The sequence below is a fragment of the Burkholderia sp. RF7-non_BP4 genome (genome assembly GCF_001521935.1).
GTDB classification, from domain to species: Bacteria; Pseudomonadota; Gammaproteobacteria; order Burkholderiales; family Burkholderiaceae; genus Burkholderia; species Burkholderia diffusa.
The window spans coordinates 338229-393455 of the sequence record NZ_LOTA01000028.1 but is presented as its reverse complement, the minus strand read 5'-3'; the positions used below and the strand labels follow the sequence as shown (position 1 = coordinate 393455).

The 55227-nt window shown below is 67.6% G+C and carries 53 protein-coding genes and 1 tRNA gene (2 of these 54 running past the window's edge); 28 read left to right on the top strand and 26 right to left on the bottom strand.

Annotation, left to right across the window (positions count from 1 at the left end; translation table 11 throughout):
• Together WS49_RS11690 and WS49_RS11685 are read left to right on the top strand one after the other, a co-directional pair.
• Positions 1 to 165: the 3' end of a ferritin-like domain-containing protein gene (locus tag WS49_RS11690; protein ID WP_059528332.1), read on the top strand. It extends 663 nt beyond the left edge of the window; the window shows 165 of its 828 coding nt (coding positions 664-828); the start codon falls outside the window, past its left edge; its stop codon occupies positions 163 to 165.
• Between the two features lie 71 nt (positions 166 to 236).
• Entirely contained in the window at positions 237 to 746 is a 510-nt protein-coding gene (locus tag WS49_RS11685) for a hypothetical protein (protein ID WP_059528096.1), read from the top strand.
• Here WS49_RS11685 and WS49_RS11680 read toward each other — a convergent pair.
• The 3 genes from WS49_RS11680 to WS49_RS11670 form a co-directional block, all read right to left on the bottom strand.
• Positions 740 to 2188 carry a DEAD/DEAH box helicase gene (locus WS49_RS11680; protein WP_059528094.1) on the bottom strand — a complete coding sequence of 483 codons (1449 nt, stop codon included), beginning with the start codon at positions 2186 to 2188 and terminating at the stop codon, positions 740 to 742. The two genes, WS49_RS11685 and WS49_RS11680, sit on opposite strands and share 7 nt — an antisense overlap.
• Before the next feature lie 128 nt (positions 2189 to 2316).
• A complete protein-coding gene (locus WS49_RS11675; RefSeq protein ID WP_059528091.1) occupies positions 2317 to 3615 on the bottom strand; it encodes a c-type cytochrome in 1299 nt (432 codons plus the stop codon).
• Between the two features lie 19 nt (positions 3616 to 3634).
• Entirely contained in the window at positions 3635 to 4399 is a 765-nt protein-coding gene (locus WS49_RS11670) for a c-type cytochrome (protein ID WP_059528087.1), read from the bottom strand.
• 377 nt (positions 4400 to 4776) lie between these two features.
• Here WS49_RS11670 and WS49_RS11665 point away from each other — a divergent pair, with 377 nt between their 5' ends.
• Positions 4777 to 5709 (top strand): copper resistance D family protein, encoded by a 933-nt coding sequence (locus tag WS49_RS11665; protein ID WP_059528083.1) that lies wholly within the window; start codon positions 4777 to 4779, stop codon positions 5707 to 5709.
• A gap of 138 nt (positions 5710 to 5847) precedes the next feature.
• On the opposite strand, the gene dgoD is transcribed toward WS49_RS11665, so the two are convergent.
• Positions 5848 to 6996, bottom strand: coding sequence for a galactonate dehydratase (dgoD, locus tag WS49_RS11660; protein WP_040144789.1), 1149 nt, complete (start codon positions 6994 to 6996; stop codon positions 5848 to 5850).
• Positions 6997 to 7115: 119 nt separating this feature from the next.
• Here dgoD and WS49_RS11655 point away from each other — a divergent pair, with 119 nt between their 5' ends.
• On the top strand, positions 7116 to 7835 hold the full coding sequence (locus WS49_RS11655; protein ID WP_059528080.1) for a FadR/GntR family transcriptional regulator: 720 nt from the start codon (positions 7116 to 7118) through the stop codon (positions 7833 to 7835).
• A gap of 21 nt (positions 7836 to 7856) precedes the next feature.
• On the opposite strand, the gene WS49_RS11650 is transcribed toward WS49_RS11655, so the two are convergent.
• Positions 7857 to 8102, bottom strand: coding sequence for a DUF1272 domain-containing protein (locus WS49_RS11650; protein WP_059528077.1), 246 nt, complete (start codon positions 8100 to 8102; stop codon positions 7857 to 7859).
• 155 nt (positions 8103 to 8257) lie between these two features.
• On the opposite strand from WS49_RS11650, the gene WS49_RS11645 reads away from it, so the two are divergent.
• On the top strand, positions 8258 to 8605 hold the full coding sequence (locus WS49_RS11645; RefSeq protein ID WP_059528075.1) for a GFA family protein: 348 nt from the start codon (positions 8258 to 8260) through the stop codon (positions 8603 to 8605).
• Positions 8606 to 8638: 33 nt separating this feature from the next.
• Here the strand turns inward: WS49_RS11645 and WS49_RS11640 are convergent, their stop codons facing one another.
• Entirely contained in the window at positions 8639 to 11746 is a 3108-nt protein-coding gene (locus WS49_RS11640) for a biosynthetic peptidoglycan transglycosylase (RefSeq protein WP_059528072.1), read from the bottom strand.
• A gap of 400 nt (positions 11747 to 12146) precedes the next feature.
• Here WS49_RS11640 and WS49_RS11635 point away from each other — a divergent pair, with 400 nt between their 5' ends.
• Together WS49_RS11635 and WS49_RS11625 are read left to right on the top strand one after the other, a co-directional pair.
• The gene (locus tag WS49_RS11635) at positions 12147 to 12539 is read left to right on the top strand and encodes an MAPEG family protein (protein WP_059528067.1); all 393 of its coding nucleotides are present in this window, start codon (positions 12147 to 12149) and stop codon (positions 12537 to 12539) included.
• A 320-nt stretch (positions 12540 to 12859) separates the two neighbouring features.
• On the top strand, positions 12860 to 13144 hold the full coding sequence (locus tag WS49_RS11625; RefSeq protein WP_011657840.1) for a PAAR domain-containing protein: 285 nt from the start codon (positions 12860 to 12862) through the stop codon (positions 13142 to 13144).
• Positions 13145 to 13153: 9 nt separating this feature from the next.
• Here WS49_RS11625 and WS49_RS11620 read toward each other — a convergent pair whose 3' ends face one another.
• Together WS49_RS11620 and WS49_RS11615 are read right to left on the bottom strand one after the other, a co-directional pair.
• Positions 13154 to 13465, bottom strand: coding sequence for a cupin (locus WS49_RS11620; protein ID WP_059528060.1), 312 nt, complete (start codon positions 13463 to 13465; stop codon positions 13154 to 13156).
• Positions 13466 to 13559: 94 nt separating this feature from the next.
• Complete coding sequence (locus WS49_RS11615; RefSeq protein ID WP_059528057.1) at positions 13560 to 14243, bottom strand: DJ-1/PfpI family protein; 684 nt, start codon at positions 14241 to 14243, stop codon at positions 13560 to 13562.
• 116 nt (positions 14244 to 14359) lie between these two features.
• On the opposite strand from WS49_RS11615, the gene WS49_RS11610 reads away from it, so the two are divergent.
• On the top strand, positions 14360 to 15328 hold the full coding sequence (locus tag WS49_RS11610; protein ID WP_059528054.1) for a GlxA family transcriptional regulator: 969 nt from the start codon (positions 14360 to 14362) through the stop codon (positions 15326 to 15328).
• 203 nt (positions 15329 to 15531) lie between these two features.
• Positions 15532 to 16506, top strand: coding sequence for a LysR family transcriptional regulator (locus WS49_RS11605; protein ID WP_059528051.1), 975 nt, complete (start codon positions 15532 to 15534; stop codon positions 16504 to 16506).
• Positions 16507 to 16613: 107 nt separating this feature from the next.
• Here WS49_RS11605 and WS49_RS11600 read toward each other — a convergent pair.
• From WS49_RS11600 to WS49_RS11585, 4 genes are all read right to left on the bottom strand, one after another.
• Positions 16614 to 16690, bottom strand: a tRNA-Met gene (locus WS49_RS11600).
• A 122-nt stretch (positions 16691 to 16812) separates the two neighbouring features.
• Positions 16813 to 18471 (bottom strand): MFS transporter, encoded by a 1659-nt coding sequence (locus tag WS49_RS11595; RefSeq protein WP_059528048.1) that lies wholly within the window; start codon positions 18469 to 18471, stop codon positions 16813 to 16815.
• A gap of 221 nt (positions 18472 to 18692) precedes the next feature.
• Positions 18693 to 20246, bottom strand: a complete 1554-nt coding sequence (locus tag WS49_RS11590) for a sensor histidine kinase (RefSeq protein WP_059528045.1) — start codon at positions 20244 to 20246, stop codon at positions 18693 to 18695.
• Between the two features lie 17 nt (positions 20247 to 20263).
• A complete protein-coding gene (locus WS49_RS11585; protein ID WP_059528042.1) occupies positions 20264 to 20992 on the bottom strand; it encodes a response regulator transcription factor in 729 nt (242 codons plus the stop codon).
• A 190-nt stretch (positions 20993 to 21182) separates the two neighbouring features.
• Here WS49_RS11585 and recA point away from each other — a divergent pair, with 190 nt between their 5' ends.
• The 9 genes from recA to WS49_RS11540 all read left to right on the top strand — a co-directional run bounded on the left by recA (position 21183) and on the right by WS49_RS11540 (position 30314).
• A complete protein-coding gene (gene recA / locus WS49_RS11580; protein WP_059465716.1) occupies positions 21183 to 22256 on the top strand; it encodes a recombinase RecA in 1074 nt (357 codons plus the stop codon).
• The gene (gene recX / locus WS49_RS11575) at positions 22256 to 23125 is read left to right on the top strand and encodes a recombination regulator RecX (protein ID WP_059528039.1); all 870 of its coding nucleotides are present in this window, start codon (positions 22256 to 22258) and stop codon (positions 23123 to 23125) included. The genes recA and recX overlap by 1 nt, the downstream gene beginning before the upstream one ends.
• A 146-nt stretch (positions 23126 to 23271) precedes the next feature.
• Positions 23272 to 23880: a DUF2889 domain-containing protein gene (locus WS49_RS11570; protein WP_059528036.1), complete on the top strand. Its 609-nt coding sequence runs from the start codon at positions 23272 to 23274 to the stop codon at positions 23878 to 23880.
• A gap of 68 nt (positions 23881 to 23948) precedes the next feature.
• Entirely contained in the window at positions 23949 to 25115 is a 1167-nt protein-coding gene (gene sucC / locus WS49_RS11565; RefSeq protein WP_059528034.1) for an ADP-forming succinate--CoA ligase subunit beta, read from the top strand.
• A 64-nt stretch (positions 25116 to 25179) separates the two neighbouring features.
• On the top strand, positions 25180 to 26061 hold the full coding sequence (gene sucD, locus WS49_RS11560; RefSeq protein ID WP_010090788.1) for a succinate--CoA ligase subunit alpha: 882 nt from the start codon (positions 25180 to 25182) through the stop codon (positions 26059 to 26061).
• 158 nt (positions 26062 to 26219) lie between these two features.
• The gene (locus WS49_RS11555) at positions 26220 to 26924 is read left to right on the top strand and encodes a TerC family protein (protein ID WP_059528030.1); all 705 of its coding nucleotides are present in this window, start codon (positions 26220 to 26222) and stop codon (positions 26922 to 26924) included.
• Between the two features lie 97 nt (positions 26925 to 27021).
• Complete coding sequence (locus tag WS49_RS11550; protein WP_059528027.1) at positions 27022 to 27618, top strand: pilin; 597 nt, start codon at positions 27022 to 27024, stop codon at positions 27616 to 27618.
• A 156-nt stretch (positions 27619 to 27774) separates the two neighbouring features.
• Positions 27775 to 29553 (top strand): PglL family O-oligosaccharyltransferase, encoded by a 1779-nt coding sequence (locus WS49_RS11545; RefSeq protein ID WP_059528024.1) that lies wholly within the window; start codon positions 27775 to 27777, stop codon positions 29551 to 29553.
• A gap of 410 nt (positions 29554 to 29963) precedes the next feature.
• The gene (locus WS49_RS11540; protein WP_059528021.1) at positions 29964 to 30314 is read left to right on the top strand and encodes a TonB family protein; all 351 of its coding nucleotides are present in this window, start codon (positions 29964 to 29966) and stop codon (positions 30312 to 30314) included.
• Between the two features lie 129 nt (positions 30315 to 30443).
• Here WS49_RS11540 and WS49_RS11535 read toward each other — a convergent pair whose 3' ends face one another.
• From WS49_RS11535 to moaC, 4 genes are all read right to left on the bottom strand, one after another.
• Entirely contained in the window at positions 30444 to 31628 is a 1185-nt protein-coding gene (locus WS49_RS11535) for a WD40/YVTN/BNR-like repeat-containing protein (protein WP_059528017.1), read from the bottom strand.
• Positions 31629 to 31707: 79 nt separating this feature from the next.
• Positions 31708 to 32622 (bottom strand): hypothetical protein, encoded by a 915-nt coding sequence (locus tag WS49_RS11530; protein ID WP_059528014.1) that lies wholly within the window; start codon positions 32620 to 32622, stop codon positions 31708 to 31710.
• On the bottom strand, positions 32615 to 35302 hold the full coding sequence (locus WS49_RS11525) for a type VI secretion system Vgr family protein (protein WP_059528012.1): 2688 nt from the start codon (positions 35300 to 35302) through the stop codon (positions 32615 to 32617). Before WS49_RS11525 ends, WS49_RS11530 begins: the two co-directional genes overlap by 8 nt.
• 216 nt (positions 35303 to 35518) lie before the next feature.
• The gene (gene moaC / locus WS49_RS11520) at positions 35519 to 36007 is read right to left on the bottom strand and encodes a cyclic pyranopterin monophosphate synthase MoaC (RefSeq protein WP_059528009.1); all 489 of its coding nucleotides are present in this window, start codon (positions 36005 to 36007) and stop codon (positions 35519 to 35521) included.
• Positions 36008 to 36282: 275 nt separating this feature from the next.
• Here moaC and WS49_RS11515 point away from each other — a divergent pair, with 275 nt between their 5' ends.
• Positions 36283 to 37977 carry a M48 family metalloprotease gene (locus WS49_RS11515; RefSeq protein ID WP_059528006.1) on the top strand — a complete coding sequence of 565 codons (1695 nt, stop codon included), beginning with the start codon at positions 36283 to 36285 and terminating at the stop codon, positions 37975 to 37977.
• Positions 37978 to 38008: 31 nt separating this feature from the next.
• Here the strand turns inward: WS49_RS11515 and WS49_RS11510 are convergent, their stop codons facing one another.
• The 6 genes from WS49_RS11510 to WS49_RS11485 all read right to left on the bottom strand — a co-directional run bounded on the left by WS49_RS11510 (position 38009) and on the right by WS49_RS11485 (position 42583).
• The gene (locus tag WS49_RS11510) at positions 38009 to 38614 is read right to left on the bottom strand and encodes a DUF2946 family protein (protein WP_059528003.1); all 606 of its coding nucleotides are present in this window, start codon (positions 38612 to 38614) and stop codon (positions 38009 to 38011) included.
• Positions 38607 to 39644 carry a hydrolase gene (locus tag WS49_RS11505; RefSeq protein WP_059528000.1) on the bottom strand — a complete coding sequence of 346 codons (1038 nt, stop codon included), beginning with the start codon at positions 39642 to 39644 and terminating at the stop codon, positions 38607 to 38609. The genes WS49_RS11510 and WS49_RS11505 overlap by 8 nt, the downstream gene beginning before the upstream one ends.
• A gap of 33 nt (positions 39645 to 39677) precedes the next feature.
• A complete protein-coding gene (locus tag WS49_RS11500) occupies positions 39678 to 40124 on the bottom strand; it encodes a nuclear transport factor 2 family protein (RefSeq protein WP_006749968.1) in 447 nt (148 codons plus the stop codon).
• Between the two features lie 115 nt (positions 40125 to 40239).
• Positions 40240 to 41277 carry a lipopolysaccharide heptosyltransferase II gene (waaF, locus tag WS49_RS11495; RefSeq protein WP_059527997.1) on the bottom strand — a complete coding sequence of 346 codons (1038 nt, stop codon included), beginning with the start codon at positions 41275 to 41277 and terminating at the stop codon, positions 40240 to 40242.
• 137 nt (positions 41278 to 41414) lie between these two features.
• The gene (locus WS49_RS11490; protein ID WP_006749970.1) at positions 41415 to 41609 is read right to left on the bottom strand and encodes a zinc-finger domain-containing protein; all 195 of its coding nucleotides are present in this window, start codon (positions 41607 to 41609) and stop codon (positions 41415 to 41417) included.
• 50 nt (positions 41610 to 41659) lie between these two features.
• Positions 41660 to 42583 carry a branched-chain amino acid transaminase gene (locus tag WS49_RS11485; RefSeq protein ID WP_059527994.1) on the bottom strand — a complete coding sequence of 308 codons (924 nt, stop codon included), beginning with the start codon at positions 42581 to 42583 and terminating at the stop codon, positions 41660 to 41662.
• A gap of 205 nt (positions 42584 to 42788) precedes the next feature.
• Between WS49_RS11485 and WS49_RS11480 the strand changes: the two genes are divergently transcribed.
• The 3 genes from WS49_RS11480 (at position 42789) to WS49_RS11470 (ending at position 45341) form a co-directional block, all read left to right on the top strand.
• Positions 42789 to 43544 carry an AzlC family ABC transporter permease gene (locus WS49_RS11480; RefSeq protein ID WP_059527992.1) on the top strand — a complete coding sequence of 252 codons (756 nt, stop codon included), beginning with the start codon at positions 42789 to 42791 and terminating at the stop codon, positions 43542 to 43544.
• Positions 43541 to 43864: an AzlD domain-containing protein gene (locus tag WS49_RS11475; RefSeq protein WP_059527991.1), complete on the top strand. Its 324-nt coding sequence runs from the start codon at positions 43541 to 43543 to the stop codon at positions 43862 to 43864. Before WS49_RS11480 ends, WS49_RS11475 begins: the two co-directional genes overlap by 4 nt.
• Positions 43865 to 44144: 280 nt before the next feature.
• Complete coding sequence (locus tag WS49_RS11470) at positions 44145 to 45341, top strand: phosphoglycerate kinase (RefSeq protein ID WP_059527988.1); 1197 nt, start codon at positions 44145 to 44147, stop codon at positions 45339 to 45341.
• A 157-nt stretch (positions 45342 to 45498) separates the two neighbouring features.
• On the opposite strand, the gene WS49_RS36040 is transcribed toward WS49_RS11470, so the two are convergent.
• Positions 45499 to 45627 carry a hypothetical protein gene (locus tag WS49_RS36040; RefSeq protein ID WP_256097633.1) on the bottom strand — a complete coding sequence of 43 codons (129 nt, stop codon included), beginning with the start codon at positions 45625 to 45627 and terminating at the stop codon, positions 45499 to 45501.
• Between WS49_RS36040 and pyk the strand changes: the two genes are divergently transcribed.
• From pyk to WS49_RS11440, 6 genes are all read left to right on the top strand, one after another.
• A complete protein-coding gene (gene pyk, locus WS49_RS11465; RefSeq protein ID WP_059447904.1) occupies positions 45626 to 47062 on the top strand; it encodes a pyruvate kinase in 1437 nt (478 codons plus the stop codon). The two genes, WS49_RS36040 and pyk, sit on opposite strands and share 2 nt — an antisense overlap.
• Before the next feature lie 310 nt (positions 47063 to 47372).
• A complete protein-coding gene (gene fba, locus WS49_RS11460) occupies positions 47373 to 48437 on the top strand; it encodes a class II fructose-bisphosphate aldolase (RefSeq protein ID WP_014896168.1) in 1065 nt (354 codons plus the stop codon).
• A 239-nt stretch (positions 48438 to 48676) separates the two neighbouring features.
• Positions 48677 to 49567: a phosphoribosylaminoimidazolesuccinocarboxamide synthase gene (locus WS49_RS11455; RefSeq protein WP_059527985.1), complete on the top strand. Its 891-nt coding sequence runs from the start codon at positions 48677 to 48679 to the stop codon at positions 49565 to 49567.
• A 17-nt stretch (positions 49568 to 49584) separates the two neighbouring features.
• Positions 49585 to 50106: a 5-(carboxyamino)imidazole ribonucleotide mutase gene (purE, locus tag WS49_RS11450; RefSeq protein ID WP_012364611.1), complete on the top strand. Its 522-nt coding sequence runs from the start codon at positions 49585 to 49587 to the stop codon at positions 50104 to 50106.
• An 88-nt stretch (positions 50107 to 50194) separates the two neighbouring features.
• The gene (locus WS49_RS11445; protein ID WP_059527982.1) at positions 50195 to 51391 is read left to right on the top strand and encodes a 5-(carboxyamino)imidazole ribonucleotide synthase; all 1197 of its coding nucleotides are present in this window, start codon (positions 50195 to 50197) and stop codon (positions 51389 to 51391) included.
• Between the two features lie 11 nt (positions 51392 to 51402).
• Positions 51403 to 52431 (top strand): L-threonylcarbamoyladenylate synthase, encoded by a 1029-nt coding sequence (locus tag WS49_RS11440; RefSeq protein WP_059527979.1) that lies wholly within the window; start codon positions 51403 to 51405, stop codon positions 52429 to 52431.
• A gap of 87 nt (positions 52432 to 52518) precedes the next feature.
• On the opposite strand, the gene WS49_RS11435 is transcribed toward WS49_RS11440, so the two are convergent.
• The 3 genes from WS49_RS11435 to dacB form a co-directional block, all read right to left on the bottom strand.
• Complete coding sequence (locus tag WS49_RS11435) at positions 52519 to 53661, bottom strand: SGNH/GDSL hydrolase family protein (protein ID WP_059527976.1); 1143 nt, start codon at positions 53659 to 53661, stop codon at positions 52519 to 52521.
• A 94-nt stretch (positions 53662 to 53755) separates the two neighbouring features.
• Positions 53756 to 54670, bottom strand: a complete 915-nt coding sequence (locus WS49_RS11430) for a sterol desaturase family protein (protein WP_059527973.1) — start codon at positions 54668 to 54670, stop codon at positions 53756 to 53758.
• A gap of 416 nt (positions 54671 to 55086) precedes the next feature.
• Positions 55087 to 55227: the 3' portion of a D-alanyl-D-alanine carboxypeptidase/D-alanyl-D-alanine endopeptidase gene (dacB, locus tag WS49_RS11425; RefSeq protein WP_059527970.1), read on the bottom strand. 1392 nt of this gene lie beyond the right edge of the window; 141 of the gene's 1533 nt are visible here — the last part of the coding sequence; the start codon falls outside the window, past its right edge; its stop codon occupies positions 55087 to 55089.

Sequence of the window (55227 nt, the reverse complement as noted above, 5' to 3'; positions counted from 1 at the left end):
TACAACCGCGAGCGCGTCGCGCGCATCAGCTCGCTCGTGCGGCGCAACCTGTCGGCCGACATGTGCGTGAAGATGCTGCTCAAGCCGCTCGACCTGCCCGCGAAGATCCAGCCGAGCGTCCACTATCCGCTGACGAAGATCACGCGGCACGTATTCATGCGCTGATCGTCACCGCGCGGTCCGGCGGCGCGCGTATGCTTCGGCATCATCGTCTGCTTTTCACCGGGGCCGCCATCATGACCGCTACCCATCGCCACGCGCTCGAACAATGGACGTTCGACGCGTGGCCGCCGGCCGTCGTTTCGCTGTTCGACGGCACCGCGCTCGAACGCCATGCCGACTTCGCCGCATCGCTGATCGTCGCGACCGACGATGGCCAGTTGCGCACGACGCTGCTCAGCGTCGGCGAGATTCATGCGCGCGACGCGCACACGCTGCTGCTTGCGCTATGGCCGCAATCGCGCGCGGCGCGCGCGCTGGCGCAACGGCGCGCCGCCGCGTTGACGCTCGTCGCGGACGGCGCATTCTTTCAGGCACAACTGAGGATCGAGCCGCTCGAAGGGGACTTCGGCGGACTGGCCGGGTTCGCCGCGACGATCGCGCATGGCGATGCGCAGCGGGTCGGCTATGCGCGTCTCGCGACGGGCGTCACGTTCGCGCTGGAAGGGCAGGCGCGCGCCGAGGTGCTCGCGCGCTGGCAGCGCCAGGTCGAGCACCTGCGGCGCGCGGCCGCGCGGCTTCAGTGACCGCGCTGGCCGCTGCGCGACGAGCGGTTGCGGTTGGCGTGCGCGGCGTTGCCGTTCGCCGGACGCGCGCCGTTGCCGCCTGACGGGCGACCGCCGCCACCACCGGCATTGCCGCTCGCGCCGCCGGCCGTGCGCGGCTTGGCCGCCTTCGCGGCCTTCGGTTGCGCATTGCCGTCGCGCTTCGCGGCCGGCTGGCCGGCGCCGCCTGCACGCGGCTGGCGATTGCCGCCGCCGCCGTTGCCGTTGCCGCCGCGCGGCTGCTGCCCACGGCGTTGCTGGATCGGCTCCGGCTTCGCGTTCGGATCGGGTTCGAAGCCCGCGATCACTTCCTGCGGAATCTCGCGCTTGATCAGCCGCTCGATGTCGCGCAGCAGCTGCTTCTCGTCGACGCACACGAGCGACACGGCTTCGCCCGTCGCGCCCGCGCGGCCCGTGCGGCCGATCCGGTGCACGTAATCCTCCGGCACGTTCGGCAGGTCGAAGTTGACGACGTGCGGCAGCTGGTCGATGTCGATCCCGCGTGCGGCGATGTCGGTCGCGACCAGCACCTGCAGCGTGCTGTTCTTGAATTCCGCGAGCGCGCGCGTGCGAGCCGACTGGCTCTTGTTGCCGTGGATCGCCATCGCGCTGATGCCGTCCTTCGTCAGCTGTTCCGCGAGCCGGTTCGCGCCGTGCTTGGTGCGCGTGAACACGAGCACCTGGAACCAGTTGTGTTCGCGGATCAGATGCGTGAGCAGCTCGCGCTTGCGATCGCGGTCGACCGGGTGGATCTTCTGCGCGACGCTTTCCGCGGTGGTGTTGCGGCGCGCGACCTCGATCAGTGCGGGCGAATCGAGCAGGCTGTCGGCGAGCGACTTGATCTCGTCGGAGAAGGTCGCCGAGAACAGCAGGTTCTGGCGCTGCGGCGGCAGCTTCGCGAGCACGCGCTTGATGTCGTGGATGAAGCCCATGTCGAGCATCCGGTCGGCTTCGTCGAGCACGAGGATGTCGAGATCCGACAGATCGATCGTCTTCTGCTGCATGTGGTCGAGCAGACGCCCCGGCGTCGCGACGACGATGTCGACGCCGCGCTTGAGCGCATCGATCTGCGGATTGATGCTGACGCCGCCGAACATCACGGTCGAGCGCAGCTTCAGGTATTTGCTGTATGCGCGCACGCTTTCCTCGACCTGGGCGGCGAGTTCGCGCGTCGGCGTGAGGATCAGCGCGCGCACCGCGCGCTTCGCGCCGCGATGCTCGGCGTAGAACGTGTGCAGGCGCTGCAGGATCGGCAGCGTGAAGCCGGCGGTCTTGCCGGTGCCGGTCTGTGCGCCGGCGAGCAGGTCGCCCCCGCCGAGGACGGCGGGGATCGCCTGCTGCTGGATGGGAGTCGGCGACGTGTAGCCGAGCTCGTTGACCGCCTTGACGAGCGGTTCGGCCAAGCCGAGAGATTCGAAAGACATAGATACCACTCTTGAGTTTTATGATCGGCGACGCCTCGCGCGGCCCGCGCGGGGAACGGCGTCGCAAAAAGCAAAGGGGCGCGGCTGCGGTTTCCCGCAGCCGCGCCCCCGTGTGTGTCGCGCGTTATTTAGTCAAGCGGCGCGGAACGCAGGTCGCTCACCTGTTGCGGCGAGATCGGCGTACCGTTGTTGCCCCACGACATCCGGATATACGTGACGACCGCCGCGACTTCCTGGTTCGACAGCGACTGCGCGAACGGCGGCATCCCGTACGGACGCGGATTCTTGAACGTGCTCGGCGGATAGCCGCCATTCAGCACCATGCGGATCGGGTTGACCGCCGATTCCATCACGATCGAATGGTTGCCCGCGAGCGGCGGATACGCCGGCGGCTTGCCCGCGCCGGTTTCGGCGTGGCAGGTCGCGCAGTTGTCCGCGTAGATCTTCTTGCCCTGGTCGAACAGCGCGTTGCCGAATTGCTTCGACGGCTCGTACTGCATGTTCTTCGGCGCTTCAGCCTTCTGCGGGATCGACTTCAGGTACGTCGACATCGCGCGCGTATCTTCGTCGCTCATGTACTGCAGGCTGTTGTGCACGACGTCGGCCATCGGGCCGAACACCGCGCCCTTGTTCGACACGCCGGCCTGCAGCAGGTCCGACAGCTCCTGCACGTGCCAGTCGCCGAGGCCGAGTTCCTTGTCGTTCGTCAGCGACGGCGCATACCAGTTCTGCAGCGGGATCAGGCCGCCCGCGAAGGCCGCCGAGCTCACCGGGCCGCCCATCATGTTGATCGACGTGTGGCACATCGAGCAGTGGCCGAGGCCTTCGACGAGGTACGCGCCGCGGTTCCATTCGACCGACTTGGTCGGATCCGGCTTGTATTCGCCTTCCTTGAAGAACAGCGTGCGCCAGCCGATCAGCAGGTTGCGGTTGTTGAACGGGAACTTCAGTTCGTGCGGACGGCTCGGCACCGAGACCGGCGGGACCGAACGCAGGTACGCGTAGATCGCGTCCGAGTCGGCGCGCGTGACCTTCGTGTAGCTCGCGAACGGGAAGCCCGGGTAGAGCAGGCTGCCGTCCTTCGAACGGCCGGTGTGCATCGCGCGGTAGAAGTCGTCCGACGTCCACTTGCCGATACCGTCCTTGTCGTCCGGCGTGATGTTCGGCGTGTACATCGTGCCGAACGGCGTCGCCATCGGCAGGCCGCCCGCGAACGACTTGCCGCCGCGCACGGTGTGGCACGCGATACAGTCGCCGACGCGCGCGAGGTATTCGCCCTTCTTGATCAGCGCGGCCTGGTCGGCCGGCGTGGCCGCGACGGCAGCGTTGCCGTGCAGCGTGTCGTTGCCCGGCCAGAGGACCGGCACGAGGGCGGCAGCCGCGACGATCGCGACGGCCGAGAGTGCAAACAGGGACTTGCGTTTCATTGTGTCTGTCTCCCTTGCCTTATTGCGGTTCGCTGCCGCAGGCGAGCGGAGTCTTCATCGAACGCGCCGGGGCCGGCACGGGGTTGGCGGGCGCCGGTTGCGCGGCGAGCCATGCGGTCACGGCCGTCACGTCTTCGTCCGACAGCTTCGACGCGATCTCGTGCATGCAATCCGGTGCCTTCGCGTGGCGGTTGCCCGAGCGCCATGCGCCGAGCTGTGCGCTCAGGTAATCGGCGTGCAGGCCGACGAGGCCCGGGATCGCCGGCTGCATGCCGGTCAGCCCCGCGCCGTGGCAGGCCACGCAGGCCGGCAGCTTGCGCGACGGATCGCCTTGCGTGACGAGCTGCTTGCCGCGCGCGAGCGTGGCGGCCGGCAGCGTCGGCTTGGCCGGCGTCGGGTACGGCGGACGCTCGGCCGAGAAGTGCTCGGCGATCTCTTTCAGGTAATCGTCGTTCAGGTACGTCAGCAGATAGTTCATCGGCGGGTACTTGCGCCGGCCATCACGGAAGTTGACGAGCTGGTTGTACAGGTACTCCGCCGGCTTGCCGGCAAGCCGCGGGAAATAGTCGTTGTCCGTACCCTGGCCGTGAACGCCATGGCATGCGGTACAGCCGCGCACACGCTCGGCCATCGTATCGGGTGCCTTGAGCGGCGCCTGCTGGGCGTGCGCTTGCTCCGTGGGCTTGGTCTGCGCTTGAGCAGCGCTCGTAAGGCCCGCGCCACCGATCAGGAGAACGGCAAGCAACGGACGGAAGAGGCGTCTTGAAGACACACGAGACTCCATGTTTATTCGTCGGGGACCTGTCCGGGCTACGATCGGCTCGGCGCATGGACGGCAGGACAGCCGGGCTGCTGCGACGCGGCATTCTATCATCGATGGGTAATGACGGCTATTTGGCAAAAGGACATCGGTTCCTGCCTGTTTGCGACTTGCGACAATTTGACGCGCTTCGTACACGGGTTGTGTGAACCGGCGTGCGCTTTGACCATCGAAGACCGTACACTCGCGGGTCGCGCGGCGCCGCCTCCGCCGCAGACCCAGTCATTTCTCCCGTTTCCGGATTCATCGATGACGTTCCCTACCGTGCCGTTGCCGTCTTCCCGCAGTCGTTCCACTTGCCGCCGCGTTGCGGGCCGGCCGTTCCCGGGAGGGCGCGCGCGATGAGGATCGACAGCTTGTGGATCGGACAGGTCGCGCTGGCGGCATTGATGGACGCGACGTTCGCGATGGCCGTCGGCTCGGCGCTGCTCAAGGCGTGGCTCGGCAAGGACGGCGCGCGACCGGTCGTTGCGCCGTCGCATCCCGCATGGCTGCGCGCGCAACATTCGCTGGTCGCGGCGGCGCTGGCGCTCGTGCTCGCCGATCTCGGCTGGCTGGTGTATGAAGCGGCGTCGATGAGCGGCGCGGGGCTCGGCGGCGCATTCGCCGCGATTCCCGTCATGCTCGCGCAGACGCACACGGGCTTCGCATGGAGCGTCGCGTTCGCCGGCGCCGTCGTGCTCGCGATCGTCGCGCTGGCAAAGCCGGAAGGCCCGGTCGCGCATGCGGTGCTGTGGCTCGCGGTGATCGTGGTCGCGGCCGGCAAGGCGTCGCTCGGCCATGCGGCCGACACCGGCCCGCTGTCCGCGGCGGTCGGCGTGCAGACGCTGCACCTGCTTGCCACCGCGGTGTGGGGCGGCCTCGTGCTCGCGGGCGGGCTCGCGGTGCTGCCGGTGCTCGGCTCGTCGGTCGCGCGCGGCGCGCTGATCCGGATCGGCCAGCAGCTGTCGCGTACGTCGACGATCGCGGTCGTGTTCGTGCTCGGCACGGGCGTGCTCAATGCGCTGCGCGGGCTCGGCGGCTCGCTCGCGCCGCTCGACGGCACCACGTGGGGGCGCGTGCTGCTGCTCAAGCTGCTGCTCGTCGCGCTCGCGCTCGTGCTCGGCGGGTTGAACCGCTTCTCGGCGCTGCCGCGCCTGCGCCGGACCGCGTCGACCGAAGACGCGCACACGTTCCGCAACATCCTGCATCTCGAGGCGCTGACGATGATCGGCGTGTTCGTCGCGGCCGCCGTGCTGTCGTTCAGCGTGCCGGGGTTCGCGGCGCTCGGCTGACGGCCGGGCCGGCGCGGTGCCGGGCCGGGTGCCCGCGCGTCGCGTGCTGCAGATGCAAAACGGCCGCCTGTCGGGCGGCCGTCTCGAAGCCGTTGCGCGGCATGCACGCCGCGCAACGCACCTCATCTCACTTCCTCATCACCACTCGGCGACGCTGCCGTCCGCGTGACGCCACACCGGGTTGCGCCAGCGATGCCCCGTCTTCGCCATCTCGCGCACTTTCTCCTCGTTGACGTCGATGCCGAGCCCCGGGCCCTGCGGGATCGCGACGAAGCCGTCTTCGTAGCGGAATACTTCGGGATTGCGCAGGTAGTCGAGCAGGTCGTTGCCCTGGTTGTAGTGAATGCCGAGGCTCTGTTCCTGGATGAACGCGTTGTAGCTCACCGCATCGAGCTGCAGGCACGCGGCCAGCGCGATCGGGCCGAGCGGGCAGTGCAGCGCGAGCGCGACGTCGTAGCTTTCCGCGAGCGTCGCGATCTTGCGGCACTCGGTGATGCCGCCCGCGTGCGACGCATCGGGCTGGATGATGTCGACGTAACCGCCCGCGAGGATGTGCTTGAAGTCCCAGCGCGAGTAGAGCCGCTCGCCGAGCGCGATCGGCGTGTTGGTCTGGTTGACGATGTCGCGCAGCGCCTCGGCGTTCTCCGACAGCACCGGCTCCTCGATGAACATCAGCTTGTACGGATCGAGCTCCTTCGCGAGCACTTTCGCCATCGGCTTGTGCACGCGGCCGTGGAAGTCGACGCCGATCCCGACGTGCGGGCCGACCGCGTCGCGCACCGCCGCGACGTTCGCGATCACCTGCTCGACCTTGTCGTAGGTGTCGACGATCTGCAGCTCCTCGGAGCCGTTCATCTTCACGGCCTTGAAGCCGCGCTCGACCACCGCGCGCGCATTGTTCGCGACGTCGCTCGGCCGGTCGCCGCCGATCCACGAATACACCTTGATGCGGTCGCGCACCTGGCCGCCGAGCAGCGCGTGCACGGGCACGCCGTGATGCTTGCCCTTGATGTCCCACAACGCCTGGTCGACACCCGCGATCGCGCTCATCGTGATCGGGCCGCCGCGGTAGAAGCCGGCGCGATACATCACCTGCCAGTGATCCTCGATCAGCAGCGGATCCTTGCCGACCAGATAATCGGCGAGTTCGTGCACGGCGGCTTCGACCGTGTGCGCGCGGCCCTCGACGACCGGTTCGCCCCAGCCGACGATCCCTTCGTCGGTTTCGATCTTGAGGAACAGCCAGCGCGGCGGGACGACGAAGGTTTCGAGGCGGGTGATTTTCATGTCGCGAGTCTCCAGGGGTGACCGGCGCGGACATGCCGATACGGCGCCGGTCGAATGCGTGACGGTTATCCTAGCGTAGCCCGATAAAAAATAGTATTAATAGCACTATTGTGCAGATAGTGGGCAGCCGCAGCGTTGCCCGTCACCGGAGAACGATCATTCAACGCGACCTGCATGGACAGACGGCCTTCCGGCTGGCGACGGCGATCCTGCGCGGCGACTATCCGCCCGAATCGCTGCTGCCGCGGGAGCCGGACCTGATGGAGATGTTCGGCGTGAGCCGCACGGTGCTGCGCGAGGCGCTGCGCACGCTGACGTCGAAGGGGCTGGTCGAATCGCGACCGAAGGTCGGCACGCGCGTGCGGCCGCGCCGCGCATGGAATCTGCTCGACGCCGACCTGCTCGACTGGTACGCGCGTGTCGCGCCGCCGCTCGGGTTCGCGCTGAAGCTGCAGGAGATGCGCGAGATGATCGAGCCGCATGCGGCCGCGCTGGCCGCGCGCGCGCACGGGCCGGGCGCCTTCGACGCGATCGAGGACGCGGTGCGCGCGATGGCCGCCGCGCGCAACGTGGACGAATGGGTGCGCGCGGACCTGCGCTTTCACCTGAGCGTGCTGGAAGCCGGCGGCAACGAGCTGCTGGTGCCGCTCGGCGCGCTGATCGATCGCACGCTCGAGGCGCAGTTGCATCTGAACGCGCGCCGGGCGCATGTGTTCAACGCGTCGCTCGCCGAGCACGCGGCCGTCAGCGACGCGATTCGCGTGCGCGACGAGGACGGCGCGCGCCGCGCGATGGCGTCGCTGCTCGCGGTGACGCGCGCGCGGATCGAGTTGTCCTGACGGGAAGGGCGGTGCGGGCCGTCAGTGGTTCGCGCAGCCGCCCGGCTTCAGCACGCGTTGCGTCGACGCCGGATATTTCGCGAGCAGGCTCGCCGGACGGCGCGGCCGCACCACCAGGTCGCCGCCGCAGTTCGGGCAGCGGCCCTTCAGCACGTCGTCCGCGCAGGTCGCGCAGAACGTGCATTCGAAGGTGCAGATGCGTGCGTCCGGCGAATCGGGCGGCAGGTCCTTGTCGCAGCATTCGCAGCCGGGGCGCAGTTCGAGCATGGCGGTTTTCCTCGTGGTCGGAGTGAGTCGGGGCGAGCGTCGCCGCACATTGCGCGCGACGCGGGTGCGCGCTACTGTACTCGCATGAACCGGCCCGGCCAACGGTGTCCCGCCGGGATGCCGTCGTCGCGCACGGGCCGCCCCGGGAGACGCCCATGCTTTATCGTGGAAGCTGTCACTGCGGCGACGTGAAGTTCGAGGCGGAAGGCGACCTGCAGGGCGTGCTGGCCTGCAACTGCTCGATCTGCCGGCGCAAGGGCGCGCTGATGTGGTTCGTGCCGCGCGATCACATGAAGCTCCTCACGCCCGACGAACATCTCGCGACCTATACGTTCAACAAGCACGTGATCCGCCATCGCTTCTGCAAGCGCTGCGGGATTCATGCGTTCGGCGAGGGCACCCATCCGGACGGCACCGCGATGGCCGCGATCAACGTGCGATGCCTCGAGGATGTCGATATCGACGCGCTGCCGGTCATGCACTACGACGGCCGCTCGCACTGAGCGGCGCGTCTCGCGCGAGCGCGCGCGCCGCCGTCAGGACGGCTCGACCGGCGCGGCCTGCGGCGCCGGCGTTTCCGCCTGCGGCGCCGGGCCCGCCGTGCGCGTGCCGGCCGTGACGGGACGCTCGATCAGCGGCGCGAGCGCCGGCGCCATCGACTTCAGCAGCTGGACGGCCATCGCGCTCGTGAAGTCGTAGCGTGCCGCGTACGGCTCGTGCGCGGTCGCCGTCAGCACGCCGAAGAAGCGGTCGCCGAGCACGAACACGAACGTGCCGCTGCGATTGACCTTGCGCGACTCGATCAGCCGCGCGCCGCGCGCGTAGACGTTGAAGCGCTGGTCGCCCGTCCCGGTCTTGCCGTACACCTGGAGCGTCTTGCCGTCGGGCAGCGTGAAGCCGCCCGCGAGACGCCGCGCGGTACCGTTCAGCACGACGTCGCGCAGCAGCGTGCGCACCACGTCGACGATCTCCGGCGACAGCATCGGCTGCGGCTGCGCGGCCGCGCGCACGAAGCGCGTTTCGTACGGCGTGCCCTTCGCGAAGTCGAGGCGCGTGATCGTCTCGGTCGGCGCCTTCTGGCCGCCGTTCGCGATCAGGCCGATCAGTTTCGCGAGCGCGTCGGGCTGGTCGCCCGATGCGCCGATCGCGGCCGCGTATGACGGCGTGACTTCCGCGAACGGGTAGCCGAGCGCACGCCACGCTTTCGTGATCTCCCCGTACGCGCGCAACTCGACCATGTGGCGAATGCGCCGGTCCTGGGTCGCGTGGTAGCGCGTCTTGTACAGCCACGAGTACGTGTAGAAGCGCGCATCGCGGCTGTCGCGCTGAACGTCGCCGAGCGGCGCGTTCGGGTGGGCGCGCAGATAGTTGAGCGTCCACAGCGCGAGCGGGTGGACGCTCGCGATGTAGCCGCGATCGTTGAGGTTGAACCGGTCGATCGCGTACTTCGCGTAGAGCGCGGCGAGATCGTCGTCCGACAGCGTCGCGGCCGGCGTGCCCTTCAGCTGCGCGCGCATCCGCGCGCTGAACCACGCGAGCGATTCGTTCGGCGCGACGCTGCGCAGCACCGTCGCGATCTTCGGCGGCGACTTGCGCACGTCCTGCAGCATCAGCGCGAGCGCGTCGTCGGGCGCCTTGCCCGCATAGCGCGTGTAGTAGCGCTTCACGTAGACCTTGCTTTCGCCGTCGACGAACTGCTCGAGGTAATGCTTGCGCTGCTCCGGATCGCCGAGCCACGACGACGACGGGCCGGCCGCCTGCAGCATCTCGTAATGGACGATGTCGCGCATCAGCCGCACGAACACGAGGTTGACCGAGTGCTCGAACGCCGCATGCAGCGTCAGGATGCGGCCGTTGTCGGACTTCTCGAAGTTCGAGAATACCTGCGCGCCCCCGCCCGTGTAGAACACGTCGGGGCTCGCCGAATACTTGCGTTCGACCGCCGCGTCGAGCATCGCCTGCAGCGAGCGATCGCGCGTATGCGACAGGTAATCGAGCGCCCAGCGCGACAGTCCGTCGATCGGGTCGGGCTTCACCTTCGCGAGTTGCGCGTTCGACAGGCTGCCGTAGCGCGCGTGCAGGTCGGAGACGATCTGCAGGTAGGTGATCAGCGTGCGCAGCTTCGCGGTCGAGCCGAGGTTGATGCGGCCGCCGCGGTTCACGTCGAACGGCTGGTTCACGCTGTCGGTCTGCACGCGCAGCATGTTCGCGCCGTTGCGGTGCTCGTACAGCGTGAAGCTGTACGTGAGGTGCGACGGGTCGTCCTTCGGCGCGAGCATCTCGAAGCCGTACAGGCCGGCGGCCTGCGCGCCGTCGCGGGTCGACGCCCGCGCGAGCCGTTCGGCGACCGCCTGCTGCACGCCGTTGTCGAGCGTGCTGGTGGCTTCGAGGTCGAGCTGGTCGAGCTGGTACAGGTCGCTGATCCCGAGTGCCGACAGCAGCGACGCGCGCGCGGACGACACGGCCTTGCGCGACACGAACGACTGCACGTGCGCGGCGGCCGGCGGCGCGCTGCGCTCGATCTGCGCGGCGAGCGCCGCATCGCGCAGCGCGGGCGAGATCACGCCGCCGTTCGACAGCAGCCGCAGGTAGCTGTCGGTCAGCTTCTGCAGCGCCGGATAGCCGCGATTCAGGAAGTACGACGGCGCGCGCTGCGCGATGATCAGCGACAGCACCTCGCGGAACGTCTTGCCCTGTTCGTCGACGTTGTCGCCGGTCGTCGGCGCGGACAGGATCCGGTTGACGTCGTTGAAGTCGCGGCCGTACCACGCGGCGAGACCGTCGCCGATGCCGGTGATTTCACCCACGTGCGGCCGCGCGGCGAGCGGCACCGAGTTCAGGTAGCGCACCAGGATCGCGCGCCGCGCGAGCATCGTCTGCGGGCCGTTCAGGTACGCGAGGACCGACGCGGACGCGATCTGCCGCAGCTTCTCCGGCGGCGTCGCGGTGCGGCCGTCGGGCGAATGGCGGAACTTCTCGATCTGCGTCGCGAGCGTGCTGCCGCCGGGACGCGCCTGATGATGGTTGACGACGTGCATCGCCTGGTCGGCGAGCGCGCGGCTGAAGCGTCCCCAGTCGATCGCCGGATTGCGGTTCGGCTGGTTCGCGTCGAGCAGGTAGCGATCCTCGATGAACAGCAGCGAATCCGCGATCACGCGCGGCACCGTGTCGAAGTCGGCGTAGACGCGCTGCGGGAACACGGTCGCGAACAGCGGGGCGCCGGTCGAGTCGAACAGCATCAGCCCGGCCTGGTCTTTCTCTTCGTAAGGCAGGAACAGGCCGTGATCGGCGAGCGACAGCATTCGTTGCGAATCGCGCGCCTGCTTGCCGACGACGAAGCCGCGCGCGAGCAGATGCTGCTGGAACGCGGGAATCATCGCGTAGCCGAGGCGCTGGTCGTACGGCCCGTTGGCGGGGAAGCGGATGTGGTCGCTTGCGCCGGCCTCGACGGTATAGCCGACGTCACGCGTGAGCTCGGACAGGTAGTGCGCCTGCAGGCGCGATGTCGCGATCTCGGTCATCACGAGTCGCGCGACGATCGCGATCGCGATCACCAGCGCGGCCAGCAAGGACCACTTGATCCACGTCCAGACCGAGGCACTACCGGTCACGCGCGGCAGGATGCGATTCAGCGGCCGATTCATGGCGGCGTCTCCCTGAAGGCGCAGGCTCCGGCCGCACCTCATTAAGGATTAGTGTAGTCCTCCGCAGCGGGCTGCCAAGGGCGGTTCACTACCGAGATGCGTCGACGCAACGCACATACCTGTGACGTGCGGCAACGGGCGGTGCGATGCGGTGGCGCGTGTCGCCGTGGCGTAACGTTTGCGCGCACCGCCTGGCCGCCGGGAACGACGGCGCATGGCGGCGCCGGCGGCTCACGCACCGGTCTTGTGCATCGCCGTATCGACCGCAAATCGGGTCCGATCCTGTCCGAATCCATTGCCGGTGTGTGAAGACGCTACGGGTTTCCGCGATAGCCGGGTGCACCGGCCGCAGGTAGGATCGCCCGATGTGCAGCGCATGTCCGCATTCATCGGGGGTGCCATGTCGATCCATCCCGTCGCGCTCGTTTGCACGACGATCCTGGGGTTGCTGCTGTTCGGGCTCGGCCTGATCGTGTCCGTTGCGCGCTTCCGGCGCACCACCGGTTCCGGATGTGCGTCCGATCCGACCGACGGGTTGCACAAGATCGTGCGCGCGCACGGCAACACGGCCGAATACGCGCCGTTTCTCGCGGTGCTGTTTCTCTATTTCGGCGCACACGACCCGTCGCGCGCGATCGTCTCGCTGATCGTCGCGGCAACCGCGTGCCGCTGTCTGCTCGTGATCGGACTGCTTGCGTGGCCGACGATGGACAGGCCGAATCCCCTGCGTTTCATCGGCGCGCTCGGCACGTATCTGTGCGGCGCCGCGCTTTGCGTCGCGCTGTTCGTCTGAGCACGTCGCCATCGCCATCGCCATCGCCGCTTCGCGGGATCGTGCCGGCGCACGGCTTCGACGAAGCAATGAATCAGCCAGTCGCACGCGATCGTGATCATCCGCTCGCGTATCGAGTCGACCTCCATGAAGTGCTTCGGCGTGCATGACACGGTGTCGGCGTACGACGACACCGTGAACGCCGCACTGAACGACGTGCATTCGACGATCGGCCGCGCGGTGATATCCTCGCGAAACGCCCGCGACCGACGGGCGGATACCGACTGCCCGCGCGTGGCCCGATGCCGCGCTGCGCGGCGTTTCCGAGGGAGAGCCGAAGCATGAGCCGCAAATTCATCCTGAAGGGCGACACGACCGACCATGGCGGTGTCGTGCTCGACGGAATCGCCAATTCGTCGTTCGACGGCCGCGAACTCGCCTATCTCGGCGCGCCGGTGTTCTGCGCCGCGTGCAAGACCCAGGGCGTGATCGTGTCCGACGGCGGCGAGCGGACGATGACCGTGATGGGCAAGGTCGTCGCGCTCGAACACGACCTGTGCCAGTGCCTGTGCACGCCGCAGCCGAAGCTGATCCCGTCGCAGGGGACGGGCACCATCTCGGGCTGACGCCCGCCGTCAGTCGCTGCCTTCGGTCTCGATCACGAGGATGCGCGCTTCGCCGAGCGGGTGCGCGACGTGTTCGGTGCCGATCGTCGCGTGGAAGACGTCTCCCGTCTCGAGCACCGTCGCGTGTTCGACACCTGCTGCGCGGTAGCGCATCTCGACACGGCCGTCGAGCACCGCGAAAACCTCCTCGCCGTCATTCACATGCCAACGGTATGGCCGATCGGTCCAGTGCAGGCGGACCGTGATGCCGTTCAGGTTCGCGATGTCCAGCGCCCCCCACGGGCGTTGCGCGGTGAATGCGGTGCTGCGGATGATGTTCATCGATAGGTCCGGTCCGTCAATGCGAATGCTGCGGAGTCGGGCAGGCTGCTTGGCCGTGCGGCCCGCCCGCCCTTCGGTTTTCGTGTGCTTGTCTTCAGCGGGACATTGCGCGCAACGCCGCGTCGATCGTCTGCCTGCGCTTCTCCAGCCCTGCCGCCGAGCGCTCGGTCACGCGCTTCAGCACCGACGCCGGCGCCGTATCCGGCGAGCCCGCATCGAACGGCGGCGCGGGCGCGTATTCGAGCGCCAGCTGGATCGACTGCGCCTCTTCGTCGCCGACGAGTTCGGCGGCGATCGTCAACGCGAAGTCGATGCCGGCCGTCACGCCGCCGCCGGTGATCAGGTTGCCGTCGCGCACCACGCGCTCGCGCACGGGCACCGCCCCGAGCGGCGCGAGCAGCGAATGAAATGCCCAGTGCGTCGTCGCGCGGCGGCCGCGCAGCAGGCCGGCCACGCCGAGCAGCAGCGCGCCCGTGCAGACCGACGTCACGTAGCGCGCGGCGGCCGCGCGCTGCTGCACGAACGCGATCGTTTCGGCATCGAGCAGCAGGTCGTTGATGCCGATCCCGCCGGGCACGCAGATCACGTCGAGCGGCGGGCAATCGTCGAACGTGCAGGTCGGCGCGAGCGCGAGGCCGCTGCTTGACGCGACGGTGTCGCGCGATTTCCAGACCAGATGGACGGTCGCGTCGGGCAACGACGCGAGCACGTCGTGCGGGCCGGTGAGATCGAGTTGCTGGACGCCGGGAAACACGAGAAGGCCGATATGCAGGGTCATGCGAACGCTCCGAAGGGAAGGGGATGCGCCACGGCCGGCGCACGATGGACAGATCGATTCTAGGCGCGTAGTGTTTGGCGAAATTGCCATATCACCCACGTTTTCAGCCAATCGCCATGCCTGCCGCTCCGCGCTCGATCATCGTCCTCGCGTTCCCCCGTGCGCAGTTGCTCGACGTGACCGGACCGCTGCAGGTGTTCGCATCCGTCAACGAACTCGCGCAGGAGCGCGGGCAGCCCGTGCCGTATGCGCCGCGTGTCGTCGCCGCGGAGGCGGGGCCGATCGAGACGTCCTCCGGCCTCGTGGTGATGGCCGATTCGCTGCGCTCGGCCGGGCGGCCCGATACGGTGATCGTGGCCGGCGGCAAGGGCGTGCACGCCGCTTCGCGGGATGCGCGGACGGTGCGCTGGGTCCGGCAGCAGGCGCAGCGCGCGCGACGTGTCGCATCGGTCTGCACCGGCGCGTTCCTGCTCGCCGAGGCCGGCCTGCTCGACGGGCGGCGCGCGGTCACGCACTGGGCGCGCTGCGACGAATTCGCGGCGCGCTATCCGAACGTGCGCGTCGAGCCCGATCCGATCTTCATCCGCGAAGGGGCGTTGTGGACGTCGGCCGGCGTGACGGCCGGCATCGATCTCGCGCTCGCGCTGGTCGAGGAGGATCTCGGGCGGGCGATCGCGCTTGACGCCGCGCGCGAGCTCGTCGTGTTCCTGAAGCGGCCGGGCGGGCAGGCGCAGTTCAGCGCGATGTTGTCGATGCAACGTACCGACGACCGCTTCGGCGAACTCCATGCATGGATCGCCGAGCACCTGACGGCCGACCTGTCGGTGCCGGCGCTTGCCGAGCGCGTCAGCATGAGCGAGCGCAGCTTCGTGCGTCACTACCGCGCGGGCACCGGCCGCACGCCCGCGCGCGCGGTCGAGCAGATTCGCGTCGAGGCCGCGCAGCGTCTGCTCGGCGAAACCGCGTGGCCCGTCAAGCGGATCGCCACGCGGTGCGGTTTCGGCTCGGAGGAGACGCTGCGGCGAAGTTTCGTGCGCGTGCTCGGCGTGTCGCCGCAGGGCTATCGCGAGCGGTTCGTGCGGTAACGTGCCGGTGAGCGGTGAGCGGTGAGCGCGCCGCGCATGGCGACCGGGGATGGAGCCGTCGCGTCTGGAACTGCGCGAATCCGGATCACTTTCCAGTCCGAAACGCTGCGACTATTCAGAAGTGGCAAACAATAGGCGGGGGCTTGTGCCGCGCGGGTTGCGCGCTCTATTCTGTTCCGTTGGCGATTCGAAGGGGGCGCAGCATGGACCGCATTCAGGCAATGGAAGTTTTCACCCGCGTGGTCGACGCGAACAGCTTCACGCGCGCGGCCGACACGCTCGCGATGCCGCGCGCGTCGGTGACGACCATCATCCAGAATCTCGAGGCGCTGCTCGGCGTGCGTCTGATGCACCGGACGACGCGGCGGCTGTCGCTGACACCGGAGGGCGCCGCGTATTACGAGCATTGCATGAAGATCATCTCGGAGATCGCGGAAGCCGACGCGAGTTTCCAGACCGGCAACCGCAAGCCGAGCGGCGTGCTGCGCGTCCACATGCCGAGTTCGCTCGGGCGGCGCGTCGTGTTGCCGGCGCTGTCGATCTTCCGGCAGCGCTATCCGGACATGACGCTCGACCTCGGCTTGTCGGATCGTTACGTGGATCCGGTCGAGGAAGGCATCGACTGCATGATCCGGGTCGGGCCGCTCGAGGATTCGTCGATGGTCGCGCGGCGGATCGGGATGCTCAAGCGCGTGACCTGCGCATCGCCCGACTATCTCGCGCGCCACGGCGAGCCGCAGGAGATCGCCGACCTGGCCGACCATCACGCGGTGAATTTCCGTGCGAGCCACGGCGCACGGGCGATTCCGTGGGTGTTCATGATCGAGGGCAAGCCGGTCGAGGTGCGGATGAACGGCAGTGTCACCGTCAACGATTCGGATGCGTACGTGACATGCGGGCTCGAAGGGTTCGGGATGATCCAGCCGACGCTGTTCATGGTGCTGCCGCACCTGCGCGACGGCTCGCTGGTCGAGGTGCTGCCCGACTGCAATCCGAAGCCCAAGCCGATCTCGATCGTGTATCCGCACAACCGGCATCTGTCGCAGAAGGTGCGCGTGTTCGCGGACTGGATCGCGGAGCTGTTCGAGTCGACGCCGGCGCTGGAGGGTGGGGAGAACTGGCGGGGGAAGGTGCGGGCGGAGGTGCCCGACGTGCAGCGCGGGGCGGTGGTGGCATGACGCGCGGGACGCACGCCTGACGGACAGGCGGTGCGCGAATCCGCGCCCGCCCGGATGAAACAATGAAAAAAGCCGCTGATCCTTTCGGAGCAGCGGCTTTTCGCATTTGGTGGCGAATCAGGGACTCGAACCCCGGACCTGCGGATTATGATTCCGTCGCTCTAACCGACTGAGCTAATTCGCCGAAGACTTGAATTATGTAGATGTGCCGCCGGGCTGTCAACACCTTTTTTCACTTTCCTGAAAAAAGGTGTCGGCGGCGGGCGCCGGCACGGGTTGCGGGCGGGGTGCCGCCCGCGCCCGACCTCAATCCTGCGCGTAGATGTTCGAGTTCTTCGTGTCCTTGACGAACAGCAGACCGATCACGAACGTGACCAGCGCGATCACGATCGGATACCAGAGCCCCGAATAGATGTCGCCCTTCGCCGCGACGATCGCGAACGCGGTCGCCGGCAGGAAGCCGCCGAACCAGCCGTTGCCGATGTGATACGGCAGTGACATCGACGTGTAGCGGATGCGCGTCGGGAACATCTCGACCAGCATCGCCGCGATCGGGCCGTAGACCATCGTCACGTAGATCACGAGGATCGTCAGGATCACGATCGTCATCGGCCAGTTGAGCTGCGACGGGTCGGCCTTCGCCGGGTAGCCGGCCGCCTTCAGCGTCGACGCGAGCGTCTTGTCGAACGCCGCGCCCTGCGCCTTCGCATCGGCCGCCTTGCCGTCATACGCGGGGATCACCGCATCGCCGACCTTGATCTGCGCGGTCGCGCCAGCCGGCGCCGCGACGTTCTCGTAGTTCAGGCCGGCCTTCGCGAGCGCACTCTTCACGATGTCGCACGAGCTCGTGAACTTAGACGTGCCCACCGGGTTGAACTGGAACGAGCAGGTGGCCGGATCGGCGAGGACCGTGATCGGCGCCTTCTGCGTCGCGAGTTCGAGCTGCGGGTTCGCGTAGTGCGTGAGCGCCTTGAACAGCGGGAAGTAGGTCAGCGCCGCGATCAGGCAGCCCGCGAGGATGATCGGCTTGCGGCCGATCTTGTCCGACAGCGACCCGAAGAACAGGAAGAACGGCGTGCCGATCAGGAGCGCGATCGCGATCAGGATGTTCGCGCTGGCACCGTCGACCTTCAGCGTCTGCGTGAGGAAGAACAGGGCGTAGAACTGGCCCGTGTACCACACGACGGCCTGGCCGGCGGTCAGGCCGACGAGCGCGAGGATCACGATCTTCAGGTTCTTCCACTGGCCGAACGCTTCGGTCAGCGGCGCCTTCGACGTCTTGCCTTCCGCCTTGATGCGCAGGAACACCGGCGATTCGTTCAGCTGCAACCGGATCCACACCGACACCGCGAGCAGCAGGATCGACGCAACGAACGGCACGCGCCAGCCCCAGTTGCCGAACGCTTCCTCGCCGATGAACGTGCGCACGCCGAGGATCACGAGCAGCGACAGGAACAGGCCGAGCGTCGCGGTGGTCTGGATCCATGCCGTATAGAAGCCGCGACGGTTCGCCGGCGCATGCTCGGCGACGTAGGTCGCCGCACCGCCGTACTCGCCGCCGAGCGCGAGGCCCTGCAGCAGCCGCATCGCGATGAAGATCACCGGCGCCGCGATGCCGATCGATGCGTAGCCGGGCAGGAAGCCGACCACGAAGGTCGAGATGCCCATGATCACGATCGTCACGAGGAACGTGTGCTTGCGGCCGACGAGGTCGCCGAGCCGGCCGAACACGATCGCGCCGAACGGACGCACGGCGAAGCCCGCCGCGAAGCCGAGCAGCGTGAAGATGAATGCGGCGGTCGGATTGACCCCGGAGAAGAAGCTCTTGCTGATGTAGGCCGCGAGTGATCCGGCCAGATAAAAGTCGTACCACTCGAACACGGTGCCGAGCGACGACGCGAAGATCACCTTCTTCTCTTCGCCCGTCATCGGCGAGTGCGAAATTTGCTCGCCTAACGTTGCCATGAATCGTCTCCAAGTCCCTTGATATAGATATGCGGCCACCTTGGGTGGGCGGGCCTGTCGACGATTATTGGCACGGAAACTTACGGCGCACTGACTCGCGGGCACAAAACGACTGCGCGTTAACCCGCGCCGAATCGGTCGTTTCGCGCTCCGATCCTGTCGCAATCGGGGTTAAAGCGCCGGTTTCGATGCGATCGCGGCGCGGTACGGACCCGCGCGTATCAGGATTGATCCGGCGCGGTGTCCGACAGCGGCAGGCTGATGCGCACGAGCGTGCCCGCGAGGCGCGGCGCGCTTTGGTATACGTGATCGTCGAGCGTGAGCGTGCCGCCGTGCTGGGCGGCGATCTCGCGCACGATCGCGAGCCCGAGGCCGCTGCCGTCGCCTTCGCGGCCGAGGATCCGGTAGAAGCGTTCGACCACGCGGTCGCGTTCCGCGGCCGGGATGCCGGGCCCGGTGTCCTCGACTTCGAGATGCACGCGCCGCGCCGCACGCTCGGCCCGCACGCGCACGGTGATGCGGCCGCCTTCGGGCGTGTAGCGGATGGCGTTGTCGACCAGGTTGCCGAGCATCTCGCGCAGCATCACGGGATTGCCGTCGACCTCGAGCGGCGCGTCGTCCTCCGGGCCTTCGTAGCCGAGGTCCATGCGCTTCGCGAGCGCGGCCTGCACCCAGTCGCGCACCGTGCGGCGTGCAAGCGCGGCGATCTCGACCGGCTCGAACGTCAGCCCGCTCGCGCGGTTCTCGGCGCGCGCGAGCGCGAGCAGTTGCGTGACGAGCCGCGCGGCCTGCTCGGAGCTCGTCGCGATCTGTTCGAGCGAACGCTGCACGTCGGGCGGCACGGGGTGGCGCAGCGCGAACTCGGCCTGCGTGCGCAGCCCCGCGAGCGGCGTCTTCATCTGGTGCGCGGCGTCGGCGATGAAGCGCTTCTGCAGCGCCATGTTCTGTTCGAGGCGCGCGAGCAGGTCGTTGAACGACGTGACCAGCGGCTCGATCTCGGGCGGCGCGCGCTGCGCCTCGACGGGCGACAGGTCGTCCGGACGCCGTGCGCGGATGTGCGCCTGCAACGCGTTGAGCGGCGCGAGCCCGCGCGACAGCCCGAACCAGACGAGCAGGATCGCGAGCGGCAGGATCACGAACTGCGGCAGGATCACGCCCTTGATGATGTCGTTCGCGAGCGCGTTGCGCTTGTCGAGCGTCTCGCCGACCTGCACGAGCACGGGCTGCGTGTTGTTCGACTCGGGCAGCGCGACGGTCGTATACGCGACGCGCACGTCGTTGCCGCGCAGCAGGTCGTCGCGGAACACGACGACGCCCGGCGGCGGGCGGTCCTCGTCGCGCGGCAGCGGCATGTCGGCCTCGCCCGCGACCAGTTCGCCGCGCGTGCCGAGCACCTGGAAGTACACGCTGTCGACGTTGTCCGCGCGCAGGAAGTCGCGCGTCTGCTGCGGCAGCGTCAGCTCGGCGACGCCGTTGACCGGATGGATCTGCCGCGCGAGCACGTACGCGTTGGTCTCGAGCGCGCGGTCGAACGGGCCGTTCGCGATCGTCTTCGCGACGAGATAGGTGACGGCGATGCTCATCGGCCACAGCAGCAGGAGCGGCGCGAGCATCCAGTCGAGGATTTCGCCGAACAGCGAGCGCGGCCGCGCGGCCTCGGGCGTGTCGGTTTCGTCGGGCGGCGCGAACGGGTTCTCATAGCGCGCGTCGCGCGCGGCGTCGGCGGCGGACGGTTGATCGCCGGTCGGATGGCGGGAATGGGCCGGCGTGGCCATCGCGGCGACGGCCGGGTTCAGCGCAGCGGCGTGCCGGCCGCCGCGGACTGGGGCGCGGGCGAGTCGGCCGGCGCCGCGGGCGCGACTTTCTCGAGGCAGTAGCCGAGGCCGCGCACGGTGGAAATCCGCACGCCGCTCGGCTCGATCTTCTTGCGCAGCCGGTGGACGTACACTTCGATCGCGTTGTTGCTGACTTCCTCGCCCCATTCGCACAGATGGTCGACGAGCTGCTCCTTCGACACGAGCCGGCCGATGCGCTGCAGCAGCACTTCGAGCAGTCCGAGCTCGCGCGCGGACAGATCGAGCACGCGGTCGTTCGCATATGCGATACGGCCGACCTGGTCGAACGCGAGCGAGCCGTGGCGCACGACGGTCGGGCCGCCGCCCGCGCCGCGCCGGGTCAGCGCGCGCACGCGCGCCTCGAGCTCGTTGAGCGCGAACGGCTTGGCCATGTAGTCGTCCGCGCCGAGGTCGAGCCCCTTCACGCGCTCGTCGACGCTGTCGGCGGCGGTCAGGATCAGCACGGGGAGATTGGAATTGCGCGCGCGCAGGCGCTTCAGCACGTCGAGCCCGGACATCTTGGGCAACCCGAGATCGAGGATCAGCAGGTCGAAGGACTGCATCGACAGCGCGGTATCGGCCTCGACGCCGCTCTTCACGTGGTCGACGGCATAGCCCGATTGGCGGAGTGACCGGGTGAGGCCGTCCGCGAGTATGCTGTCGTCTTCGGCGATGAGAATTCGCATGTTGCTGACCGATGGCCGGCGGGGCGTTCGCGCCGGCGCGGCTGTCTCCGAAGTTATCCGTGTACAACGCAGCCTGCATTGCGGGCTTGCATAAAACACTGTTTTTTTATACAGTGTCTGCATTCGTGGGCAGCGCTTGAAAGCGGGCGCGCCTCTGACAGACGCTGCTCATCATAGCAAAGGACGATTCATGGAAGATAGCAAGAAGGGCTCCGGGATGACCGCCGAGAAGAGCAAGGCGCTGGCGGCCGCACTCGCGCAGATCGAGAAGCAGTTCGGCAAGGGATCGATCATGCGGATGGGCGACGGCGAAGCGGCCGAAGACATCCAGGTCGTCTCCACGGGCTCGCTGGGTCTCGATATCGCGCTCGGCGTCGGCGGCCTGCCGCGCGGCCGGGTGGTCGAGATCTACGGTCCGGAATCGTCCGGTAAAACCACGCTCACGCTGCAGGTCATCGCCGAACTGCAGAAGCTGGGCGGCACGGCAGCCTTCATCGACGCCGAGCACGCGCTCGACGTTCAATATGCGGCGAAGCTCGGCGTGAACGTGCCGGAGCTGCTGATCTCGCAGCCGGACACCGGCGAGCAGGCGCTCGAAATCACCGACGCGCTGGTGCGCTCGGGTTCGATCGACATGATCGTCATCGACTCGGTCGCGGCGCTCGTGCCGAAGGCCGAAATCGAAGGCGAAATGGGCGATTCGCTGCCGGGCCTGCAGGCTCGCCTGATGTCGCAGGCACTGCGCAAGCTGACGGGCACGATCAAGCGCACGAACTGCCTCGTGATCTTCATCAACCAGATCCGGATGAAGATCGGCGTGATGTTCGGCAACCCGGAAACCACGACGGGCGGCAACGCGCTCAAGTTCTACTCGTCGGTGCGTCTGGATATCCGCCGCATCGGTTCGATCAAGAAGAACGACGAGGTGATCGGCAATGAAACCCGCGTGAAGGTCGTCAAGAACAAGGTGTCGCCGCCGTTCCGCGAAGCGATCTTCGACATCCTGTACGGCGAGGGCATTTCGCGTCAGGGCGAGATCATCGATCTCGGCGTGCAGGCGAAGATCGTCGACAAGGCAGGCGCCTGGTACAGCTACAACGGCGAGAAGATCGGCCAGGGCAAGGACAACGCGCGTGAATTCCTGCGCGAGAATCCGGAAATCGCGCGCGAGATCGAAAACCGCATTCGCGAATCGCTCGGCGTTGCCGCCATGCCGGATGGTGCAGGGCTCGACGAAGCCGAGGCGATGGACGAAGAAGAGTGATGGTCGGGCGCCGAGGTCAGGCTGGCGAACCGGAACCGAGCGACGCGCCCGACACGGCGGGTCGCTCCGGCCGGCAAGCCGAATCCTCGGGGGCCAACCGGCGGAGCGCGGGCAGTCGTGCCGCGACCCGCACCGCGACGAGGGCATCCGAGGATGCCCTCGTTTCGTTTGAGATGACCGCGCCGGTCGATCCGTTCGACGACGACGAATCGTTCGACGCGCACGACCGGTCGCGCCGTCGCGTGTCCGGTGTCAGCTTTCCGGGCGAGCGCGCGGCCGATGCGTCTGCGTCGGTCAAGGAAGATGTGTATACGCGCAGTAGCCAGCATCCGCGTCGCACGCGCCGTGCGTCCGGCGGTTCCGGCGGCACTGCTTCAGACGACGCATCCGGTGCCGCCGAGCGCAAGTCGTCGAAACCGCCGCGTTCGCTGAAGGGCCGCGCGCTCGGCTATTTGTCCCGGCGCGAGTACAGCCGCGCCGAACTCGCGCGCAAGCTCGCACCGTACGTCGGTGAGGACGAATCCGTCGAGCCGGTGCTCGATGCACTGGAAAAGGAAGGCTGGCTGTCCGACGCACGCTTTGCCGAGAGCCTCGTGCATCGCCGCGCATCGCGCGTCGGCGTCGCGCGCATCGTCAGCGAACTGAAGCGTCATGCGGTCGGTGACAGTCTCGTCGAGGAAGTGAATGCGCAATTGCGCGAGACCGAGTGGGCACGCGCGCAGGCCGTCTGGCGCAAGAAATTCGGTGCACTGCCGCAAACGCCCGCCGAGCGCGCGAAGCAGGCGCGCTTCCTTGCAGCGCGCGGCTTCTCGAGCTCGACCATCGTGAAGTTGCTGAAGGTCGGCGACGATTTCCCGATCGACGACTGACCGGTTCGGTCGCGCGCGCTGCGCGCGATTTTGCTGCAACGCAACCGTTTCCGGACAGGCGGGAATACCCGCCGTCGCGGCCGGATGCCTCAAATACCCAATATGCTAAAATCCACGGGTTTTCCTCTTCGGCCTCAACCTCCAGCATGCCGCTATCCGAGCCCGTGCCCCGTCAGTTGCGACATCGACGCGCAATCCGAGCGGAAGCCTACGAGCGCGGCGACGGCTTGTGGGACATCGAAGCCTGCCTGACCGACCACAAGCCGCGCGATGTCGCGCTTGCGTCGGGCATCCGGCCCCAAGGCCTGCCGATCCACGAACTCTGGCTGCGCGTGACTATCGATCGTGACCTCAATGTCGTCGACGCCGAAGCGTCTTCGGAGTGGGTTCCCTATCCCGGTCACTGTCAATCCGCCCCTCCCGCCTACCGGGCCCTCATCGGGCTCAATCTCTTCCGCAATTTCCGCCGCAACGCGAACCGGCTGCTCGCCGGCGTCGCAGGCTGTTCCCATCTCACCGAACTGTGCGCCGTGCTGCCGACGGCAGCGATCCAGGCGTTCGCCGGTGACGTATGGAACGTGCGCGAGGAGGGAGGCGAAGGACCGGACCATGACGGCGAGCACGCCGAACCGCCTTTCCAGCTCGGCCGCTGCCGGGCGTTGCGGTTCGACGGCGAGGTCGTGCGGCAGTACTACCCGCGCTGGTATGGCACGAACCGGCCGGACTTGCCCGGTGAGGGCAGCACGAAGGAATGAACGGAAATCATTCGAAGAAGCGTCTTAAGCGACATTTCATCCAACTCTCAGACTGAAGGGAATCACGCATGAAGATTCACGAGTACCAGGGTAAGGAAATCCTGCGGAAATTCGGAGTCGCGGTACCGCGCGGCAAGCCGGCGTTCTCGGTTGAAGAGGCCGTCAAGGTGGCAGAAGAGCTGGGCGGCCCGGTGTGGGTCGTGAAGGCTCAGATTCACGCGGGTGGCCGTGGCAAGGGCGGCGGCGTGAAGGTGGCGAAGTCGATCGAGCAGGTTCGCGAATACGCGAACCAGATCCTCGGCATGCAGCTCGTCACGCACCAGACCGGTCCGGAAGGCCAGAAGGTCAACCGCCTGATGATCGAAGAAGGCGCCGACATCAAGCAGGAACTGTACGTCAGCCTCGTCGTTGATCGCGTGTCGCAAAAGATCGTTCTGATGGGTTCGAGCGAAGGCGGCATGGACATCGAAGAAGTCGCCGAAAAGCACCCGGAACTGATCCACAAGGTCATCGTCGAGCCGTCGACGGGCCTGCTGGACGCGCAGGCCGACGACCTCGCCGCGAAGATCGGCGTGCCGGCTGCTTCGATCCCGCAAGCGCGCGCGATCCTGCAAGGCCTGTACAAGGCATTCTGGGAAACCGACGCGTCGCTGGCTGAAATCAACCCGCTGAACGTCTCCGGCGACGGCAAGGTCATCGCACTCGACGCGAAGTTCAACTTCGACTCGAACGCGCTGTTCCGCCACCCGGAAATCGTCGCGTACCGCGACCTGGACGAAGAAGATCCGGCCGAAATCGAAGCGTCGAAGTTCGACCTCGCGTACATCTCGCTCGACGGCAACATCGGCTGTCTCGTGAACGGCGCAGGCCTCGCGATGGCGACGATGGACACGATCAAGCTGTTCGGCGGCGAGCCGGCGAACTTCCTGGACGTCGGCGGTGGCGCGACGACCGAGAAGGTCACCGAAGCGTTCAAGCTGATGCTGAAGAACCCGGACCTGAAGGCGATCCTCGTGAACATCTTCGGCGGCATCATGCGCTGCGACGTGATCGCGGAAGGCGTGATCGCCGGTTCGAAGGCCGTGAACCTGAACGTGCCGCTCGTCGTGCGCATGAAGGGCACGAACGAGGACCTCGGCAAGAAGATGCTGGCCGATTCGGGCCTGCCGATCATCTCGGCGGACAGCATGGAAGAGGCTGCGCAGAAGGTCGTCGCGGCTGCCGAAGGCAAGTAACGCTATCGAATACGCATGGCGGCGCGGCAGATACGCGACGCCAATCGAACAGAGGTCAAAATACATGTCGATTCTGATCAACAAGGACACGAAGGTCATCACGCAGGGCATTACCGGCAAGACCGGTCAGTTCCATACGCGCGCCTGCCGTGAATACGCAAACGGCCGCGAAGCATTCGTCGCGGGCGTGAACCCGAAGAAGGCCGGCGAAGACTTCGAAGGCATTCCGATCTACGCGAGCGTCAAGGAAGCGAAGGCAGAAACCGGCGCGACCGTGTCGGTCATCTACGTTCCGCCGGCAGGCGCAGCCGCTGCGATCTGGGAAGCGGTCGAAGCCGACCTGGATCTCGCGATCTGCATCACGGAAGGCATCCCCGTGCGCGACATGATCGAAGTGAAGGACCGCATGCGTCGCGAAGGCCGCAAGACGCTGCTGCTCGGGCCGAACTGCCCGGGCACGATCACGCCGGACGAACTGAAGATCGGCATCATGCCGGGCCACATCCACCGCAAGGGCCGCATCGGCGTCGTGTCGCGTTCTGGCACGCTGACGTATGAAGCCGTTGCTCAGCTGACGGCACTGGGCCTCGGCCAGTCGTCGGCAGTTGGTATCGGCGGCGACCCGATCAACGGTCTGAAGCACATCGACGTGATGAAGATGTTCAACGACGATCCGGATACGGATGCGGTCGTGATGATCGGCGAAATCGGCGGTCCGGACGAAGCCAATGCCGCTCAGTGGATCAAGGACAACATGAAGAAGCCGGTCGTCGGCTTCATCGCTGGCGTCACGGCGCCTCCGGGCAAGCGCATGGGCCACGCCGGCGCGCTGATCTCGGGCGGTGCGGATACGGCCGAAGCGAAGCTGGAAATCATGGAAGCGTGCGGCATCACCGTCACGCGCAACCCGTCGGAGATGGGCCGTCTGCTGAAGAAGGCGCTGTAATTTCCGCGTGGTTCGTCCTGCAAAAAACGCCGGCCTCGCCGGCGTTTTTTGTTATGCTCGCGCAATGAATTTGTAAGCCCCGGGCATGCGCGATGCATGTCCCGGCACTCACCCGGCGCGCCTGTCCGACAGCCGTTGCCCCGCACCCGATACCGCTCATGCTTGAATTCCTGACGTCGCTCCACTGGGGCGCGGTGTTTCAGATCGTCATCATCGACATCCTCCTCGGCGGCGACAACGCGGTCGTGATCGCGCTCGCGTGCCGCAACCTGCCGGCCAACCAGCGGTTGCGCGGCGTCGTGTGGGGCACGGCCGGCGCGATCCTGCTGCGCGTCGCGCTGATCGCGTTCGCGGTCGTGCTGCTCGACGTGCCGTTCCTGAAGTTCGGCGGCGGCCTGCTGCTGTTGTGGATCGGCGTCAAGCTGATGGCGCCCGACGCCGACGCGCACGACAACGTGAAGCCGGCCGACCGGCTGTGGGACGCGGTGAAGACGATCGTGATCGCCGACGCCGTGATGAGCCTCGACAACGTGATCGCGATCGCCGGCGCGGCCGAGCAGGCCGATCCGTCGCACCGTCTGGCGCTGGTGATCTTCGGGCTCGTCGTCAGCGTGCCGATCATCGTGTGGGGCAGCACGCTGGTGCTGAAGCTGCTCGACCGGTTTCCGATCGTCGTGGCGCTCGGTGCCGGGCTGCTGGGCTGGATCGCCGGCGGGCTGATGGTGCACGACCCGGTCGGCGACCGCTGGCCGGTGCTCGATACGCCGGCGGCGATCTACGGCGCGAGCATCGCGGGCGCGCTGTTCGTCGTCGCCGCCGGTTACACGCTCCGGCGCCGCCGCAGCGCCTCGCACGCGCATTGACGTTGGCCGTCCGGCCGACTGCCGGGGCCGCGGCCCGCTGGCTACGATCGAAACGCCTGCCTGATTCGGCAGGCGTTTTTCGTTTCCGGAGCCAGTCATGTTCGAAGCCTTTTCCGTTTCCCTGTTCCGTCGCCTCGCCGCCGATCTGCGGCGCGCGAGCCGGCCGGCGCCGCGCTGGCGGCCGGCCGGCTTCACGCTGATCGAGCTGATGATCGTGCTTGCGATCGTCGGCGTGATCGCGGCCTATGCGATTCCCGCGTACCAGGATTACCTCGCGCGGTCGCGTGTCGGCGAGGGGCTCGCGCTCGCTTCGTCCGCGCGGCTCGCCGTTGCCGACAACGCCGCGAGCGGCGCGAGCCTCGACGGCGGCTACAGCCCGCCGGCCGCCACCCGCAACGTCGAATCCGTCGCCATCGACGGCGACACCGGCCAGATCACGGTGGCGTTCACCCCCCGCGTCGCCGCGGCCGGCGCGAATACGCTCGTCCTGGTGCCGTCCGCCCCGGACAAGGCCGACACGCCGACCGCGCGCGTGCCGCTGAAAAAGGGCGCGATGCAGGCGGGCGCGATCGCGTGGGAGTGTTTTGCCGCCGGGAAGTCTGCGTCGTCGCTCCCGGCGCCGGGCGCGGGCCCGTTGCCGGCGGAAGCCGCGACGTTGCCCGCGCAATATGCGCCGGCGGAGTGCCGCGCGTAGTGCCGGGAGCATGCCGGCAAGTCCGTGGCCGCGTGCGTGGCGCGGCGCCCGCCGGCCGGCTGCGCCCGCTCCACGGCATGGGTGATGGCACGACGGGGCCGCACAGAGGGGGGAAAGTTTTGTATAGTGCGCCGGTTGCTGACATCCGGTTCGCTCATGCCTTCTACTTTTTCCCGTTCGTTGCCGCTCGTTGCGCTGGCTGTCGCCCTGATCGTGCCGTACTCGATCACGAATCACACGTATCCGATCCCGACCTTCTATTCCGAGTTTGCCGCGCTGGTGCTGTATCTGCTGGTGGGTCTCTCCGTCGTGCTGCTTGCACGCACAGGCCGCCCGGAGGAGCCGTTCGCCGCGCCGGCCGCGTTCGTCGCGCCGCTCGGGTTCGCGGCGGTGCTGATCGCGCAGGTCGCGCTCATGCCGCTGAAGGTGCAGTCGATGAACTGGCTGGCGGTCGGCTATCTGGCCGCCGCGCTGGTCGCGATGCAGGCCGGCTACACACTCGCGCGCGAGGGGCTCGCCGAAGCCGCCGCGCGCATGATGTCCGGCGCGCTGCTGCTCGGCGGGATGCTCGCGGTCGCGAGCCAGGTCGTGCAGTTGTTCCATCTCGAATCCGCGGTGTCGCCGTTCGTGGTGGTGTACAACATCGCGGTCGATCGCCGTCCGTACGGCAACATGGCGCAGGCGAACCACCTGGCGACCTACATCGCGTTCGCGCTCGCGGGCGCGCTGTATCTGGTGCAGACGCGCCGGCTCGCGGTATGGGCATGGCTCGCGCTGTCGATCGTGTTGTCGGTCGGGCTCGCGTTGACGGTGTCGCGCGGCCCGTGGCTGCAGGTCGCGGTGCTGGTCGTCGCGGGTTTCTGGATGGCGTGGCTCGAGTCGCGCCGCGCGCCGGGCAACCGCCGCGCATGGGTGATCCCGGTCGCGCTCGCGGTGGCCTTCGTCGCGGTGAATGTCGCGGTGCGCTGGGCCAACGTGCATTTCCATCTGGGGCTCGCCGAGTCGGCGGCCGACCGGATGCGCGACGCGGGGCAGATCGCGCCGCGCCTCGCGCTGTGGAAGTACGGGCTCGCGATGTTCCGCGAGCATCCGGTGCTCGGCGTCGGCTGGGGCGAGTTCCCGTCGCACCAGTTCGCGCTCGTGCGCACGCTCGGCGGTGTCGAGATCGCGAACAACTCGCACGACATCTTCATCGACCTGCTCGCGAAGTCCGGCCTCGTCGGTCTCGGCGTGCTCGTCGTTGCGCTCGTGACATGGTTCGTGCGCGCGGTGCGCGCGCCGCAGTCGAGCACGCGCGTGTTCGGCCTCGCGCTGATCGGCATCCTGTTGATGCATGCGCTCGTCGAATATCCGCAGCAGTACATGTTCTTCCTGCTGCCGGCGATGTTCGTGATCGGCCTGCTCGAGGTGAAGCCGCTGCGGATCCTGCCGGGCCGCGCGGCGTTCGGGCTGTTCGCGGTGCTGTCGTTCGGCGGCGTGCTGGCGGCGGTGCCCGTGCTGCGCGACTACCAGCGCGCGGAAGTGCTGTATTACGGCAGCGATCCGGCCGCACAGTACCGCGATGCGCCGTCGCTGCTGTTCGGCGCGTGGGGCGACTACGGGGCGGCCACGCTGCTGGCGATTTCGCCGGACAACCTGCCGCTCAAGCTCGTCGCGCATGAGCGCGCGATCGCGCTGCTGCCCGGCGAGACGGTGCTGCGCCGCTATGCGGTGCTGCAGGCGCTGGCCGGTCGCGAAGCCGACGCGCTCGATACGGTCGCGCGCCTGCATGTGTTCGCGAAGGAGTTGAAGGATTGGCCGCAGCAGCTCGCGTCGCTGTACAAGCTGTGCGATCAGCAGCCGGAGCTGAAAGCGTTCAAGGCGGCCGTCGTCGCGAAGTACGGGGAGGTCCCCGCCAACGCGGACGACGACGACTCGGACGACGATTCCGAGTGACGCCGCGCGGCGCCGGGCGGGGAATCCCGGTGCTGGTCGGATCGCGGTGAGGCAGGCGAGCGATGGCGGCACGGGACGGTGCGGCGATTGCTTCCCTCGGAGAATGGATCGCCGCCGAATCCGGCGGGATTCGCGTCAACCATTGTCAAATCGCCGCCACGCGCGAGGTGGCGCGTGCACAATGCGCGAAAGCGTTCGCATGCAAGGTCGCCCGGTGTGGGCCGCCCGGCGCGAACGAAGCGCCCGGATCTCCGGGAACCGCCAAGCAGGATCGCGACCGGTCAGCCATCGGTCGCGCGGCCGTCACGGGGCGCCGGTCCGAGGGCTGCGGCGCAATGCGGTGCATCGCGGACGATACCGGCCGGCGTGCGGCGCTCCTCCAGAACAGTGTTGAAGAACGATATTCGACCATGACTATTCGCTCGACCTACCTGATCCTGCCCGCTGTCGCCATGCTGTTTTCCGGCTGCGCGATGATGTCGTCGTCGCAGGACAGCAAGCTGACGTGCCACATTCCGCGTGCCGTCTATCCGGATAGCGCGAAGCCGCTCACGCGTCCCGTCACCGTGCTCGTGCGCGCGCTGATGACGACGTCGGGCGAAGCGCAGAACGTCACGATCACGACGAGCAGTCGCAACACGGCCGCGGATCGCGCGGCAGTCGAAGCGATGACGCACGCCACCTGCACGCAGACGGGCGCGACCGCGAATCCGTTCTTGCTGACACAACCGTTCGTGTTCGAGCCGCGTCGCGGTGAGTGACGGGCGGCACCGTGGCCGGTGATGTGTGTGCGACCAAGGCCGTCGTGCGCGAGACAGGTCGCTGCGGTTCGCGATCTTGACGATCGAGCGGCCGCAGCGAGGGCTGGCCACCGAGGGTTCAGCGCGCGATCAGAAGGTCCGTTTCTTCAGCGTATAGGCATGCAGCCAGTACAGCGTGTTGGTTTGCGCGTCGAAGTACCCGCCCTGTGCGGTCTTGTCGGTTGTTTTATTCCACGATTTGCCGGCGTCGGTGCTGCTGAACGTCAGGTCGATCGGTGCGCCGCCGGCGGTGCCGCCGCTTGCGGTGTTCGGATCGGTTGCATAGACGAGCAAGAGGCCATTGCGACCGATGCTCATGCTGTCGAGTGTGAGCTTCTCGTCGAACGTGCGCAGTTGCTGCACGACCTCGGGATGGTCGTTCGTCCACGTGGAAATGGCGCCCGTCCGGCGACCGTTGTCGCGACCCTCGCTGTTCTGCGGTTTGTCGAGATGCGACAGCGTGTACACGGAATAGCGTGACTCGGATCCCGGCGTGGTCGGCGTGGTGTCGAGCGCAGTGATGACCTGGCCTGGAAGCACCGTATCTGTCACGAATGCGTGCTGCCCCCAGTCGAGCCGGTCGACCACGCTATGAGCCGGTGCTTCGGCAGTCTGTGCGACATAGTAGGCGATCCGCAGAACACCATCCGGGCCGAGGCTGATGGCATTGAATTCGTGGCGCGTCTCGCTGCCGACGCGTGCATCGGCCGGCACGTCGATCGCTTGCCACGTGTTTCCGCCGTCCGCAGTTCGCCATACGCGGGGGCCCCAGCCAGCCGCGTAGCCACGCTGCGGATCGAGAAAGAGCAGGCGGCCGATGTTCTGACTCTCGGGCCAGTGCAGTTGCGACCATGTCTGGCCGCCATTACTCGATTTCCACAGCTTGGTGGTTTGCGGCGCGTCGCCGCCTTGCGCCTCGGGAGCCTTGTAGTTCATCCATGACGTGCTGATGAACTGAACGGTCCAGTCCGGCGAGTACCACCAGGCAGCCTCTTGGCCGACCTGCTGGAAATGGCGCTTCATCCCTCCGTCGATGGTGCCGCGGAAGAAGCTGATCGTCATGCGGTTCAGCAACTCGCCAGTGTCGTTCATCCATGCTTCGGTCGGTTCGGGCCGCTGCGGCTGGTTCGATTCGGCCTGAGGCTTGAACGTCACTTCGGGATTGGCGAGCTTGACGCTCATCACGTCATTGCCCCTGATGCGGAAGTTGCCGCCGCCATACGGCGCATCGTCCCGCATGAAGCTTGTCGAAATCGTCTCCCAGCCCGTCGTCATATTTACGTACCCGTATGTTGCAATGGCCAGGGCAACGAGGCCACCGGCGATCCACTTCCAGCGCTTGTGTTTTCGCATGTCACTTTTTCAGCAAACGTTCGAGCGCGCGGTTAACTTCGTCGGCGGCATCCGAGCCCCACTCGCGTGCCTTGTCGACCGCGTCTTTGCTCCATTCGCGCGCTTTTGCCTTGGCGACGGGAATGCCCGCGTCGATCGCCTGTTTGCGCGTGCGCTCGTCGGCCCATTCCTCTATGTTCGGCCGTCTGCCGATCTTGACCAGATCCGACACCGGCAGGCCGGCCAGGCCTCCATCTAGGTACGCCAATGGGTGAGTGACAAAGGCGAAGGTCTTGAACGTGTCTCCGTCCTTGTCCAGTTCCAGTTCGTATCGCTTCACCTGCATCGAGAGCTTACCGTTTCCCGGTTTCGCACTGTTGAATGCGATCTGGTTTCCCTGCATGTTCTGAGACAGCCCGATCTCGATGTATTTCTGGAGCCACCACCGTGCGTTGTCCAGCCATTTCTTTCCTTTTGCCGTGAGCGCGGGATAGAGATTGGCGCCGTAATCGGAGCAATAGTAGTAGCCGTAACTCACATAGTAATCGGGCGGTTTATGCCCACACCCGATATGACGCATCATGAAATTGCCGTGGCGAGACCAGTCCGAATCGATGCTTTTCGGTTTGATCAGATTCTCTCGCCGATGCAGCAGTTCATGGACGACTTTCTTGTCTTTCCACGGATCCCATGACGTTGCGAATTTCTTGACGGTCTCCCATGCGCTCGACACGCTGACCTTCTCGACCGTTTCCCAGTACTCACCGTGAAGCGGCAGGTAATAGAACGGGCAAGTACCGATGATGGAATCCGCCGCCGGCGTGACATGCTTGTCGCAGATCTGGATAGCCACCTTCGGCCGATCCTTGTACCCCGTCGGCGTCAGCATCCCCGCGCCGGTACCCAGCACGTTGTCCTTCTGTTGCACGTCAGCCATTCGATTTCCCTAAGAACTTGACGATGACGTCATGCGGCACGTGGCTCTGCGTGAGCCCCGTCTCGCCTGCCGCGTTGGTGACGCCTTCCGAGATCAGCGCGCCGTTCGAGAACATCTGGTATCGCGTGTTCGCGACCGGAATGTCGGTGCCGGCCCAGTGCGCGATGAACGCCTGGTCGTAGTTGCCGCTCGAGTTCGGCAACGTCGGCAGGGTTTGCGACAGGTGCGTGGGGCCGTCGAACACGTGCTGCGCGCCCTTGATGTCGATCTTGCCGGGTGCGTGCACCTCGATGTTGCCGTCCGCGATGCGGATGTAGGCGCCGCCGGACGTCAGCAGGATTTCCTTCGCCGCCGCGCCTTCGATCGACTGCGTGGCCGCCACCAGTTTCAGCGCCTTCTGCGCAGTCAGTTCGATGTTGTCCGCATGCGCCTGGATTTCCACCTTGCCCTTGCCGGCGAACAGCTTCATGCCTGCGTTCTGCGCGAACAGGCTGATCCGGTCGAGGACGCTCGCGATCAGCGACTTCCCGGCAGCGACGTGCGTGCTTTGTCCGCTGACGAGGTTGACGTGCCGGTCCGCGGCGAACTGCACGGATTGCTGCGTCGACAGCGCGATGCCGGCCGGGCTGCCGAACAGCATCACGGGTTCCTTGAACGCATTGGCGCTGCCGGTTCCGCCGCCGCCGGTTCGCCCGCCCGACGCGCTGCCGCTCACGCTGTTCTGCGTCGCGTCGCTGAACTGCTTCAGCGCCGAGTGGCCGGCGTCGAGCGACTCGCCCTGATGCTGCGCGCTGACCTCCGACATCGCTTCCATCAGGCCTTCCGCCCTGACGAGCTGCTCTTGCGTTTCCTTCACGTCGAGCGGCTGGTTCGCCGGCTGTTTCGGATGCGTCGTGACGTACAGGCCGCGGTTCGCGCGAACCGCGCCGAATGCGTCGGAGCGCAGGTCGAAGCCGCTGCCGAGATAGCTGCCGCGGTCGTTGCCCGTATGGTCGATCAGGTAGCCCAGGTGCAGGTGCGTGTTTGCCTGGCTGCTGTACAGGTGCACACGGTTCTGCGACGTCGCGTCGTCGAGCACCAGCTGGTTGAAGCCGGCGCCCGAATATTCCCTGGACCGGTATCCGGACAGGATCCCGTTGCTGTGCCATTGCGGACGGGTCGCGCCGTTGTACAGCTTTCCGACGACGATCGGACGATCGCAGTCGCCGCCGAGGAAATCGACCAGCACTTCCTCGCCGCTGCGATGGGGGTGAACGGCGCCATAGCCATTGCCCGAATCCGACGCGGCGGCGCGCAGCCAGCACGAGGCCTTCTCGTCGCCGTTGTTGAGACGATCCCAGTGGAAGCGAACCTTGATGCGGTTGAGTTCGTCGGTATGGACTTCCTCGCCTTGCGGCGCGACGACGATCGCCGATTGCAGATGCATCGGCGGCTTCGGATGTTCGAACGGGCTGCGGAACGGCACCGTCGTGCGCTGCGCTTCGATGCTGACCTGAAAAATGCCCTCGCTGCCGTCCGGATGCCGGACGTGCGGCAGGTCCGCGCCGCCGGCCCGCACGAGATCGTCGATTTCGGTCTGCAGGCTATGCGGGAACCTGGCCTGCCGATCGCCGACGGGCAGGTTGTTGGCGATGCGCCAGACCGTCTCGATCACGGCGAAGCGGCGCTGGCCGGCATCGTCCTTGTCGTGTTCGGGGTGATCGGCGAACTCGAACGTGCGTCCCGCGTCCATGCGCCGGACGCCGCCGGTGCCGTGAAAGCGCTTCGCAAGCGACTCCTGCTCCTCCATCCAGATCTTCGACAGATGGTCGCCGCGAGACTGTTCGGGGTACGTGTAGGCGCCGGTGTATTCGTAGACTTCGAGCTGCTGCGGCAGGTCGCCCTGGTTCGCGATCGTCGGCGTGTGGGTTGCCTTCGGATTCGACGCAGTGGGCGGCTGTTTGTAGTCGAACGTGCGCGTCGTGCGCTCGACGCTGCGCAGCGTGCGCGTGCCGGAAAACTGGACGAGCGTGTCGGCCTCGTCGTGTGCGCCGGCGTGATGAAAGCGCAGGGTCTGCGGCGACAGCACGGGCAGCGCGTCGATCGTGTCGACGACGACGAGCTTGTGCGACTTGCCGTCTTGCGCCTGCTCCCAGAAACCGTACAGGCCTTCCGATTCCAGCAGGCGGTGCACGAAGTTCCAGTCGTCCTCGTATTGCATGCAGAACGAGCGCGACGGCAGCGGCCGGTGGAGCCTGAAGTCGAAGCAGCCCTTGGCTTGCGGGTGCTGGTTCAGGACGTCGGCGATGATCTCGTCGGCGGGTTTGTCCTGCCAGATGCGCTGGTCGCGGCGGAACTTCAGGAAGTGCAGGAACGACGCGAAGACGATCTGATAGTGCGTGAGGCCGCTGTCCGACCCGAGCCGGCGGGCCGCGTGCACATACCCGTGGTGCGGCGCGTACGACTTGTCGGCCTGCTGGATCTGCAGCGTGACGGGCTGCGCGATCAGCTTCTTGAGCTCGATATCGTCGGACACCGACACGGCGTCGACGGTGAACTCGAAATGACGCCCGAGCCGCGATCGTCCCTTGACGCAATGGGGCAGCAGGACGTCAGGGCCGAGCGGCGTCTCCAGCTTGACGAGTCGTTCGTCCTGGATCGGCCCGGCCTGCAGCGCGTTTCTCAATGCTTGCGAATTCATCACCCGTGCTCGCTTTTTTTGTGCTGGGTCGCACGCTCTCCCGTGCGGAATCCGGTAATTGTATGAGATAAACGGCAGTTATCTCGAATTTGCCTTTCAACGATATTTCAAATACGGTCAGCGCGTTGGCCTGACAGGGGAGGCCGCGCACGTCATGCAGTCGAACGACGGTCAGGCGTGGGTCGTACCGGGCCCGACCGACCGCCCCTGGGCCGCTCAGCCCGCCGCGTCCTCCGCCTTCCAGTCCCCCGACTTCCCGCCGCGTTTCTCCCTGACGCTCACGTCGGTGATCACCATCCCGCGATCCACCGCCTTGCACATGTCGTACACGGTCAACAGCCCGACCTGCACGGCAGTCAGCGCTTCCATCTCGACGCCGGTGCGCCCGAACGTCTCGACCTGCGCGACGCAGTGCACGCCCGGCAGTGCGTCGTCGAGTTCGAAGTCGACGGCCACGCGCGTCAGCGCGAGCGGATGACACAGCGGAATGAGGTCGGCGGTGCGCTTCGCGCCCTGGATCGCGGCGATGCGCGCGACGCCGAGCACGTCGCCTTTCTTCGCCTTGCCGTCGCGGATCAGCGCGAACGTCGCCGGCAGCATCCGGATCGTGCCGCGCGCGATCGCGATGCGTTGCGTTTCCTCTTTGCCGCCGACGTCGACCATGTGTGCGTGGCCCGCGGCGTCGAAATGGGTGAGTCCTGACATGTCTTGCTCCAGTGGAACGGAGTGCGCGCGCGAGCACGTCCCTCGATCCGGCTTCGCGATCGGCCGGGGGCGCCGAATCCCGTATCCGCACCCCGATCCGATCCAACGTTTCAACGGGCGCCTATCATAGCAGTGGCCTTCGCGGCGCCAAGCGCGCAGATGGCGCATTTGCCGCGCGGGACAGTCGCGATGTCGCCGGTACAATGACCCGAATATTCAGACCAAACGCCGCGATGCGCGCCCGGCGCGCGGGACGGCGTCGCTTTCATCCTGCCATGCGTGTCAAACAGTTGCTTGCCGTGTTGCTGTCGGCGGCGCTCGTGCTGCCGCCGAGCGGCCATGCACAGCGCACGTCCGCGCTGCCGCTCGAGCCGGCGGCAGGCGCGTCGCCGTCGATTTCCACGGTGCCGTCCGGCATCGCGACCGGCGTATTCGGCACCTACGGCGGCGCGGAGAGCCGGTTTTCCGGCGCCGACGGCGCGTCCGCGCCCGTCGCGAGCCTGCGCGCACCGCTGCGCGCGCTGGAGCTGCCCGACCTCGGCGACGGCTCCGGCGGTTCGCTCACGCCGCGGGCCGAACGGCGTCTCGGCGAGCGCGTGATGCGCGAGGTGCGGCGCGATCCCGACTATCTCGACGACTGGCTCGCGCGCGACTACCTGAACGCGATCGCGAAGCGGCTCGCGGCCGCGGCGGCCGCGCGCTACATCGGCGGCTACATGCCGGATTTCGAACTGTTCCCGGTGCGCGATCCGCAGATCAACGCGTTCTCGATGCCGGGCGGCTTCATCGGCATCAACAGCGGGCTGGTCGTCACGACGCAGACGGAATCGGAACTCGCGTCGGTGGTCGGCCACGAGATGGGCCACGTGCTGCAGCGGCACATCGCGCGGATGATCGGCGCGAACGAGAAGACCGGCTACACGGCGCTCGCGACGATGCTGCTCGGCGTGCTGGCGGGCGTGCTCGCGCGCAGCGGCGATCTCGGCAGCGCGATCGCGATGGGCGGGCAGGCGTACGCGGTCGACAACCAGTTGCGCTTCTCGCGGTCGGCGGAGCGCGAGGCCGATCGCGTCGGGTTCCAGCTGCTCGCCGGCGCCGGCTACGACCCGTACGGGATGCCGGGCTTCTTCGAACGGCTCGAGCGCGCGTCGATGGGCGACGCGGGCGTGCCGGCCTATGCGCGTACGCACCCGCTGACGGGCGAACGGATCGCCGACATGGAAGATCGCGCACGCCGCGCGCCATATCGGCAGCCGCGCCAGTCGGCCGAATACGGCTTCGTGCGCGCACGGCTGCGCATTCTGCAGAATCGCGCGCCGAACGACATCGCGGCCGAGGCGCGCCGGATGCAGCTCGAGCTCGACGATCGCACGGCACCGAACGTCGCGGCGAACGAATACGGGATCGCGCTCGCGAACCTGCTGCTCGGCCAGTACGACGCGGCCGACAAGGCGCTCGTGTCGGCCCGTGCCGCGTTCGACGCGCGCGAGCGGCGCGCGGACGATCCCGAGACGAGTTCGCCGAGCCTCGACGTGCTCGCCGCCGACATCGCGCGCCGCGCGGGCCGGACCGACGACGCGGTGCGGCTCGCGGCGCTCGCGCAGCGGCGCTGGCCGGCATCGCACGCGGCGATCGTCGCGCACCTGCAGGCGCTGATCGCCGCGCGCCGCTTCGCCGAAGCACAGACGCTCGCGCGCACGGAGGCGCAGGCGGACCCCGAGCAGCCGGACTGGTGGGACTATCTCGCGAAGGCGAGCGACGGCCGGGGCGACGTGCTCGCGCGGCGCCGCGCGCTCGCGGAGAAGCTGGCGCTCGACGGCGCGTGGCCGTCGGCGATACGCCAGCTGAAGGAGGCGCGCGACGCGAAGGACGTATCGTTCTACGACCAGTCGATCATCGGCGCGCGGCTGCTGGAATTCGAGGCACGCTACAAGGAAGAGCGCGAGGACGAGAAGAACGGCCGCGGATAACGGCCGTCAGGCGGGCAGGGTGGGTTGTGCGTCAGCTTTCGACGCTGCCGTCGCGGCCATCTGGCGAGCTGCGGCGCGCCCGCTGCGCGGGACTCGCGACGAAGCCGAACGTCGCCGGCACGTCGGCGCAGGCGAGATTGCCGAGCGACAGCGTGCGCCCGTCGCGCCAGCGCAGCACGGGCGGCGTCGCGTCGAAGTCCGCGTGATCGGCGAACAGGCCGAGGTCATGGTCGTGCAGCGCCGCGACGCGCGGCGGCGAGCCGGCCGCGCGAAACAGCACGCCGCCCGCGTCGTCGAGCCACGCGGCGTCCGGTTCGAACGGCGCGCCGGTCTGGTCGGCCAGCGCGAGTTGCCCGTCGCGTTCGGCCAGGCGCACGACCCACGGCGTATAGGCGAGCTCGACGTACACGCGCTGCGGCCCGTTCTGGAAGAACCACTGGCCGTGCGCGTCGCAGTCGTAGTTGCGCCCGATGAACGCGTTCAGCGCCGCATGCCGGACCGGCGAGCCGAGCGCTCCCGCGGCCTGCGCGGCGTCGTCGCGCAGCCGCCATTCGCCGCGCCGGTCGAGCAGCAGCCAGCCGGTGCAGTGCGGCACGTTCGGCCACTTGGCGAGGGCCTGCCTGACGATGTCATCCATGGTCGACGAATTTCGAGCAATAGCCGAACACCCGCGCCGACAGCCAGTCGAGGCGGCCGGGGAACGGCCCGGTCATGAATCCCGCGTGGCCGCCGTCCGCGGGCTGGTCGAGCTCGACGGCCGGCGACACGTCGGCGGCGCTCGGCAGCGCGGATTCGGGCAGGAACGGATCGTTGCGGGCGTTGAGGATCAGCGTCGGCACGTCGATCGCGGGCAGCAGCGGCCGCGTCGTGGCCTGGGTCCAGTAGTCGTCGGCGTCCGCGAAGCCGTGCAGCGGCGCGGTCACGACTTCGTCGAAGTCGCGCATCGTCACGGCCCGCAGCATCGCGTCGCGGTCGAACAGCCCCGGATACTGGTCGAGCTTCGCGAGCGCCTTGCGTTTCAGCGTCTTCAGGAAGCTGCGCGTATAGACCATCGCGAAGCCCTGCGACAGCGCGAGGCCGCCCGCGTGCACGTCGATCGGCGTCGAGATCGCGGCGGCCGCGTGCACGATCGACGTGTCGCTGCGGTGCTCGCCGAGCCAGCGCAGCAGCACGTTGCCGCCGAGCGACACGCCGGCCGCGACGACCGGCCCGCGATGCTGCGCGGCGAGCCGGCGCAGGATCCAGTCGACCTCGGCGCTGTCGGCGAGATGGTAGAAGCGCGGCTGCCGGTTGAGCTCGCCGCTGCAACTGCGAAAGTGCGGGACGACCGCGTGCCAGCCCTTTGCGCGCGCGGCGGCCATCATCGCCAGCGCGTAATGCGAGCCGGAACTGCCTTCGAGGCCGTGGAACAGCACGAACAGCGGTGCGTCGGGCGCCGGGGCGGCACTGTCGAGATGCGCGACCCAGTCGAGATCGATGAAGTCGTGGTCGGGGGTTTCCCATCGCTCTCGTCGGTACGCGACCGCCGGACGCCGTGCGAACAGCGCGGGCACGATGGTTTGGGCATGGCTGTTCGGCAGCCAGCGCGGTGCGCGATAGCGCAATGAATCGTCGTCGGGGGCCGGGGCCCCGGTCAGCGGCGAGGTGGGCGGAGAAGCCGTACTCATGATCGCCCCGCTAATGCGTTGCTTCGTTCTTCGTCAGTGCAGCGGACCCTGCCCGTGACGGATCTTCGCGGCGAATTGTCCGGCCGCTTGTTCGGGAATCGGGCTCGCGTGAATATGCGCGATGCGCCACTCGCCGCGTTCGTGAATCATCACGTACGTGGCGAAAACCATGTCCGGTTCGGCCGTCAGGTCGGCCTGCTGATGCGCTTCGGCGATCGTGTAGACGACGGTGCCGAGACTATCGTATACGCGGATGTCGAGCGGCTCGATCGTCACGGGACGCGTCGCGAGGCGGTTCGCCAGCCCGCTGCGGATCTGGTCGAGGCCGTGCAGATGCTCGCCGTCGGCCCAGACGCAGCTGGCGAAGTCCTCGTCGATCCACAACCCCAGCAGCGCGTCGAGATTGGCATCGGCGACGGCCTGGTAGTAAGCGTTCAGCGTATCGGCAGCGGCTTCGAAAAGGCGGGCAAAACGTGGCATCGGGGTTATCTCTCGCGCGCGTCGCGCGCCGTATTCAGCACGGCGGCCCGGATGGAGCCGCCGTACACCGGTGAATCGGATTGCCCGGCGCGTCGTGCGACGCTGCCGGCCAGGGTCAGCGCTGCCCGACGAGCATGCCGCGCAAATCGCCGAATACCTGCTCGGGACCGAGTTGGCGCAGGCAGTTCAGATGGCCGAGCGGACACTCGCGTTCGAAGCAGGGACTGCATTCGAGATGCAGCCATTGTACCTTCGCCAGCTCCGACAGCGGAGGGGTGTGGCGCGGATCCGTCGAGCCGTACAGCGCGACGAGCGGCCGGCGCAACGCGGCCGCGACGTGCATCAGCCCCGAATCGTTGGTCACGACCGCGTTCGCGCGCGCGATCAGCGCGCACGCCTCGGACAGCGACGTCTGCCCGCACAGGTTGCGCACGTTCGGCGCGTGATCGGCGATCGCCTGCGCGGCGGCGGCGTCCTTCTGCGAGCCGAGCGCGACGATCTGCGTGTATGGGAACGACTGGTGGACGATGGTCGCGAGCGTCGCGAAGTGCTCGGGCGGCCAGCGCTTGGCCGGGCCGTATTCCGCGCCGGGGCAGAACACGACGAGCGGCTTGCGCGTATCGAGATTGAAACGTGCGGACACGCGCGCCGTCTCGTTCAGGTCGGCGTCGAGGCGCGGCGCGGGCAGCGTCTTCATCGACTCGGGCAGCTTCGCGCCCGGCGCATATGCAAGCGCCGCGTAGTGGGTCGTCATCGGCGGACGCTCGGCCGACTTGTCGGGGTTCGCGTGCCGCACGTTCAGCAGGCCGTAGCGGTGCTCGCCCGTGTAACCGATCCGCAGCGGGATGTTCGCGAGCCACGGGATCACCGCGGACTTCAGCGAATTCGGCAGCACGTACGCCGCGTCGTAGCCGACGTCACGCAGGTCGGTCGCGAGCTGCCAGCGGCGCAGCAGCTGCAGCTTGCCGTGCGCGAGGTCGGTCGCGTAGACATCGTGGATCTCGGGCATCCGCTCGAGCACGGGCGCGACCCAGGTGGGCGCGACGGCATCGATCGCGATGCGGGGATGGAGCTTTTTCAGCAGCGCAAAAAGCGGCTGCGCCATCAATGCGTCACCGATCCAGTTCGGTGCGATAACCAGCGCTCGACGCATCAGGTCGACTTCCGATGTCGTAATGAAGCACGGCGCGCATGCACCGCGTTCGGGTTGTCAGAACAGGAAAAGGGCGGCGCGCCGGAGTTCCGGCTGCGCCGCCTCGCGTGCGGCGGGCCCGCGGGCCCGGCCAGGGCTCAGTGGCCCTTGACCACCTCGCCGTCGCGCAGCTTGTAGCGCGTGCCGCAATACGGGCAGCGCGCCTCGCCGTGCGACACGTCGATGAAGACGCGCGGGTGCGCGCTCCAGCGCGCCATGGCCGGGTTCGGGCAGTAGGCGGGGAGATCCTTGGCCGTCAGCTCGACCAGCGGCATTTCCTTGATTTCACTCATGAGACTTTCTCTTATCACTCTTTTGTGGGGCGGTCGGTGGCGCAGCGCACTCAGACCTTCGTCAGCCAGTGCGCGTACTTCGCGTTCTTGCCCGACACGATATCGAAAAATGCCGACTGGAGCTTTTCCGTGACCGGGCCGCGCGCGCCGCTGCCGATCGTGCGGTTGTCGAGCTCGCGGATCGGCGTGACTTCGGCGGCCGTGCCCGTGAAGAACGCTTCGTCGGCCGTGTAGACCTCGTCGCGCGTGATGCGCTTCTCGATCACATCGATGCCGGCGTCCTTTGCGAGCGTGATGATCGTGTCGCGCGTGATGCCGTCGAGGCACGACGACAGGTCCGGCGTGTACAGCTTGCCGTTGTTCACCAGGAAGAAGTTCTCGCCGGAGCCTTCCGACACGTAGCCGTCGACGTCGAGCAGCAGCGCTTCGTCGTAGCCGTCGGCGGTCGCTTCCTGGTTCGCGAGGATCGAGTTCACGTACCAGCCCGACGCCTTCGCGCGCACCATGGACACGTTCACGTGGTGGCGCGTGAACGACGACGTCTTCACGCGGATGCCCTTCGCGAGGCCGTCTTCGCCGAGGTACGCGCCCCACGGCCACGCGGCGATCGCGACGTGGATCGTGTTGCCCTTCGCCGACACACCGAGCTTTTCCGAGCCGACCCAGATGATCGGGCGCAGGTAGCACGACTCGAGCTTGTTCTCGCGCACGACTTCGAGCTGCGCGGCTTCGAGCGTTTCGCGGTCGAACGGCACGTCCATCTGGAAGATCTTCGCCGAATTCAGCAGACGTTTGGTGTGCTCGCGCAGACGGAAGATCGCGGTGCTGCCGTCGGCCGTCTTGTACGCACGCACGCCCTCGAAGACGCCCATGCCGTAGTGCAGCGTATGGGTCAGGACGTGGATCTTGGCGTCGCGCCAGTCGATCAGCTTGCCGTCCATCCAGATCTTGCCGTCGCGGTCGGCCATTGACATAGGATTCTCCTGGGAAGCAGTTGTGCAGCGGGTTGTGTGCAGCATTGAGCCGGAAAGACGCTTATTTTAGCGTCATTTGAAGGCGATCCGGTCGGTCGGCACGGGGCCGGCGCTATAATCGCCCGGTACCGATTCCAATAACGACGGGTCGTACCGGCAGGAGGCGCCGGCGGCCCGACGAACCGCCCGCCGCGGCCCGCTTCCCATGCTCGCTCGATTCTCCGCCACCGACCGCTTCGCGCTGATCCAGGGCGCGCGCGACTATTCCCCGACACTGATGGCGATCCTGTCCTGGGGGCTCGTCACCGGGGTCGCGATGAGCAAGTCGGTGATGACGCTCGGGCAGGCGAGCGCGATGTCGATCTTCGTCTACGCGGGCTCGTCGCAGCTCGCGGTGCTGCCGCTCCTCGTCGCGAAGCTGCCGATCTGGACGATCCTGCTCACGGCCACGATGGTCAACATGCGCTTCGTGATCTTCAGCGCCGGGCTTGCGCCCCATTTTTCCTACCTGCCGCTGTGGCGGCGTCTCGCGATCGGCTATTTCAACGGCGACGTGATCTACCTGCTGTTCCAGAAACAGGGCTTCGCATACGGCCACGTGCCGGGCAAGGAGGCGTATTTCTGGGGGATGGCGCTCGCGAGCTGGGCGTCGTGGCAGGTGTCGTCGCTCGCCGGCATCCTGCTCGCGAGCTTCTTTCCCGCGAGCTGGGGGCTGGAGCTGGCCGGCACGCTCGCGCTGCTTCCGATCATGGTGTCGGCGGTCGCGAACCGCTCGACGCTCGCGGCCGTCGCGGTCGCGGGCATCGTGTCGCTGATCGCGTTCGACCTGCCGTACCGGCTCGCGCTGCCGATCGCGGTGCTGGCCGCGCTCGCGGCCGGGTGCATGGCCGATTTCTTCGTCGAACGCGCCGACTGGCGCCGCATCCGCACCGAAACCGTGCACGAAAAGGAAATCGAATGAGCGCGACGGAAATCTGGATCGTGATCGTCGGGATGACGATCGTCACGGCCGTCACGCGCGCGCTGTTCCTGATCGGCGGCGAACGCACCGTGCTGCCCGAGCGCGCGCAGCGTGCGCTGCGCTACGCGCCGGCCGCCGCGCTCGTCGCGGTCGTGCTGCCCGACGTGCTCGAAACGCCGGCCGGGCTGTCGTTCGCGCTGTCCAACCATCCGTTTTACGCCGCACTGGCCGGTCTCGGGTGGTTTTTGTGGCGGCGCAGCATGCTCGGCACGATCATCGTCGGGATGCTCGTCTTCACCGCGCTGCGGCTGATCTTCTGACGAATCGTCGTGGCCGCCCACCGGGCGCCGGCCGCTGGCGAACTCGTATTGTTGCGTTGCGGAAATGTGTCGACGGCCGCGCGCGATCCCAAATAGGCGGAATTCGCCGCCGCACGGGTCAGTCTGCCGGATGGATCGGCTAGAATGCCCGTTCGAGATTTTTTACCCGTGCGCGTCATGCGAACCGCCAGCCACGGCCGCATCCGGCGCCCTTTCGCGGCAGCCCGCGCACGTCCAGCGTGAACCCCCTTTCCCCATCCACTACTTCAATCTGTTCAACATGAGCCAAGTCAAGCGTCTTACCGACCTGATCGCCGCCGGCCAGCTCGCCGGCAAGCGGGTGTTCATCCGCGCCGACCTGAACGTCCCGCAGGACGATCACGGCAACATCACCGAAGACACGCGCGTGCGCGCGTCCGTGCCGGCCATCCAGGCCGCACTCGACGCCGGCGCGGCCGTGATGGTCACGTCGCACCTCGGTCGTCCGACCGAAGGCGAATTCAAGCCGGAAGACTCGCTCGCGCCGGTCGCGAAGCGTCTCGCCGAACTGCTCGGCCGTGACGTGCCGCTCGTCTCGAACTGGGTCGAGAACGGCGTGAACGTCGCGCCGGGCCAGGTCGTGCTGCTCGAGAACTGCCGCGTGAACAAGGGCGAGAAGAAGAATTCGGACGAGCTCGCGCAGAAGATGGCGAAGCTCTGCGACGTCTACGTGAACGACGCGTTCGGCACCGCGCACCGCGCGGAAGCGACCACCCACGGGATCGCGAAGTACGCGCCGGTCGCGTGCGCGGGCCCGCTGCTGGCCGCCGAACTCGACGCGCTCGGCAAGGCGCTCGGCAACCCGGCCCGCCCGCTGGTCGCGATCGTCGCCGGGTCGAAGGTGTCGACCAAGCTGACGATTCTCAAGTCGCTCGCCGGCAAGGTCGATCAGCTGATCGTCGGCGGCGGCATCGCGAACACGTTCATGCTCGCGGCCGGCCTGTCGATCGGCAAGTCGCTCGCGGAAGCCGATCTCGTCGCCGAGGCGAAGGCGATCATCGACGAGGCGCGCGAGCGCGGCGCGTCGGTGCCGATCCCGACCGACGTCGTGACGGCCAAGGAATTCTCGCCGACGGCCGCGGCCACGGTGAAGCAGGTCGCCGACATCGAAGTGGACGACATGATCCTCGACATCGGCCCGGATACCGCCAAGGCGCTCGCCAGCCAGCTCGAGAAGGCCGGCACGATCGTCTGGAACGGCCCGGTCGGCGTGTTCGAGTTCGACCAGTTCGGCAACGGCACCAAGACGCTCGCCGAAGCGATCGCCAAATCGTCCGCGTTCTCGATCGCGGGCGGCGGCGACACGCTCGCGGCCATCGCGAAGTACGGCATCCATGACCAGGTCAGCTACATCTCGACGGGCGGCGGCGCCTTCCTCGAGTTCCTCGAGGGGAAGAAGCTGCCGGCAGTGGAAGTGCTCGAAACGCGGGCGGCCTGAGCGTGGCGGCGCGCGCAGGGGTGACGAGGGCCGCGCGCTCCGCGAAGGCGGAGCAGCCGGCCGGCGCGGGCAAGCGCAAACGCGCGCCCGCGCGGGCGAACTCGACCCCGCGCGCACCGGCGGCCGCCGGCGACGCGGTCGTGCAGCACCACGAGATTCAGAACAAAGCGATGCCGGGCGCAAGCACCGGCACGCCCCCCGGAACGGCCGCCGCTGGGCCCGCCGATTCCGGCTCTCGCAGCGTTTCACCCAGCGCATCCACCTTGATCCAGATGAGGAGTTTCATGCAGCGCGCCACCAAGATAGTCGCCACGATCGGCCCGGCTTCCAGTTCGCCGGAGATTCTGCTGCAGATGATGCAGGCGGGCCTCGACGTCGTGCGGCTCAACTTTTCGCACGGCACGGCCGACGATCACCGCCAGCGCGCCGAGATGGTGCGCGAGGCCGCCCGCAAGGTCGGCCGCGAGATCGCGATCATGGCCGACCTCCAGGGCCCGAAGATCCGCGTCGGCAAGTTCGAGAACGGCAAGACGACCCTCGTGCCGGGCCAGGCCTTCATCCTCGACGCGGGCTGCGAACTCGGCAACGACGAGCGCGTCGGCCTCGACTACAAGGAACTGCCGCGCGACCTGAAGCCGGGCGACCTGCTGCTGCTGAACGACGGCCTGATCGTGCTGACCGTCGAGCGCGTGCTCGGCGACGAGATCCACACGATCGTCAAGGTGGGCGGCGAGCTGTCGAACAACAAGGGGATCAACCGCCAGGGCGGCGGCCTGTCGGCGCCCGCGCTGACCGCGAAGGACATGGAAGACATCCGCACGGCGATGTCGCTCGGCGCGGATCTGGTCGCGGTGTCGTTCCCGAAGAATGCGACGGACATGGAAATGGCGCGCCAGCTCGCGAACATCGCGGGCGCGCCGTACGGCATCAAGCCGAAGATGATCGCGAAGATCGAGCGCGCGGAGGCGATTCCGGCGCTGCAGAGCATTCTCGACGCGTCCGACGGCATCATGGTCGCGCGCGGCGACCTCGCGGTGGAAGTCGGTAACGCGGCCGTGCCGGCGCTGCAGAAGCGGATGATCCGGATGGCGCGCGAGTCGAACAAGCTCGTGATCACCGCGACGCAGATGATGGAATCGATGATCCACGCGCCGGTGCCGACCCGCGCGGAAGTGTCGGACGTCGCGAACGCGGTGCTCGACGGCACCGACGCGGTGATGCTGTCGGCCGAGACGGCCGCCGGCAAGTACCCGGTCGTCACGATCGAGACGATGGCGGCCGTGTGCGTCGAGGCGGAAAAGTCCGAGCACGTCGAGCTGGACAAGGATTTCCTCGACCGCACGTTTACGCGGATCGACCAGTCGATCGCGATGGGCGCGCTGTTCACCGCGTATCACCTCGGCGCGAAGGCAATCGTCGCGCTGACCGAATCGGGCGCGACCGCGCTGTGGATGTCGCGTCATTACACGCACGTGCCGATCTTCGCGCTGACGCCGCGCGTCGGCAGCGAGCGCACGATGGCGCTGTACCGCAACGTGACGCCGCTGCACGTCGACTTCAACAGCGACCGCGATTCGGCGCTGCAGGCGGCGCTCGAGATCGTCGTCAAGCAGGGCTACGTGCAGCACGGCGACATGGTCGTGCTGACCGTCGGCGAGCCGATGGGGCAGGCGGGCGGCACCAACACGCTGAAGATCGTGCGGGTCGGCGAGCATTATTGAGCGCCGGCATGCGCCGGGCCGGCCCGGCGGCCGGTCCACCGGCCGCCCGAGCCGATCGGGCACCGTTTTTTGACGAAAGCCGCGCGGGGTCTGATGCCCCGCGCGGCTTTTTTTCTGTTTTTTGGCCGGATTGTGCCGTGCGAAGGTAACAAATTGCGAGTACGCGCTACCGGCCGGTCGGAATCGGAGGCGCTTCGCGATAAAATGCGGCTATTCGACGCTCAGCCGCGCCGTGCCGCCCCGGTTTCGACGGGGCCGAGTGCCGCGCCGGCGTCAGGGCGCACCGGTTTTCATTCCAAGGAGTTCCACAATGCCTCTCGTATCAATGCGTCAATTGCTGGACCACGCGGCAGAGCACGGTTACGGCCTGCCGGCCTTCAACGTGAACAACCTGGAGCAGGTCCAGGCGATCATGGCGGCGGCGGATCAGGTCGGCGCGCCCGTGATCATGCAGGCATCGGCCGGCGCGCGTAAGTACGCGGGCGAGCCGTTCCTGCGCCACCTGATCGAAGCGGCGGTCGAGTCGTATCCGCACATCCCGGTCGTGATGCACCAGGACCACGGCCAGTCGCCGGCCGTGTGCATGGGCGCGATCCGCAGCGGTTTCACCAGCGTGATGATGGACGGTTCGCTCGAAGCCGACGGCAAGACGGTCGCCTCGTACGAATACAACGTCGACGTGTCGCGCAAGGTCGTCGAGATGGCGCACTCGATCGGCGTGACGGTCGAAGCCGAACTCGGCGTGCTCGGCTCGCTCGAGACGATGAAGGGCGACAAGGAAGACGGCCACGGCGCGGAAGGCACGATGACCCGCGAGCAACTGCTGACCGATCCGGAGCAGGCCGCCGACTTCGTGAAGCTCACGCAGTGCGACGCGCTCGCGATCGCGATCGGTACGTCGCACGGCGCGTACAAGTTCTCGAAGAAGCCGACGGGCGACATCCTGTCGATCCAGCGCATCAAGGAAATCCACGCACGTATCCCGAACACGCACCTGGTGATGCACGGTTCGTCGTCGGTGCCGCAGGAACTGCTGGCCGAGATCCGCGAATTCGGCGGCGACATGAAGGAAACCTACGGCGTGCCGGTCGAGGAAATCCAGGAAGGCATCAAGCACGGCGTGCGCAAGATCAACATCGACACCGACCTGCGTCTCGCGATCACCGGCGCGATCCGCCGCTACCTGTTCGAGAACCCGGGCAAGTTCGATCCGCGCGACTACCTGAAGCCCGCGCGCGAAGCGGCGAAGCAGGTGTGCGTCGACCGCTACCTCGCGTTCGGCTGCGAAGGCCAGGCCGCGAAGATCAAGCCGGTGTCCCTCGACAAGATCGCCGAGCAGTACAAGTCCGGCGCGCTTGCGCAGGTCGTGCGCTGAGACTGTAGTACGATTGCCCCGCCCGGTCTTGCCGCCGGGCCGGGGCTGGCCGCCCGCCCGGGCGCCGGATTCGATCCGGCCCTCGGGGCGGCCGTTCCGTCCGGCCGAACAAGGGCCGGCCGGCAGCCGGCGGGCCTGATCGCCCGCCGGTTCGCCGACGCATTGCAAGACCGCCGTTCCCGCCTGCCGCGGGGAACGGCGTTTCCCTTTTTGTTTGGCTCCTTATCTGCGAAAAGACGATGTCTACCCTTTACGAATCCACGCTCCGCTCGCTGCCGCTCCTCGGTCGCGGCAAGGTCCGCGACAACTACGCGGTCGGCAACGACAAGCTCCTGATCGTCACGACGGATCGCCTGTCGGCATTCGACGTGATCATGGGCGAGCCGATTCCGAACAAGGGCCGCGTGCTGAACCAGATGGCGAACTTCTGGTTCGACAAGCTCGCGCACATCGTGCCGAACCACCTGACGGGCGACGCGCCGGAAGCGGTCGTCGCGGCCGACGAGGTCGAGCAGGTCAAGGGCCGCGCCGCGGTCGTCAAGCGCCTCGAGCCGATCATGATCGAGGCGGTCGTGCGCGGCTACCTGGCCGGCAGCGGCTGGAAGGAATACCAGGAGTCGGGCGCCGTGTGCGGCGTGAAGCTGCCGGAAGGCCTGCAGAACGCGCAGAAGCTGCCCGAGCCGATCTTCACGCCGGCCGCGAAGGCCGAGCTCGGCGAGCACGACGAGAACATCACGTTCGAGGAAACCGAGCGCCGCATCGGCACCGAGCTGGCCGCGACGATCCGCGACATCTCGATCCGCCTGTACAAGGAAGCGGCCGACTACGCGGCGACGCGCGGCATCATCATCGCCGACACGAAGTTCGAATTCGGCCTCGACAATCACGGCAAGCTGTACCTGATGGACGAAGTGCTGACGGCCGATTCGTCGCGCTTCTGGCCGGCCGACCAGTACCAGGTCGGCACCAACCCGCCGTCGTTCGACAAGCAGTTCGTGCGCGACTGGCTCGAGGCGCAGCCGTGGGGCAAGACCGCGCCGGCACCGGCACTGCCGGCCGACGTCGTCGAGAAGACGGCCGCGAAGTACCAGGAAGCGCTCGAGCGCATCACCGGCCAGCCGCTCGCCTGAAGGAAGGAACGCACGAAATGAGTGAAGTCCAGACTGCCCACACGCACAGCGCGCCGCTCGTCGGCGTGCTGATGGGTTCGAGTTCCGACTGGGACGTGATGAAGAACGCGGTCGCGATCCTGCAGGAATTCGGCGTGCCGTACGAAGCGAAGGTCGTGTCCGCGCACCGGATGCCCGACGAGATGTTCGACTACGCGGAGAAGGCGCGCGAGCGCGGGCTGCGCGCGATCATTGCGGGCGCCGGCGGTGCCGCGCACCTGCCCGGCATGCTGGCCGCGAAAACCACGGTGCCGGTGCTCGGCGTACCGGTCGCGAGCAAGTACCTGAAGGGCGTCGATTCGCTGCACTCGATCGTGCAGATGCCGAAGGGCGTGCCGGTCGCGACGTTCGCGATCGGCGAGGCCGGCGCCGCGAACGCCGCGCTGTTCGCGGTGTCGATTCTGTCCGGCACGTCGGTCGACTACGCGAACCGCCTCGCCGCATTCCGCGTGCGCCAGAACGAAGCCGCGCACGCGATGGTGCTGCCGCCGCTCGCATGACGGCGCACCGGCGGCCGCACTGCCGTTCCAGCGGCCGCCAGATCCTCATCACTGCGGCGGGCAGCGCCCGCCGCGACCGACCACTGACATGACCGCAACTCCTGATTCCGTTTCCCCGATCCTGCCCGGCGCGTGGCTGGGCATGGTCGGCGGCGGCCAGCTCGGCCGCATGTTCTGCTTTGCCGCCCAGTCGATGGGCTATCGCGTCGCCGTGCTCGATCCCGATCCGACGAGCCCCGCCGGCGCGGTCGCCGACCGTCACCTGCGCGCGGCCTACGACGACGAAGCCGCGCTCGCCGAACTGGCTGGGCTGTGCGATGCCGTGTCGACGGAATTCGAGAACGTGCCGGCCGCGAGCCTCGATTTCCTCGCGCGCACGACGTTCGTCGCGCCGGCCGGCCGCTGCGTCGCGGTCGCGCAGGACCGGATCGCGGAGAAGCGTTTCATCGAGGCGTCGGGCGTGCCGGTCGCACCGCACGTCGTGATCGAATCGGCGGCGGCGCTCGCCGCGCTCGACGATGCCGCGCTCGACGCGGTGCTGCCGGGCATCCTGAAGACGGCGCGCCTCGGTTACGACGGCAAGGGCCAGGTGCGCGTGAACACCGCGCGGGAAGCGCGCGACGCGCATGCGTCGCTCGGCGGCGTGCCGTGTGTGCTGGAGAAGCGCCTGCCGCTGAAATACGAAGTGTCGGCGCTGATCGCGCGCGGCGCGGACGGCCGCTCGGCCGCATTCCCGCTCGCGCAGAACGTGCATCACAACGGCATCCTCGCGCTGACCGTCGTGCCGGCGCCGGCCGCCGATGCCGCGCGCGTCGAGGAGGCGCAGCAGGCAGCCGTCCGGATCGCCGATACGCTCGGCTACGTCGGCGTGCTCTGCGTCGAATTCTTCGTGCTGGAAGACGGCTCGTTCGTCGCGAACGAAATGGCGCCGCGCCCGCACAACTCCGGCCACTACACGGTCGATGCGTGCGCAACGAGCCAGTTCGAGCAGCAGGTGCGCGCGATGACGCGCATGCCGCTCGGCAATCCGCGCCAGCATTCGCCGGCCGCGATGCTGAACATCCTCGGCGACGTGTGGTTCCCGAACGGCGCCGCGGCCGAGGCCGTCACGCCGCCGTGGGACACGGTCGCCGCGATGCCGGCCGCGCACCTGCACCTGTACGGCAAGGAAGAAGCGCGCGTCGGCCGCAAGATGGGCCACGTGAACTTCACGGCCGAGACGCGCGACGATGCCGTTGCCGCCGCCACCGCGTGCGCGCAGCTGCTGCGCGTGCCGCTCGACTGAGGCGCCAGCCGATGTCTATCGATCTCCCGAACTCCGTGACGCCCGCGCAGATCGACGCGGCTGCCGCGCTGCTCGACGCGGGGCAACTCGTCGCGTTCCCGACCGAAACCGTGTACGGGCTCGGCGGCGACGCGGCGAATCCCGAGGCCGTCGCGCGCATCTACGCGGCGAAGGGGCGTCCGGCGAACCATCCGGTGATCGTGCACCTGCCGCCCGGCGGCGATCCCGGTTACTGGGTCGAAGACCTGCCGGCCGATGCGCGGGCGCTGATCGATGCATTCTGGCCGGGCCCGCTGACGCTGATCCTGAAGCGCCATGCGCGCATTCCGGACGCCGTGAGCGGCGGCCAGGATTCGGTCGGCCTGCGCTGTCCGTCGCATCCGGTCGCGCAGGCGCTGCTCGCGGCGTTCAGCGCGAGGCGCGGCGGCCACGGCGGCGTCGCGGCGCCGTCCGCGAACCGCTTCGGTCACGTGAGCCCGACCACCGCTCAACACGTGCGCGACGAATTCGGCGACACCGTGCACGTGCTCGATGGCGGCCCGTCGGAAGTCGGCATCGAATCGACGATCCTCGACCTGTCGCGCGGCTTCCCGGCGCTGCTGCGCCCCGGCCACGTGACGCCGCAGCAGATCGCCGACGTGCTCGGCCGCGCGCCGCGCCTGCCCGACGGCAGCGACGCGACCGCACCGCGCGCGTCGGGCACGCTGAAGGCGCATTACGCGCCGCGCACGCCGCTCGCGCTGCTGCCGTTCGATGCGCTCGAGCCGCTGCTCGCGGCGGCGCAGACCGATGGCGAACGTGTCGCGCTCGTCGCACGCGCGTCGCGCGCGGGACGCTGGGCGCAGGCCGACGGCGTGCATTTCGTCGCGGCGCCGGAAGATCCGCAGGCGTATGCGCGCGACCTGTACGGCATGCTGCGCGCGCTCGACCGCGCGCAGGTCGCCCGCATCCTCGTCGAGAAACTGCCCGAGACCGTCGAATGGATCGCGGTCAACGATCGCCTCGGTCGTGCGGCCGCCGCGTTCGAAGCGCGCGACTGACGCAGCCGTTCGTATCCGCTCGTGAAATGAAAAACGCCCGACCGGCGAACCGGTCGGGCGTTTTCGTTTGCGCGCGTGGCGCGCGGCTTACTTGCCGACGCCCGAGGCCGCGATCTGCTGCTGGACGTACTGCGCGAACAGCGCGTGCAGGCGCGTCGTCGGGTGGACCGTGTCGGCGAACATGTAGGTCTGGTCCGCGTTGGCGGTCGTGTAGGTCTGCGGCGAGCAGAACAGCGACGAGCCGAAGGCGGTCGCGTCCGCGACGCCGTACTGGGTCGCCGCCGCGACCATCGCCTTCAGGTTGCATGCGGTGTCGGTGTTCGACACGCTGAAGCCGTTCGCCTGGTAGTTGGCCGCGATGCCGTCCTGCCACTTGAACGCATCGACCACCGCGTACTTCGTCGTGTCGACCTTCAGCGCGGCGAGCGTGCCGACCAGCGTCTGGTTGAACAGCCCCGACAGCTGCGTGAACGCGGCTTGCGTCTGCGGGCCGCCTTGCAGCGCGAGCGGCGTGCCGCCGATGTCCGGCACCGTCGCGACGAACACGTGCGACGCGCCGGCCGCGACGATCTGCTGGACGATGCCGCCGAGCTGCTGCGCGGCGAGGCCGATCGCCTGCGCGGCCGCGAGCTGCGCGGCCGGCGTGTTGCCCTGCGCCTGCGCGACCTGTGCCTGATAGAAGATGTCGTTGGCGCCGCCGTTGATCAGCACGATCTGGCCGGCGTTGAAGCTGCCGTGCTGCGTCAGGTATTGCTTGACCTGGTCGGCGATCGGGGTCGTCGTGGCCTGCGCGTAGTCGGCGTTCGGCACGCTCGAGGCCGCGTGGCCGATACCCGGTTGCAGCGTCACGCGCGAGCCGCCCTGCGCGTAGCCGAGGCCGCCCGTGGCCTGCAGCGGAATACCGAAGCCACCCTGGTTCGCGGGCTGCAGCGTGTCGCCGTAGTACTGCGCGACGTCCTGCGTCCACACCTGGCCGGGGTTGGTCGTGAAGCGGCCGCCGCCGAAGCCGAGCTTGATCTGCGAGTAGGTGCCGGCGTCCGACAGGCTGTCGCCGAACGACACGACCTGCATCTTCACGCCGGACGGCGGCGTGTTCGACGCGCTGCTGTTGTTGTCGTCGCCGCCGCCGCACGCGGCGAGCAGGGCGAGCGCGGCGCCCGCGATCGCGACCTGCGCGGTGCGCAGCAGGCGTTGACGGGTGCGCGACGGGAATTGTCGTTGTGACTGCATCGTTCGATCTCCTCGTAGATATGGCCCGATGTGTTTCTCATCTGCCGCGCGCCGGCTCGGATCCGGGCTGCGCGGCGGCCGTTGGCTGAAACGGTTATTGGTCGCGTACGGCCGCAAGCGGCACGGTGCGCGGATCGCGATTCGCGGCCTCGGCGATCTGCGCATGATAAGCGCTCGCCCATTCGGGCGGGCCGAAAATCGCGCGCAGCTTGTTGCGCCATCCGTGGACGCGCAACGCGTCGGCCGCCATCGACACCCACTCGTGAAACGTCGCGACGAGCGGATTGTTCGAGCCGAGCGGCTCGACGATTCCGTATTGCGGCGGATCGTCGGGCGACTCCTCGACGTAGCTGCCGAACAGGCGGTCCCAGATCACGAGCACACCTGCGTAATTGCGGTCGATGTAGCGCGGATTACGTGCGTGGTGCGCGCGATGAATCGACGGCGTGTTGAACACGTATTCGAGCCAGCCGAGCTTGCCGATCGCCTGCGTGTGCACGAAGAACTGGAACGCGAGGTTGATCAGCACGATGCCGACGATCTGCTGCGGCGGAAAGCCGAGGAACGCGAGCGGCAGCCAGAACGCCCACATGCCCGCGACGGGATACATCAGGCTCTGCCGGAACGCGGTCGAGAAATTCATCCGCTCGGACGAGTGATGCACGACGTGCGCGGCCCACAGCCAGCGCACGCGATGGCTCGCGCGATGGAACACGTAGTAGAGGAAGTCCTGGCCGACGAACAGCACGGCGAACGACAGCCAGCCGTCGTGCCACGTGAACAGCCGGAAATGTGCGTAGCAGTACGCATAAACGGGGATCACGAACAGCCACGCGAGCTTGTCGGCGCCCTGGTGCATCAGGGCGAGCGCCGCGTTGCACAGCGTGTCGCGCCACGCATAGACATGGTCCTGCGCACGCGTGCGGGCGAGGTGCCAGGCTTCCCACGCGATGCAGAGCAGGAAGACGGGCGCCAGCGCGAGCAGAAGCAATTCGACGTCGAATCGCATGGACGTGTCTCCTCCTTTCCCCTGCAAGCCGTGAGGCCGGGCGTACGGCCCGTTGTAGATATCGGTCAGGCCAACAGCCTACGCAATCGCCACGCGCTAGGCGAGGGGGGAGCGTAGAGGGTTCCCTCAGAGCGCCCCCAAACCTGTCGCTTCGCGCCAGGCCCCCCGAGGGGGCAAGAAAACCTGGGGCGGCCCGGCGTTTTCTTGAGGACAGGGTTTCTACGGAAGTCATGCGCAACGGGGCCGCGCGGTGCGGCCCCGTTTTGCGGGCACGGCTGGCGGCCCGTGCGCGGCGCGCTGGCGGCCGGGGCCGTTTCAAACCATGCGGGGCGAAACCCCGGGGGCGGGACGTCTCCCCGTGATCGACGCAAGCCGACAGCCGGGCATGCGTGCGCCGCGTCGCGGCGAGTGCGTCGTCAGTGCGCGCCCGCGTAGATCCATTCGAGCAGCGTGTCGTGCGCGGCGCGCGCGGCTTCGGCGTGATCGTCGTTGATGAAGCTGACGACGATGTAGCTCTGGCCGTCGGCGCCCGCGACGTAGCCCGCGATCGCGCGCAC

Coding starts and splice junctions, on each gene's coding strand:
- WS49_RS11685 (WP_059528096.1), top strand. CDS start 237: ATGACCGCTACCCATCGCCACGCGCTCGAACAATGGACGTTCGACGCG.
- WS49_RS11680 (WP_059528094.1), bottom strand. CDS start 2,188: ATGTCTTTCGAATCTCTCGGCTTGGCCGAACCGCTCGTCAAGGCGGTC.
- WS49_RS11675 (WP_059528091.1), bottom strand. CDS start 3,615: ATGAAACGCAAGTCCCTGTTTGCACTCTCGGCCGTCGCGATCGTCGCG.
- WS49_RS11670 (WP_059528087.1), bottom strand. CDS start 4,399: ATGGAGTCTCGTGTGTCTTCAAGACGCCTCTTCCGTCCGTTGCTTGCC.
- WS49_RS11665 (WP_059528083.1), top strand. CDS start 4,777: ATGAGGATCGACAGCTTGTGGATCGGACAGGTCGCGCTGGCGGCATTG.
- dgoD (WP_040144789.1), bottom strand. CDS start 6,996: ATGAAAATCACCCGCCTCGAAACCTTCGTCGTCCCGCCGCGCTGGCTG.
- WS49_RS11650 (WP_059528077.1), bottom strand. CDS start 8,102: ATGCTCGAACTGCGCCCCGGCTGCGAATGCTGCGACAAGGACCTGCCG.
- WS49_RS11645 (WP_059528075.1), top strand. CDS start 8,258: ATGCTTTATCGTGGAAGCTGTCACTGCGGCGACGTGAAGTTCGAGGCG.
- WS49_RS11640 (WP_059528072.1), bottom strand. CDS start 11,746: ATGAATCGGCCGCTGAATCGCATCCTGCCGCGCGTGACCGGTAGTGCC.
- WS49_RS11635 (WP_059528067.1), top strand. CDS start 12,147: ATGTCGATCCATCCCGTCGCGCTCGTTTGCACGACGATCCTGGGGTTG.
- WS49_RS11625 (WP_011657840.1), top strand. CDS start 12,860: ATGAGCCGCAAATTCATCCTGAAGGGCGACACGACCGACCATGGCGGT.
- WS49_RS11620 (WP_059528060.1), bottom strand. CDS start 13,465: ATGAACATCATCCGCAGCACCGCATTCACCGCGCAACGCCCGTGGGGG.
- WS49_RS11615 (WP_059528057.1), bottom strand. CDS start 14,243: ATGACCCTGCATATCGGCCTTCTCGTGTTTCCCGGCGTCCAGCAACTC.
- WS49_RS11610 (WP_059528054.1), top strand. CDS start 14,360: ATGCCTGCCGCTCCGCGCTCGATCATCGTCCTCGCGTTCCCCCGTGCG.
- WS49_RS11605 (WP_059528051.1), top strand. CDS start 15,532: ATGGACCGCATTCAGGCAATGGAAGTTTTCACCCGCGTGGTCGACGCG.
- WS49_RS11595 (WP_059528048.1), bottom strand. CDS start 18,471: ATGGCAACGTTAGGCGAGCAAATTTCGCACTCGCCGATGACGGGCGAA.
- WS49_RS11590 (WP_059528045.1), bottom strand. CDS start 20,246: ATGGCCACGCCGGCCCATTCCCGCCATCCGACCGGCGATCAACCGTCC.
- WS49_RS11585 (WP_059528042.1), bottom strand. CDS start 20,992: ATGCGAATTCTCATCGCCGAAGACGACAGCATACTCGCGGACGGCCTC.
- recA (WP_059465716.1), top strand. CDS start 21,183: ATGGAAGATAGCAAGAAGGGCTCCGGGATGACCGCCGAGAAGAGCAAG.
- recX (WP_059528039.1), top strand. CDS start 22,256: ATGGTCGGGCGCCGAGGTCAGGCTGGCGAACCGGAACCGAGCGACGCG.
- WS49_RS11570 (WP_059528036.1), top strand. CDS start 23,272: ATGCCGCTATCCGAGCCCGTGCCCCGTCAGTTGCGACATCGACGCGCA.
- sucC (WP_059528034.1), top strand. CDS start 23,949: ATGAAGATTCACGAGTACCAGGGTAAGGAAATCCTGCGGAAATTCGGA.
- sucD (WP_010090788.1), top strand. CDS start 25,180: ATGTCGATTCTGATCAACAAGGACACGAAGGTCATCACGCAGGGCATT.
- WS49_RS11555 (WP_059528030.1), top strand. CDS start 26,220: ATGCTTGAATTCCTGACGTCGCTCCACTGGGGCGCGGTGTTTCAGATC.
- WS49_RS11550 (WP_059528027.1), top strand. CDS start 27,022: ATGTTCGAAGCCTTTTCCGTTTCCCTGTTCCGTCGCCTCGCCGCCGAT.
- WS49_RS11545 (WP_059528024.1), top strand. CDS start 27,775: ATGCCTTCTACTTTTTCCCGTTCGTTGCCGCTCGTTGCGCTGGCTGTC.
- WS49_RS11540 (WP_059528021.1), top strand. CDS start 29,964: ATGACTATTCGCTCGACCTACCTGATCCTGCCCGCTGTCGCCATGCTG.
- WS49_RS11535 (WP_059528017.1), bottom strand. CDS start 31,628: ATGACGACGGGCTGGGAGACGATTTCGACAAGCTTCATGCGGGACGAT.
- WS49_RS11530 (WP_059528014.1), bottom strand. CDS start 32,622: ATGGCTGACGTGCAACAGAAGGACAACGTGCTGGGTACCGGCGCGGGG.
- WS49_RS11525 (WP_059528012.1), bottom strand. CDS start 35,302: ATGAATTCGCAAGCATTGAGAAACGCGCTGCAGGCCGGGCCGATCCAG.
- moaC (WP_059528009.1), bottom strand. CDS start 36,007: ATGTCAGGACTCACCCATTTCGACGCCGCGGGCCACGCACACATGGTC.
- WS49_RS11515 (WP_059528006.1), top strand. CDS start 36,283: ATGCGTGTCAAACAGTTGCTTGCCGTGTTGCTGTCGGCGGCGCTCGTG.
- WS49_RS11510 (WP_059528003.1), bottom strand. CDS start 38,614: ATGGATGACATCGTCAGGCAGGCCCTCGCCAAGTGGCCGAACGTGCCG.
- WS49_RS11505 (WP_059528000.1), bottom strand. CDS start 39,644: ATGAGTACGGCTTCTCCGCCCACCTCGCCGCTGACCGGGGCCCCGGCC.
- WS49_RS11500 (WP_006749968.1), bottom strand. CDS start 40,124: ATGCCACGTTTTGCCCGCCTTTTCGAAGCCGCTGCCGATACGCTGAAC.
- waaF (WP_059527997.1), bottom strand. CDS start 41,277: ATGCGTCGAGCGCTGGTTATCGCACCGAACTGGATCGGTGACGCATTG.
- WS49_RS11490 (WP_006749970.1), bottom strand. CDS start 41,609: ATGAGTGAAATCAAGGAAATGCCGCTGGTCGAGCTGACGGCCAAGGAT.
- WS49_RS11485 (WP_059527994.1), bottom strand. CDS start 42,583: ATGTCAATGGCCGACCGCGACGGCAAGATCTGGATGGACGGCAAGCTG.
- WS49_RS11480 (WP_059527992.1), top strand. CDS start 42,789: ATGCTCGCTCGATTCTCCGCCACCGACCGCTTCGCGCTGATCCAGGGC.
- WS49_RS11475 (WP_059527991.1), top strand. CDS start 43,541: ATGAGCGCGACGGAAATCTGGATCGTGATCGTCGGGATGACGATCGTC.
- WS49_RS11470 (WP_059527988.1), top strand. CDS start 44,145: ATGAGCCAAGTCAAGCGTCTTACCGACCTGATCGCCGCCGGCCAGCTC.
- pyk (WP_059447904.1), top strand. CDS start 45,626: ATGCAGCGCGCCACCAAGATAGTCGCCACGATCGGCCCGGCTTCCAGT.
- WS49_RS36040 (WP_256097633.1), bottom strand. CDS start 45,627: ATGAAACTCCTCATCTGGATCAAGGTGGATGCGCTGGGTGAAACGCTG.
- fba (WP_014896168.1), top strand. CDS start 47,373: ATGCCTCTCGTATCAATGCGTCAATTGCTGGACCACGCGGCAGAGCAC.
- WS49_RS11455 (WP_059527985.1), top strand. CDS start 48,677: ATGTCTACCCTTTACGAATCCACGCTCCGCTCGCTGCCGCTCCTCGGT.
- purE (WP_012364611.1), top strand. CDS start 49,585: ATGAGTGAAGTCCAGACTGCCCACACGCACAGCGCGCCGCTCGTCGGC.
- WS49_RS11445 (WP_059527982.1), top strand. CDS start 50,195: ATGACCGCAACTCCTGATTCCGTTTCCCCGATCCTGCCCGGCGCGTGG.
- WS49_RS11440 (WP_059527979.1), top strand. CDS start 51,403: ATGTCTATCGATCTCCCGAACTCCGTGACGCCCGCGCAGATCGACGCG.
- WS49_RS11435 (WP_059527976.1), bottom strand. CDS start 53,661: ATGCAGTCACAACGACAATTCCCGTCGCGCACCCGTCAACGCCTGCTG.
- WS49_RS11430 (WP_059527973.1), bottom strand. CDS start 54,670: ATGCGATTCGACGTCGAATTGCTTCTGCTCGCGCTGGCGCCCGTCTTC.